Annotated in this window: 54 protein-coding genes and 2 pseudogenes; 47 read left to right on the top strand and 9 right to left on the bottom strand. The window is 43.8% G+C overall.

Going from position 1 to position 50,929, the window contains the following annotated elements:
- From V7L97_RS01285 to V7L97_RS01155, 27 genes and pseudogenes are all read left to right on the top strand, one after another.
- The coding region (locus V7L97_RS01285; protein ID WP_333652568.1) for a methyl-accepting chemotaxis protein at positions 1-1,439 on the top strand (1,439 nt) is incomplete at its 5' end.
- Positions 1,440-1,537: 98 nt separating this feature from the next.
- Positions 1,538-1,993, top strand: coding sequence for a phosphatidylglycerophosphatase A family protein (locus V7L97_RS01280; RefSeq protein WP_333652565.1), 456 nt, complete (start codon positions 1,538-1,540; stop codon positions 1,991-1,993).
- Positions 1,990-2,562, top strand: coding sequence for an RNA 2',3'-cyclic phosphodiesterase (gene thpR / locus V7L97_RS01275; RefSeq protein WP_333652563.1), 573 nt, complete (start codon positions 1,990-1,992; stop codon positions 2,560-2,562). Before V7L97_RS01280 ends, thpR begins: the two co-directional genes overlap by 4 nt.
- Before the next feature lie 65 nt (positions 2,563-2,627).
- On the top strand, positions 2,628-3,623 hold the full coding sequence (gene recA / locus V7L97_RS01270; protein ID WP_333652560.1) for a recombinase RecA: 996 nt from the start codon (positions 2,628-2,630) through the stop codon (positions 3,621-3,623).
- Between the two features lie 103 nt (positions 3,624-3,726).
- Entirely contained in the window at positions 3,727-4,884 is a 1,158-nt protein-coding gene (locus V7L97_RS01265) for a type IV pilus twitching motility protein PilT (protein ID WP_333652557.1), read from the top strand.
- Positions 4,829-5,329: a regulatory protein RecX gene (locus tag V7L97_RS01260; RefSeq protein WP_333652555.1), complete on the top strand. Its 501-nt coding sequence runs from the start codon at positions 4,829-4,831 to the stop codon at positions 5,327-5,329. Before V7L97_RS01265 ends, V7L97_RS01260 begins: the two co-directional genes overlap by 56 nt.
- Positions 5,330-5,449: 120 nt before the next feature.
- Positions 5,450-5,797 carry a hypothetical protein gene (locus V7L97_RS01255; protein WP_333652553.1) on the top strand — a complete coding sequence of 116 codons (348 nt, stop codon included), beginning with the start codon at positions 5,450-5,452 and terminating at the stop codon, positions 5,795-5,797.
- 9 nt (positions 5,798-5,806) lie between these two features.
- Positions 5,807-8,458 (top strand): alanine--tRNA ligase, encoded by a 2,652-nt coding sequence (alaS, locus tag V7L97_RS01250; RefSeq protein WP_333652551.1) that lies wholly within the window; start codon positions 5,807-5,809, stop codon positions 8,456-8,458.
- 14 nt (positions 8,459-8,472) lie between these two features.
- Positions 8,473-8,799, top strand: a complete 327-nt coding sequence (locus V7L97_RS01245; RefSeq protein WP_333652549.1) for a phasin family protein — start codon at positions 8,473-8,475, stop codon at positions 8,797-8,799.
- Positions 8,800-8,818: 19 nt separating this feature from the next.
- Positions 8,819-10,516 carry an ABC1 kinase family protein gene (locus V7L97_RS01240; protein ID WP_333652546.1) on the top strand — a complete coding sequence of 566 codons (1,698 nt, stop codon included), beginning with the start codon at positions 8,819-8,821 and terminating at the stop codon, positions 10,514-10,516.
- A gap of 62 nt (positions 10,517-10,578) precedes the next feature.
- The gene (locus tag V7L97_RS01235; RefSeq protein WP_333652544.1) at positions 10,579-10,893 is read left to right on the top strand and encodes an RrF2 family transcriptional regulator; all 315 of its coding nucleotides are present in this window, start codon (positions 10,579-10,581) and stop codon (positions 10,891-10,893) included.
- Between the two features lie 18 nt (positions 10,894-10,911).
- On the top strand, positions 10,912-12,258 hold the full coding sequence (locus V7L97_RS01230; RefSeq protein WP_333652542.1) for a cytochrome ubiquinol oxidase subunit I: 1,347 nt from the start codon (positions 10,912-10,914) through the stop codon (positions 12,256-12,258).
- Between the two features lies 1 nt (position 12,259).
- Entirely contained in the window at positions 12,260-13,288 is a 1,029-nt protein-coding gene (gene cydB / locus V7L97_RS01225; protein WP_333652539.1) for a cytochrome d ubiquinol oxidase subunit II, read from the top strand.
- Positions 13,289-13,388: 100 nt separating this feature from the next.
- Positions 13,389-13,796 (top strand): RrF2 family transcriptional regulator, encoded by a 408-nt coding sequence (locus tag V7L97_RS01220; protein WP_333652536.1) that lies wholly within the window; start codon positions 13,389-13,391, stop codon positions 13,794-13,796.
- 273 nt (positions 13,797-14,069) lie between these two features.
- Positions 14,070-15,305, top strand: a pseudogene (locus V7L97_RS01215) (cbb3-type cytochrome c oxidase subunit I).
- A gap of 3 nt (positions 15,306-15,308) precedes the next feature.
- Positions 15,309-16,208 carry a cbb3-type cytochrome c oxidase subunit II gene (locus tag V7L97_RS01210; RefSeq protein ID WP_333652534.1) on the top strand — a complete coding sequence of 300 codons (900 nt, stop codon included), beginning with the start codon at positions 15,309-15,311 and terminating at the stop codon, positions 16,206-16,208.
- Between the two features lie 48 nt (positions 16,209-16,256).
- The gene (locus tag V7L97_RS01205; RefSeq protein ID WP_333652531.1) at positions 16,257-16,655 is read left to right on the top strand and encodes a hypothetical protein; all 399 of its coding nucleotides are present in this window, start codon (positions 16,257-16,259) and stop codon (positions 16,653-16,655) included.
- A 57-nt stretch (positions 16,656-16,712) separates the two neighbouring features.
- Positions 16,713-16,847, top strand: a complete 135-nt coding sequence (locus V7L97_RS01200; protein ID WP_333652529.1) for a hypothetical protein — start codon at positions 16,713-16,715, stop codon at positions 16,845-16,847.
- Positions 16,848-16,868: 21 nt separating this feature from the next.
- Positions 16,869-17,669: an ethylbenzene dehydrogenase-related protein gene (locus V7L97_RS01195; RefSeq protein ID WP_333652582.1), complete on the top strand. Its 801-nt coding sequence runs from the start codon at positions 16,869-16,871 to the stop codon at positions 17,667-17,669.
- A gap of 75 nt (positions 17,670-17,744) precedes the next feature.
- A complete protein-coding gene (locus tag V7L97_RS01190; RefSeq protein WP_333652526.1) occupies positions 17,745-17,894 on the top strand; it encodes a CcoQ/FixQ family Cbb3-type cytochrome c oxidase assembly chaperone in 150 nt (49 codons plus the stop codon).
- 135 nt (positions 17,895-18,029) lie between these two features.
- On the top strand, positions 18,030-18,332 hold the full coding sequence (locus V7L97_RS01185; protein WP_333652523.1) for a FixH family protein: 303 nt from the start codon (positions 18,030-18,032) through the stop codon (positions 18,330-18,332).
- Between the two features lie 8 nt (positions 18,333-18,340).
- A complete protein-coding gene (locus tag V7L97_RS01180) occupies positions 18,341-20,167 on the top strand; it encodes a heavy metal translocating P-type ATPase (protein ID WP_333652521.1) in 1,827 nt (608 codons plus the stop codon).
- A 65-nt stretch (positions 20,168-20,232) separates the two neighbouring features.
- On the top strand, positions 20,233-20,802 hold the full coding sequence (locus tag V7L97_RS01175) for an HAD-IC family P-type ATPase (protein WP_442891714.1): 570 nt from the start codon (positions 20,233-20,235) through the stop codon (positions 20,800-20,802).
- Between the two features lie 10 nt (positions 20,803-20,812).
- Positions 20,813-21,025 carry a cbb3-type cytochrome oxidase assembly protein CcoS gene (gene ccoS / locus V7L97_RS01170; protein WP_333652519.1) on the top strand — a complete coding sequence of 71 codons (213 nt, stop codon included), beginning with the start codon at positions 20,813-20,815 and terminating at the stop codon, positions 21,023-21,025.
- Complete coding sequence (locus tag V7L97_RS01165; protein WP_333652516.1) at positions 20,995-22,305, top strand: cytochrome ubiquinol oxidase subunit I; 1,311 nt, start codon at positions 20,995-20,997, stop codon at positions 22,303-22,305. The genes ccoS and V7L97_RS01165 overlap by 31 nt, the downstream gene beginning before the upstream one ends.
- A gap of 52 nt (positions 22,306-22,357) precedes the next feature.
- The gene (locus V7L97_RS01160) at positions 22,358-23,569 is read left to right on the top strand and encodes a hypothetical protein (protein ID WP_333652515.1); all 1,212 of its coding nucleotides are present in this window, start codon (positions 22,358-22,360) and stop codon (positions 23,567-23,569) included.
- 14 nt (positions 23,570-23,583) lie between these two features.
- Entirely contained in the window at positions 23,584-24,258 is a 675-nt protein-coding gene (locus V7L97_RS01155) for a YqgE/AlgH family protein (protein ID WP_333652512.1), read from the top strand.
- A gap of 43 nt (positions 24,259-24,301) precedes the next feature.
- Here V7L97_RS01155 and V7L97_RS01150 read toward each other — a convergent pair whose 3' ends face one another.
- The 5 genes from V7L97_RS01150 to hpt all read right to left on the bottom strand — a co-directional run bounded on the left by V7L97_RS01150 (position 24,302) and on the right by hpt (position 28,243).
- A complete protein-coding gene (locus V7L97_RS01150) occupies positions 24,302-24,550 on the bottom strand; it encodes a hypothetical protein (RefSeq protein ID WP_333652510.1) in 249 nt (82 codons plus the stop codon).
- 253 nt (positions 24,551-24,803) lie between these two features.
- Positions 24,804-25,961 (bottom strand): acyl-CoA dehydrogenase family protein, encoded by a 1,158-nt coding sequence (locus tag V7L97_RS01145; protein WP_333652507.1) that lies wholly within the window; start codon positions 25,959-25,961, stop codon positions 24,804-24,806.
- An 18-nt stretch (positions 25,962-25,979) separates the two neighbouring features.
- Positions 25,980-27,335 (bottom strand): TldD/PmbA family protein, encoded by a 1,356-nt coding sequence (locus V7L97_RS01140; RefSeq protein WP_333652505.1) that lies wholly within the window; start codon positions 27,333-27,335, stop codon positions 25,980-25,982.
- A complete protein-coding gene (queD, locus tag V7L97_RS01135; RefSeq protein WP_333652503.1) occupies positions 27,332-27,712 on the bottom strand; it encodes a 6-carboxytetrahydropterin synthase QueD in 381 nt (126 codons plus the stop codon). The genes V7L97_RS01140 and queD overlap by 4 nt, the downstream gene beginning before the upstream one ends.
- A gap of 9 nt (positions 27,713-27,721) precedes the next feature.
- A complete protein-coding gene (hpt, locus tag V7L97_RS01130) occupies positions 27,722-28,243 on the bottom strand; it encodes a hypoxanthine phosphoribosyltransferase (protein WP_333652501.1) in 522 nt (173 codons plus the stop codon).
- A 164-nt stretch (positions 28,244-28,407) separates the two neighbouring features.
- On the opposite strand from hpt, the gene V7L97_RS01125 reads away from it, so the two are divergent.
- The 12 genes from V7L97_RS01125 to V7L97_RS01070 all read left to right on the top strand — a co-directional run bounded on the left by V7L97_RS01125 (position 28,408) and on the right by V7L97_RS01070 (position 40,194).
- Positions 28,408-31,197 carry a PD-(D/E)XK nuclease family protein gene (locus tag V7L97_RS01125; protein ID WP_333652498.1) on the top strand — a complete coding sequence of 930 codons (2,790 nt, stop codon included), beginning with the start codon at positions 28,408-28,410 and terminating at the stop codon, positions 31,195-31,197.
- A gap of 15 nt (positions 31,198-31,212) precedes the next feature.
- Positions 31,213-32,088: a patatin-like phospholipase family protein gene (locus V7L97_RS01120; RefSeq protein ID WP_333652495.1), complete on the top strand. Its 876-nt coding sequence runs from the start codon at positions 31,213-31,215 to the stop codon at positions 32,086-32,088.
- Between the two features lie 51 nt (positions 32,089-32,139).
- The gene (locus tag V7L97_RS01115; RefSeq protein ID WP_333652492.1) at positions 32,140-32,406 is read left to right on the top strand and encodes a CopG family transcriptional regulator; all 267 of its coding nucleotides are present in this window, start codon (positions 32,140-32,142) and stop codon (positions 32,404-32,406) included.
- A complete protein-coding gene (locus V7L97_RS01110) occupies positions 32,403-32,828 on the top strand; it encodes a type II toxin-antitoxin system VapC family toxin (protein WP_333652489.1) in 426 nt (141 codons plus the stop codon). Before V7L97_RS01115 ends, V7L97_RS01110 begins: the two co-directional genes overlap by 4 nt.
- A 7-nt stretch (positions 32,829-32,835) precedes the next feature.
- Complete coding sequence (locus V7L97_RS01105) at positions 32,836-33,483, top strand: hypothetical protein (protein WP_333652486.1); 648 nt, start codon at positions 32,836-32,838, stop codon at positions 33,481-33,483.
- Between the two features lie 130 nt (positions 33,484-33,613).
- On the top strand, positions 33,614-34,084 hold the full coding sequence (locus V7L97_RS01100; protein ID WP_333652483.1) for a four helix bundle protein: 471 nt from the start codon (positions 33,614-33,616) through the stop codon (positions 34,082-34,084).
- A gap of 46 nt (positions 34,085-34,130) precedes the next feature.
- Positions 34,131-37,115: a UvrD-helicase domain-containing protein gene (locus V7L97_RS01095; RefSeq protein WP_333652480.1), complete on the top strand. Its 2,985-nt coding sequence runs from the start codon at positions 34,131-34,133 to the stop codon at positions 37,113-37,115.
- 29 nt (positions 37,116-37,144) lie between these two features.
- A complete protein-coding gene (locus tag V7L97_RS01090; RefSeq protein ID WP_333652478.1) occupies positions 37,145-37,912 on the top strand; it encodes a slipin family protein in 768 nt (255 codons plus the stop codon).
- 16 nt (positions 37,913-37,928) lie between these two features.
- The gene (locus tag V7L97_RS01085; RefSeq protein ID WP_333652576.1) at positions 37,929-38,660 is read left to right on the top strand and encodes a TVP38/TMEM64 family protein; all 732 of its coding nucleotides are present in this window, start codon (positions 37,929-37,931) and stop codon (positions 38,658-38,660) included.
- A 143-nt stretch (positions 38,661-38,803) separates the two neighbouring features.
- Complete coding sequence (locus V7L97_RS01080; protein ID WP_333652476.1) at positions 38,804-39,472, top strand: hypothetical protein; 669 nt, start codon at positions 38,804-38,806, stop codon at positions 39,470-39,472.
- Complete coding sequence (locus tag V7L97_RS01075; protein WP_333652474.1) at positions 39,453-39,851, top strand: hypothetical protein; 399 nt, start codon at positions 39,453-39,455, stop codon at positions 39,849-39,851. The genes V7L97_RS01080 and V7L97_RS01075 overlap by 20 nt, the downstream gene beginning before the upstream one ends.
- Positions 39,775-40,194: a sensor histidine kinase gene (locus V7L97_RS01070; RefSeq protein WP_333652472.1), complete on the top strand. Its 420-nt coding sequence runs from the start codon at positions 39,775-39,777 to the stop codon at positions 40,192-40,194. The genes V7L97_RS01075 and V7L97_RS01070 overlap by 77 nt, the downstream gene beginning before the upstream one ends.
- A gap of 6 nt (positions 40,195-40,200) precedes the next feature.
- Here V7L97_RS01070 and V7L97_RS01065 read toward each other — a convergent pair whose 3' ends face one another.
- The 4 genes from V7L97_RS01065 to V7L97_RS01050 are packed head-to-tail and all read right to left on the bottom strand — an operon-like array spanning position 40,201 to position 42,981.
- A complete protein-coding gene (locus V7L97_RS01065; protein ID WP_333652470.1) occupies positions 40,201-41,181 on the bottom strand; it encodes a beta-ketoacyl-ACP synthase III in 981 nt (326 codons plus the stop codon).
- Positions 41,168-42,220 (bottom strand): phosphate acyltransferase PlsX, encoded by a 1,053-nt coding sequence (gene plsX / locus V7L97_RS01060; protein WP_333652468.1) that lies wholly within the window; start codon positions 42,218-42,220, stop codon positions 41,168-41,170. The genes V7L97_RS01065 and plsX overlap by 14 nt, the downstream gene beginning before the upstream one ends.
- Positions 42,217-42,405: a 50S ribosomal protein L32 gene (rpmF, locus tag V7L97_RS01055; RefSeq protein WP_333652465.1), complete on the bottom strand. Its 189-nt coding sequence runs from the start codon at positions 42,403-42,405 to the stop codon at positions 42,217-42,219. The genes plsX and rpmF overlap by 4 nt, the downstream gene beginning before the upstream one ends.
- 57 nt (positions 42,406-42,462) lie before the next feature.
- The gene (locus V7L97_RS01050) at positions 42,463-42,981 is read right to left on the bottom strand and encodes a YceD family protein (protein WP_333652462.1); all 519 of its coding nucleotides are present in this window, start codon (positions 42,979-42,981) and stop codon (positions 42,463-42,465) included.
- A gap of 340 nt (positions 42,982-43,321) precedes the next feature.
- Between V7L97_RS01050 and V7L97_RS01045 the strand changes: the two genes are divergently transcribed.
- From V7L97_RS01045 to V7L97_RS01005, 8 genes and pseudogenes are all read left to right on the top strand, one after another.
- Positions 43,322-44,896, top strand: a complete 1,575-nt coding sequence (locus V7L97_RS01045; protein WP_333652460.1) for an N-acyl-D-amino-acid deacylase family protein — start codon at positions 43,322-43,324, stop codon at positions 44,894-44,896.
- A complete protein-coding gene (locus V7L97_RS01040; RefSeq protein ID WP_333652457.1) occupies positions 44,897-45,589 on the top strand; it encodes a gamma-glutamyl-gamma-aminobutyrate hydrolase family protein in 693 nt (230 codons plus the stop codon).
- Between the two features lie 91 nt (positions 45,590-45,680).
- Positions 45,681-46,730: an AI-2E family transporter gene (locus tag V7L97_RS01035; protein ID WP_333652455.1), complete on the top strand. Its 1,050-nt coding sequence runs from the start codon at positions 45,681-45,683 to the stop codon at positions 46,728-46,730.
- Positions 46,723-47,838, top strand: a complete 1,116-nt coding sequence (locus V7L97_RS01030) for a baeRF10 domain-containing protein (RefSeq protein WP_333652452.1) — start codon at positions 46,723-46,725, stop codon at positions 47,836-47,838. Before V7L97_RS01035 ends, V7L97_RS01030 begins: the two co-directional genes overlap by 8 nt.
- 290 nt (positions 47,839-48,128) lie before the next feature.
- Positions 48,129-49,435 (top strand): annotated as a pseudogene (locus tag V7L97_RS12810) (ABC transporter substrate-binding protein).
- An 89-nt stretch (positions 49,436-49,524) separates the two neighbouring features.
- Positions 49,525-49,899, top strand: a complete 375-nt coding sequence (locus tag V7L97_RS01015; protein ID WP_333652449.1) for an ABC transporter permease — start codon at positions 49,525-49,527, stop codon at positions 49,897-49,899.
- 15 nt (positions 49,900-49,914) lie between these two features.
- Positions 49,915-50,394, top strand: coding sequence for an ABC transporter permease (locus V7L97_RS01010; protein ID WP_333652446.1), 480 nt, complete (start codon positions 49,915-49,917; stop codon positions 50,392-50,394).
- Between the two features lie 31 nt (positions 50,395-50,425).
- Positions 50,426-50,929: ABC transporter permease (locus V7L97_RS01005; protein WP_333652443.1), on the top strand; the 504-nt coding region annotated here is incomplete at its 3' end.

Raw genomic sequence — 50,929 nt, 5'->3', positions numbered from 1 at the left:
AAATAGGCGCTCTACAGATTATAAACGAGCCGGATGCATCTAAAAGACAGGAGATATTTAACAATGCTGCAAAGGATGAGAAGGAGATAGAAAGGCTTATCGAGGAGTATGGTGCAACATACCTTGTACCTGAGGAAAAGAAGGTATTTGAGGAATTCAAACCGGCATGGAAGGCATATAATGAATCGAGGCTGAATACATATAATTGGGCGCTTAAGGGTGATACTGAAAAGGCAAAACATAATGCAGCGACTGATGCTGCAGCGAAGTTCAAGGTTGTTGATGAAAAGCTGTACAGGTTGATTGAAATACAGGATGAGGTGGGCAAAGAACTCCAAAGAGAGGCAGAGAATGAGTACAGGTTTAAGAGGAATGTGGCAATTGGGGCAGCGATTATCGCGATACTGACTGCCTTTAGTCTGGGGATAATCCTTTCAAAGATAATCGCAAGCCCGCTGCAAAAAGGTGTGAGCTTAGCAGAAGCAATTGCAGGCGGCGATCTTACGAACAGGTTAGATAGAGCGGCAATTGAAAGGAATGATGAGGTCGGGAAGTTACTTGCTGCCATGGGGAATATGGCGGAAAGACTGAAAGGGATTATGGCCGAGCTGAAATCCACTGCTGACAATGTGGTATCGGCGAGCAATCAATTAAGCGCTAGTTCAGAACAGATGTCTAGAGGAGTTTCAGAACAATCAGGCAGGGCATCCCAAATTGCCACTTCGTCCTCGGAGATGTCACAAACAGTTGTGGATATAGCAAAAAACGCCTCAAGTATAGCATCTGCTGCTACAGACGCAGCAAAGACAGCACAGGATGGATGGGATGTAGTTGACAAGTCAATCCGGGAAGTTAAGGCAATTGCAGATACGGTAAGCGAAACAGCAAAAATGGTATCTTCCCTGGGAGAACGCTCAAAGCAGATAGGAGAGATAGTCAGTGTAATTAACGACATAGCAGATCAGACCAATCTCCTTGCATTGAACGCCGCTATCGAGGCAGCAAGGGCAGGAGAGCAGGGAAGGGGGTTTGCAGTAGTTGCAGACGAGGTTAGAAAGCTTGCAGAGAGGACAGCAAAGGCAACATCGGAGATAGGCGATATGATAAAGGCCATTCAGGATGAAGTCGAGAAGGCTGTCACAGCCATGAATGAGGGGACAGAAAGGGTAAATGTGGGTGTGGAATTATCGACTCAGGCTGGCAATGCCCTGCATGATATAGTAAAAAGCGTTAATAATCTGCAGACCATGGTTCAGCAGATAGCCTCTGCGACAGAGGAGATGTCAACTGTGTCGGAAACGATAAGCGGAGATATAGAAACTATTGCAAGCGTTTCAAAAGAGACATCAGCAGGCTCTGAACAAATAGCCCAGGCATCTTCTGATTTGGCAAGGCTTGCTTCTAATTTACAGGGGATTGTGGGGCAGTTTAAGGTGTAGTAGGCACAGATGTTAGCATTCAGCATCAGCCGTCAGTTCTTGGTAAAGGAATTAAATACCGACCACTGACGGCTTAATTTTTGCTACAATAGTTATTAATGAAAACTTTCTTACGATTTTTATCAAAAATTATCGCCACTGTCTTTTTCATCGGCTACATACCTTTTGCACCAGGCACATTCGGGAGTCTTGCAGGTCTGTCATTTATATGGGTTTTCAAGCCCGATTTTTTATGGCAGATTGTAATACTAATAACAGGGTTTATCATAGGTATTTCGTGTTCTAACGTAATTGAGAAAGAATCAGGAACAAAGGACAGCAAACATATTGTCATAGATGAGTTTGTGGGCTATATGGCATCGATTATATTTCTTCCATTAACCATCGGCTATATTATAGCAGCCTTTTTTTTGTTCAGGTTTTTCGATATACTAAAGCCGCCGCCCATAAGGAATCTCGAGAGGATGTTCAGCGGCGGCATAGGCGTGATGATCGATGATCTGGCGGCAGGAATAATTACAAATTTGATTTTACAGCTATGGAGACTTGTATGAGGTGCTTTATAGCCATAGACATGTCCGGGAATATAAAAAATGCCATTGCAGGCGTCATCGAGAAATGCGGACTGAATTCAAAAGGCGTCAGATGGGTTGCGGTTGAAAATATCCATCTCACACTCAAATTCCTCGGTGATGTAAAAGAAGATTTAATTCCTGAAATACAAAAGGGACTCGCATTAATATGCATGAGGCGCGATGTGTTTAATATTAATATCCGTGGTGCAGGTGCATTCCCGAACTTCAAATATCCCAATGTACTATGGATGGGGATAGATGAGTCAGAAGAGTTAAAGAGGCTTTATGAGGATATAGAAGAATCCATGTTTGAATTGGGATTTGAAAAAGAGGACAGGAAATTCTCTCCACATCTTACCATAGGCAGGGTGAAGGAAAGGAAGGGTATCGAGCCGGTCATCAAGGGGCTCTATACATTTAAGGATACATTTTTTGGTAGTATAGAAGTAAATGAAGTTTTGCTCATACGGAGTGTTTTAAAACCAACAGGCGCAGAATATTCGAAGATAGCAGGATTTAAATTAAAAAATAAACAGGAGGAAACTTAATCTCGTCGCTCTGTCTCTCTCGCCTGTTCCGCGCTGAATTAAAAAAATAAACAGGAGGAAACTTAATGAACAAGGATAAGATGAAGGCCCTGGAAATGGCCATCTCCCAGATAGAAAAGAGCTTTGGAAAAGGCTCTATAATGCGACTCGGTGCAGGCGAAGTCACTGAAGGAGTTCAGGCAATCCCAACGGGTTCGCTATCGCTTGATATTGCCACGGGAATAGGCGGATTCCCGAGGGGAAGGGTTATTGAGATATTCGGACCGGAATCTTCAGGGAAAACCACCCTTGCATTGAATGCCATAGCACAGTCGCAGAAGATGGGAGGGACTGCCGCATTTATAGATGCAGAGCATGCCCTTGATGTGAACTATGCATCAAGGATTGGCGTGAATATTGAAGACCTCCTGATAGCACAGCCCGATACAGGCGAGCAGGCGCTCGAGGTGGCAGAAACCCTTGTAAGAAGCGGTGCGATCGACATCATCGTGGTAGACTCCGTTGCTGCCCTTGTACCCAAGGCAGAGATAGAGGGAGATATGGGAGACGCCCACATGGGGCTTCAGGCGCGGCTTATGAGCCAGGCATTGAGGAAACTGACGGCAGCCATATCGAAATCGATGACCACAGTGGTCTTCATTAACCAGATAAGGATGAAGATAGGCGTTATGTTCGGCAACCCTGAGACCACAACCGGTGGAACAGCCCTCAAGTTCTACTCTTCTATGAGGCTCGATATCAGAAAGATAGACAGCCTTAAAGAAGGGCAGGAGATTATCGGCGGAAGGGTGAGGGTCAAGATAGTCAAGAATAAGGTTGCACCGCCTTTCAGGCAGGCAGAGTTCGACATATATTTTAATGAAGGGATCTCAAGGCTCGGAGAGATTATAGACATCGGAGTTGATAAGGGGATTATCGAAAAGGCAGGTGCATGGTACAGCTACAATGGAAGTAAGATCGGACAGGGCAGGGAGAGTGTGAAGGAATATCTGAAGAACAATCCTGAAATTGCAGCAGAAGTGGAACAGAAGATACTGGAGACATCCGGTTTAAAGAAATAATGGAGTATTGGAGTAATGGAGTAATGAATATTTTAAAAATCAACAAAACTAATTATTTTTTAAACCCAACACTCCAGCACTCCATTACTCCAATTGCTATGTGATGGATATAAACGAACTTCTCAAAAACGCATCTCAACTCAAGGCATCGGACATTCATATAAAGGTGGGGTCGCAGCCTGTTTTCAGGATTGACGGTAAACTTCTGCGGCAGGCCACCCAAAGTATCATAACCCCGCAGGACGCCGTGGATATTGCCATGAAGGTCATGGGCGACCGGCAGAAGAGGTTGTTTGAGAAGACCCATGACACTGATTTCTCATACAGCATACCGGGTGTGGGAAGATTCCGGTGCAATGCCTTTTTACAGCGCGGCTCGGTCGGACTTGTTTTCAGGATTATTCCCTATGACATTCCAAAAATAGAGGATCTTTTATTGCCAGAGGTTATAAAGAAGATCGCAGATGAAGGGCGTGGATTAATACTGGTAACAGGTACGACCGGAAGCGGCAAATCCACAACCCTCGCATCTATCGTTGATTATATAAATTCAAGCAGGTCTGTGAATATCGTGACCATAGAGGATCCGATAGAATATATACATAAGGATAAAAAAGGGATAATCAGCCAGCGCCAGATCGGCGAAGATACGGATTCTTTCAGCAAGGCGCTCAGGGCTGCATTGAGACAGGACCCCGACGTGATACTCGTGGGAGAGATGCGTGACCTCGAGACAATAGAGATCGCCCTCACCGCTGCAGAGACAGGCCATCTTGTTTTAAGCACGCTTCATACGCTGGATGCTGCGGAGACCGTGAACAGGATAATATCTGTATTTCCTACACATCAACAGAATCAGATAAGGATACAACTTGCATCCGTCCTGAAAGGCGTTGTATCCCAGAGATTGATTCCGAGGGCTGACGGAAAAGGCAGGGTGCCGGCAGTGGAGGTATTGATAGCAACCGCTACAGTACGGAGCTGCATTCTCGAACCTGAAAAGACAATTGCATTGAGGGATGTTATTGCGCAGGGCAAGAATCTATACGGGATGCAGACCTTTGATCAGTCTATCTTTGACCTCTTGCAGGCAGGTCTGATAACCTATGACGAAGCAATGAGGCAGGCTACCAGCCCTTCTGATTTTGCATTGAAGGTTAAGGGCATACAGTCTGCAGGCGATGTTGTAACAGAATCGCATAAGGATGTTAAAACTGAAAAAGACAAGGGCAGCAGCGAATTCCAGATCGAGAGATTTTGAAGACAGTCGTGGCAATGCGCTTAAATATGCATTTAGGTTGCTTGGTTACAGGGACAGAAGCGAGAAGGAGATGTACGAAAAACTGATTCGTAAGGGCTTCTCTGAAAAAGTCGCCTTAGAGGCAGTTGGTTATCTAAACGATAAAGGATTTATCGATGACAGGAGATTTGCAGAAATTTTAAGGAAGGATGCGGTTGAGAGAAAGCATCTCGGTAAAAGGGGCACAAGACATTACTTGATAAGCAAGGGCATTGCAGATGACATTGCTGATGACGTTCTTGGCGAAGATGATGATTACCTCGATGCAGCAAAGAGTCTGGTTGAAAAGAAACTGAGGAATATGAAGGACAATGATGAAGAGGCAATAAAGAGGAGGCTCTGGGGTATGCTTTTAAGGAGGGGCTTTTCCTACGATACAATTAAAAAAATATTACACCTAATTTGAGCGATTTTATATGTCAGGCACGGCTCAAAGACTCCCTCTTTTCGCCGCACCTGACATATATTTTGGGATTAGAATTGCTCGATTTAGGTTACAATCTTTTGATTTAAAGGAGGAAGAGAAATGAAAGGCAAAAGTTTTTATGTGATTTTATTAGTAGTCGTATGGCTTTTAGCAGGATGCGCATCGTCCTCTGTCCGTTTCACCCACGATGAGATCAAGGATTATCCCCTCGATGTGCAGGAGAAGATCATAAAAGGCGAGGTAGCCCCCGGCATGACCCAGCAGCAGGTGAGGTATGCATGGGGCAATCCCGACTCCGTAAAAAAACTTGAGCCAGAGAAGGACGGAAAGCAGAAAGAGGAGTGGACATACTCTTCTGTATTAGGCGCCTTTAAAACAAGGCTTATTTTTATTGACGGAAAACTAACATATATAATAAGCACAGAGCCTGGCAGGGTAGCGAAATAGGGGACATAAATGAAGAGTGCGGAGATAAGGGATTTATTCCTGGAGTTTTTCAGATCAAAGGGGCACGAGATAGTTAAGAGCTCTTCCCTTATACCAAGGCATGACCCTACGCTGCTGTTTACAAATGCAGGGATGGTACAGTTCAAATCGGTCTTTTTGGGCGAAGAAAAGAGACCTTATACAAGGGCTGTGTCATGCCAGAAATGCATGAGGGCAGGGGGCAAGCACAGCGACCTCGAAAACGTGGGGCACACTGCACGGCATCATACATTCTTCGAGATGCTGGGGAATTTTTCATTTGGTGATTATTTTAAGAAGGATGCAATCCTATTTGCATGGGAGCTTCTCACCGAATGGTATAAACTGCCCAAGGATAAACTCTGGGTATCTGTTTATGAAGATGATGATGAGGCAGAGAAATTATGGATGGAGATTACTGATATTCCTTCTGACAGGATAGTGAGACTTGGAGCAAAGGACAACTTCTGGCAGATGGGAGACACAGGCCCATGCGGGCCATGCTCTGAGATAATCATCGACCAGGGCGAGGATGTGGGATGCGGCAGGCCTGACTGCAAGGTGGGATGCGACTGCGACAGGTATCTGGAATTATGGAATCTTGTCTTTATGCAGTTTAACCGCGACGAATCAGGCAATCTTACTCCACTTCCAAAGCCGAGCATAGATACAGGGATGGGACTCGAAAGAATAACAGCGGCACTTCAGGGAAAGAGGAACAATTTCGATACAGACCTCTTTGCGCCGATTATATCGGCAGTCGAATCCATATCAGGGCTCTCTTATGGCAAAAATAAGGAAATTGATACATCCATGAGGGTCATTGCAGACCACATGAGGGCAATGGCATTTTTACTTTCTGACGGCCTTATCCCTTCAAATGAGGGAAGGGGCTATGTTTTAAGGCGTATTATAAGAAGGGCTTCGAGACATGCGAAGCTGCTTGGTCTTGAAGGATCTGTATTGTATAAATTGATCGATTCTGTTGCAGATGCAATGGGTAATGTCTATTCCGAACTTATTCAGGAAAAGGATCGGTCGTCGAAGGTCTTGATGATAGAAGAAGATCGTTTTACAAAGACCCTTGAGCAGGGCATGAGAATCCTTGACAGCGTGATCGATGGATTAAAGAAAGAAGGAAAAAATACCATTCCCGGAGATGAGTTGTTTAAGTTGTATGACACCTATGGATTCCCACTCGACCTTGCGAGGGATATTGCAATGGATAACCATCTCCTGATCGATGAGGATGGCTTTAACCGCGATATGGAGATACAGAAGGAGAGGGCACGGGCATCATGGGTTGGAGAAGAAGAGGCCATTGCATCCATATATAAAGAGCTTCAGTCAGAGATAGGTGAAACGCTGTTTATCGGATATGATACGCTTGAGTCGGAATCAGTGATTAAGGCAATACTGAAGGACGGGAAGGTTGTAACAGAGGCATCGGAAGGTGATGAGGCGGAGCTGTTCCTCGACAAGACGCCATTCTATGGAGAATCAGGCGGTCAGGTCGGGGATGTGGGGATTATTTGTAAAATTTCAAATTTCAAATTTCAAATTTCAAATTGTGAAGCAGAGGCTAAAGTTATTAATACAAAGAAAGAGGTTGGGCTGCACGCCCATGTGATAAAGATTAAAGGCGGGACTTTCAAGGTGTGGGATAAGGTTAAGTGCCTTGTGGATAAAGACAAGAGGATGTCTACAGCAAGGAATCATACGGCAACCCATCTGCTGCACACTGCATTGAGGTCAGTCCTCGGCGAGCATGTAAAACAGGCAGGGTCTCTTGTATCCCCTGAAAGGATGCGTTTTGACTTCACCCATTTCTACGGCCTTGACAAGAGGGAGATAGAAAACATCGAGGATATAGTGAATGGAAAGATCCTTGAAAATATAAAAGTAGAGACAGAGATTTCAGATATACAGGATGCACTTAAATCAGGTGTCATTGCCCTCTTTGGCGAGAAGTATGGAGAAAAGGTGAGAGTAGTAAGGGTTCCTGATTTCAGCGCCGAGCTTTGCGGTGGAACGCATTGCAGGGAAACCGGCGATATCGGGCTCTTTGTTATAGTCTCTGAAGGAAGTGTTGCCTCAGGGATAAGGAGAATAGAGGCACTCACAGGCAGGGCTGCCTTTGATTACTTAAGACAGAGGAATAATGAGCTTCAGAGAATATCGGAAATGCTCAAGACCGACAGTCCCTATGAGCGTGTTGAAAAGCTGCTCAATGAACTGAAGGATATGGACAAAGAGATAGAATCGCTAAAGGCTAAGGCTGCTGCCCAGAGTTCTTCTTCCATAATTGAAAAGGCAAAGGAAATTGATGGCACAAAGGTTTTGGCATGCCGTGTGGATAATCTTGAACAAAAGGACCTTCGTGTGCTTGCAGACAATGTTAGGGACAGGCTCGGCTCAGGCATTATAGTCCTTGCCTCTGCAAAGGATGGACAGGCGTCAATAGTTGCGATGGTTACGGATGACCTTGTGAAGAAGTACAATGCAAGAGCTATACTGAAGAAGGTTGCAGAAATAGCAGGGGGCAGAGGTGGAGGCAAGGCGGAGATGGCACAAGGGGGAACAAAGGAGATAGAAAAACTGGACAAAGCCCTTGAAGCAGTGTATGATTTGATAAAGAAATAATTCGGAGGTGTCTTATGACGGTATTTGATGTTGTCAGGAATGCTATTATGGCAGGTTTTGGTGTTCAGGAGAAGGTAAAGGAATTTATTGACGAACTTGTCAAAAAGGGCGAACTGAGCGAATCTCAGGGGGCAAAGCTTGTCAAGGAATGGACAGAGAAGGCCGACAAGAGCACATCCGAACTTAGCAAGAGCATGTCAGAGCTTGTATCTAAGATCCTTGAAAAGATGAATATTCCTACAAAAGATGATATGGAGAAGCTGAATAAGAAGATACAGAGCCTTTCTTCGCGGGTAAAGAAGCTGGAAGGAACACCAGAGGAAATCGAATCGGAGGAATAAATTACTCCAACACTCCAACATGGACATCACTCGCCTTACGCGAACATATAGGTCTGCCAGGAGACTCCAGCAGATCATCAATGTATTCCTGAGATACGGCTTTGGACAGATAATTGACCAGATACATCTCGGCAGGTATATCCCTTTTAAAAAGAGGTTAAAGGCATTTGGAGTCTGGCCTGCCCTCAAAGGCCCCTCTGTTCCGGAAAGGCTTAGGATGGCCTTTGCAGATCTGGGCCCCACATTTATAAAATTAGCTCAGGTTCTTTCATCGAGACCCGATTTAATTACGACCCAGTTCGCCGATGAATTCAAGAAACTTCAGGATGAAGTCCCTCCCTTTCCGGTTTTAGAAGTCAAAAAAACAATAGAAGAAGATATAAAGCTGCCTCTCGATAGAATTTTTAAATATTTTGATGATCTTCCGATTGCCGCTGCATCCATCGCACAGGTGCACAGGGCAGAGCTCCTTGACGGCTCCGATGTCGTTGTTAAAGTTCAGAGACCTAATATCAGGGAGCAGATAGAATCGGATATAAATATCCTAACCACTATTGCACGACTCCTCGATAAATATGTACCGGAAAGCAGGTTCTTCAATCCCACCGGCATAGTGGAGGAGTTCTCAAAGACAGTGAGAAAAGAGATGGATTTCGTAGAAGAGGCAAGGAATTGCTGCAGGTTCAGAAAGAATTTTGAACATAACCTTGATGTATATATCCCAAAGATATATGCGGAGTTTGTCACGGAAAGAGTGATTGTAATGGAGATGGTGGAGGGCGTAAGGATCGATAATATAACTGCCATAGACGAAATGGGACTTGACCGGAAAAGGCTCGCGAAAACAGGTGTGGATGCGTACTTCAAACAGACACTGGAAGATGGCTTCTTCCATGCAGACCCGCATCCAGGCAATATTTTTGTTATGCCTACAGGCATGATTGCATTTTTAGACTTTGGCATTGTTGGAAGGATCTCTGACGAGCTCAAAGAGACTATGGCAGATACATTCCTCGCGCTTATCCACAGGGATTTTGACAGGCTTATAGATAACTATGTGGAGCTTGGCATTGTCCCCGAGCATATAGATATCGATGCCTTCAGGAAAGATTTTAAGGCAGACCTCAGGGATTTGCTGGAGCCACTCTATGGACTTACGCTGCAGGAAATAAACTTTGCGCAGTACCTCGATACCATCACCCACCTGGCGATTAAACATAATCTGAAAATACCTTCTGACCTTTTGTTGATCAATAAAGCAATGCTCATCCTCGAGAACATCGGGCTGCAGCTTGACCCCAACTTCGATTTTATTGCCGCGGCAGAACCATACGCTTCACGGATTATCAGAAAGAGGATAAGCCCCTCGCGGCTTTACGATAAGGCACGGAAGAATGTCATGGAGATCGGCGATTTTGCATTCCTCTTTCCGAGGCAGGTGAAGCAGATAATAAAAAAGGCACTGAAGGACGATATTCAGATAAAGATGTTTCATGTCAATCTCCCGGAATTCATAAAAGACATGGACAGGTCGAGCAACAGGATCGCCTTTGCCCTGATCGTTAGCGCCATGCTTATAAGTTCTGCAATAATGCATGCGACAAAGGTTCCTCCAATCATATTCGGCATTTCCCTCTTTGGCATTTCCGCCTTTGGCTTTGCATTTCTTCTGGGAATCTGGCTCATCATCTCCATAATCCGTTCAGGAAGGCTGTAAAGAAAAATTAACCTGAAAAAACTTGACAAATTTTTTAAAATAGGATAGCATTACTCCAGATTATGGAAATCACACGTGAAACAGACTATGCAATAAGATGCGTACTCCATCTGTCGGAGGCACCCAATAACGTCATAATGGTGGATGAGATCGTAAAGGCGAAGTCCATCCCGAAGGGTTTCCTTTCAAAAATACTGCAAAAGCTCGCAAAGGCAAATATTGTGAAATCATACAGGGGCGTCAGGGGCGGCTTCCAGATAGCAAAGGCCCCAAATCATTGCTTGACTTTCAATCCGAAAACGATAAACAATATTATTATAAAATATTATAAAAATATAAGTATTTTTATGTGTACATCAGAAAACATTTCATTGTGAGGTAAAAGGAGGAGATTTATGGATGCATTAACACTGAGCAGGTTGCAGTTTGCCGTCACTGCCGCATTTCACTTTATTTTTGTGCCGTTGACGCTTGGCCTTTCTATCCTTGTGGCGTATATGGAGAGCCGTTATGTACGTACGAATGATGATCTGTATCTGAAAATGACGAAGTTCTGGGGCAAGCTCTTCCTTATCAACTTTGCCCTCGGCGTTGTAACAGGCATTACTATGGAATTCCAGTTCGGCATGAACTGGGCGGAATATTCGAAGTATGTGGGCGATATATTTGGTGCGCCGCTGGCAATCGAGGCGACTGTAGCCTTTTTCCTTGAGTCCACATTTATAGGGCTGTGGATATTCGGATGGAATAAGGTATCTAAAAAGGTGCATGCATTGTCCATCTGGCTGGTAGCCATTGCAACCAATCTTTCTGCATTGTGGATACTTCTTGCAAACGGATGGATGCAAAAACCAGTTGGCTATGTATTAAGAAATAACAGGGCAGAAATGGTCGACTTCATGGCAGTGGTGACGAACCCGTATGGATGGTTGAAGTTTTTACACACACTGTTGTCCGGTTATGTCCTTGCTGCATTTTTTGTGATGGGCATATCTGCCTATCATCTGCTCAAGAAGAATAAAATGGATTTCTTTAAAAGGTCATTTAGAATGGGTGCAACCTTTGCCCTTATTACTTCTATATTATTGTTCATCGTCGGCGATTTCCATGCAGCCATGGTTGCAAAGTCTCAGCCAACAAAGTTTGCAGCCATGGAATCTTTGTGGGAGACACAAAAGGCTGTGCCATACAATCTTTTGTTAATACCCGACCCTGCAAATGAGAGAAATGCTGTCGAGGCTGTCGGGATACCAAAGCTCTTGAGCTTTTTGGCATTCCATGACGGCAATGCAGAGATAAAGGGCCTCAAAGAGTTCCCCAAGGAGGACAGGCCTCCTGTCATGATAACGTTCTTAAGCTTTAGAGGAATGGCTGCCCTCGGCATAATCTTCATGCTGCTGTCAGTTATAAGCTATATAGTTTCAAGAAGGGACGGGCTTGAGTCTAACACAACCCTGCTCAGGATTATGCTCTATTCCATTCCTTTACCATATATAGCAGGACAGTTGGGCTGGCTTGTAGCAGAAGTCGGCAGACAGCCATGGATTGTATATGGTGTTTTAAGGACATCTGATGCAATCTCTAAAGCTATTACTCCATCACAGGTATGGGTATCGCTTATTGGATTCACGCTTTTTTATGGATTGCTCGGTATTATCGATATATACCTGCTGGCGAAATACTCTAAAAAGGGTCCTGACGATGACCTTTCATCAATAATTAAAACGTCGAGGGAGGTGTAATATGGAATTCCAGATAATATGGTTTGTACTATGGGGGACACTATGGGCCGTTTACTTCATGCTTGACGGTTTCGATTTCGGTGCCGGAATCCTGCATAGCTTTCTTGCAAAAAATGATGCCGAAAAAAGGGTAGTCATAAATACAGTTGGACCTGTGTGGGATGGAAACGAGGTGTGGCTTATTACTGCTGGAGGAGCTACATTTGCCGCTTTTCCAACAACGTATGCCCTGATGTTCAGCTATTTATACTCGGCCCTGCTGATAATCCTCTTTGCATTGATATTCAGGGGAGTTGCCTTTGAATTCAGGGGAAAGGTGGACAGTGACGGCTGGAGAAAGGGATGGGACATGGCCATATTTCTCGGCAGCTTCATTCCGACATTATTATTTGGTGTGGCCTTTGGCAATATATTCCAGGGAATCCCAATGGATGCAGAGGGCTATCATGGGACACTGTTTACACTTCTGAATCCATATGGACTGCTCACAGGCATACTCTTTGTTTTATTGTTTGTTGTGCATGGCGCCTTATGGCTTTCTGTGAAAACAAACGGTGACATAAGCACGAGGGCGTCGAGGGTTGCGAATAAAACATGGTATGCACTTCTTATTGTGGCTGTATTGTTTTTGATCCATACTGCATTTGCCACGAACCTGTATGCAAACTATCTGCAGAACTTTGTGTGGTTTGTTGTACCGACAATCGCTGTCCTTGCTCTATTAGGAATAAAACTCTTTGCTGCAAAGGGACAGCACCTGAAGGCATTTTATTCGTCATGCCTGACCATTGTCATGGTGACCTTCACCGGCGTGATAGGTCTTTATCCAAATCTGATTCCGTCTAGTATCGACCCTAAATATAGCCTGACAATTTTCAACTCCTCATCCAGCGTATATACATTGAAGATAATGACGGTTGTTGCCTTATTGTTTGTGCCTGTTGTAATCGCATACCAGATATGGATCTACAGGGTTTTCAGGCATAAGTTGACGGTGGACAGTGTATTGAAGGACAAAGAGTCTTATTAAATATAGTGCATAATGTAATGGCCCTCGCATATTTTTTGGGCGGCGATAAAGAAAATACTTGACAAATTTTTTTTAAAATAGGATAGCATTACTCCAGATTATGGAAATCACACGTGAAACAGACTATGCAATAAGATGCGTACTCCATCTGTCGGAGGCACCCAATAACGTCATAATGGTGGATGAGATCGTAAAGGCGAAGTCCATCCCGAAGGGTTTCCTTTCAAAAATACTGCAAAAGCTCGCAAAGGCAAATATTGTGAAATCATACAGGGGCGTCAGGGGCGGCTTCCAGATAGCAAAGGCCCCAAGGGAGATAAACCTGCTCGATGTCATAGATGCTATAGAAGGCCCGGTTGCCATGAACAGATGTGCAGTCAGCAGGAAGGTCTGCAGTTTAAGCTGTAATTGTGCGGTACACCCTATATGGGTTGAATTGAGAAAGGACGTTGAAAAGAAGCTGAGAAAAACCGATTTTGCAAAGCTTATCGAATCGCAGAAACGGTAAAAAAATTTTTGAACCAAAACAAGACGTTTCTCATCTTTTTTAATGGCTATATTTAGGACAGATTCTGTCCTGTATTTAAACCATAAGAGGAGGGTTTGAGATGGCAGAAGAAGCAGTAGCGTATGAATGGAAACCCGTAAAGGGTTTCGCTCTCTCCGGGATGTTCTGGGGGGAGTCGCGGTCTTGATTGGATTGTTCATATCAATCCAGTTGTGAAAACCGGAATTAAACTTTCCGCCTTTTCTCACCTACGGAAGGCTCAGGGCTGTCCATATCAACGGACTTGCATTCGGGTTTGCCGTGGCAGAGATATTTGCCCTGAGCTACTACATGGTGCAGAGGCTGACGAGAAGGCCGCTGTTGTTCCCGAAGCTTGCAATGGCGCAGTTGTACATATTCAACATAGCCATTGTAGCTGCAGCGGTAAGCCTTCTTGCCGGCATGACACAGTCAAAGGAATATGCAGAACTTGAATGGCCGCTTGATCTTGGAGTCGTTGTACTCTGGGTGATGTATGCAGTCAATATCATCGGCACAGTGATCAAGAGGAAAGAGGAGCAGATGTACATCTCGCTCTGGTATCTGCTTGCAACAGTTATTGCGGTTGCAGTCCTGTATATCGTCAACAACCTCGCAATACCTGTAGGGCTCTTCAAGTCCTACTCCATATTCGCAGGCGTCAATGACGCCAATGTGGAATGGTGGTACGGGCATAATGCAGTGGGCTTTGTCTTTACAACGCCTATACTCGCAATATTTTACTACTTCCTGCCCAAATCAACAGGGCTTCCCATTTTCAGCCACAGGCTTTCGATTATTGCATTCTGGTCGCTGGTATTTGCATACCTGTGGACAGGCGCGCATCATCTCGTTTATACGCCTCTTCCCGACTGGATTCAGACTGTCGGTATTGCCTTCACCATGTTTATGATCGCACCTTCATGGGGTTCTGTCGTGAACGGGTACTATACTGCCGGAGCTGACTGGTCAAAGATGAAGTCAAACTATCTGACAAAGTTTTTTATCCTCGCAATCACATTCTATGGTCTTCAGACTATACAGGGACCAACTCAGGGTTTGAGAGTTGTGAGCCAGCTTATACACTACACCGATTGGGTTCTGGTCACGTGCATATGGGAACCATGGGGTGGCTGGCACTGACCCTTTCGGCAGCCATGTATTACACAATTCCATAAAGTATATAACACGGAGATTTACAGCATTAAACTCGCCAATACCCATTTCTGGTTTGTTCTGATAGGACAACTCATATTCTCCATTACCATGTGGATACTCGGCATACAGCAGGGCGCCATGTGGAAGGCAATATCTCCGGAAGACGGAAGCCTCACTTATACCTTTATGGAGTCATTGATGGGCAACTATCCGTACTGGAAGATGAGGACATTCGGAGGATTGCTCTTCTTTATCGGACTGTGCATCTTTGCCTATAACATCGTAATGACAATTCTCAGGGCAAAAAAGACTGCCGTGGCTGAAGGGAGGTAGAAGATGGCAGGAACTATTTATAAGAAACCGATTTTGTTTGCAGTTGTCGTTACAGTTGTGGTTCTCATCGGGACGATCGTGATGATGGTTTATCCTATGCTCACACCGCAGATGCACCCAAAACTCCAGAACCTCAAGCCTTACACTGCTTTACAGCTTGCCGGAAGGGATGTGTATCAGGAAGAAGGTTGTTTTTATTGTCATACACAGACAGTAAGACCTCTCAAGGCCGAAGTAATGCGGTATGGCGAATATTCAAAGGCTGGAGAATTTGCCTATGACCAGCCATTCCTGTGGGGATCGAAGAGGACAGGTCCGGATCTGGCGAGGATAGGCGGTAAATACACGGATAAATGGCACTATAAACATTTCAATGACCCGAGGAAGTTATTCCAGGGATCAAACATGCCGTCTTACGGCTGGCTTGCAGACCATCCGGTAAATCCAAAGGAAGTTGAGGCAAGGATGAAGGCGCTGGGTTTCCCTTATACAAAGGAAGATACCGATGTCCTTGCTGACAAGACAAAACTTGATGCCCTTGTTGCATATATGCAGGCAATCGGGACTGCAGTACCAAGGAAACCAAAACCGCCTATGATAGCAAAGGGCGATACAAACCCGCTTGCAACAGATCCGAATGCCATTGCTGAAGGCAAAAAGATATACGAGATGAACTGTGCGGCATGTCATGGAGTCGATGCAAAGGGAGACATAGGACCCGAGCTTACCGACAAAGAGTGGGTATATGTGATGGAATCGGTCGGAGACGACACAGTCTTCTTCATGATAGCCGATGGAACAAAGAAGGATCAGGAATTTGAAGGCAGGAAGGCAAAGGGCGGAATGCCTTCATGGGGCGAGTTCTTTGGCAAAAAGAAGATATGGTCACCGTTTCGTATATAAGGTCTCTCGAAGAAAAAGAATAACAGACATCCTATAAAGGTGGTTAAGATGGCAGAAAATACAAACAAAAAACAAATAGTCTTTTATCCAAACTTTTTGTTCAGGGAAGCAGTAGCTGCCCTCATCATGGTCATTATTGTGGTCGCAATGGCTCTGTTAATGCCTATGAAGGTGGGAGACCCTGCAGACCCCTCCGATTCCTCTTTCAAGCCGAGACCGGAGTGGTATTTCATGGCGCCGTTCTATCTGCTGAAGGTATTCCCGTCGAGCCTTGAGGTCATTCCCACGGTTATCGGCCCGATACTGACATTTGTATTTTTGCTGATATTGCCGTTTGTGGATAAAAACCCGGAGATGCATCCGAAGAAGAGAAAACTGGCAATGTCTTTGATGGGAGGTGGTGTGTTATTGACCATACTGTTTACGGTTTTAGGGGTACTGGCATAAAAAGAGTGACCATGGGTCATAAAATATTAATATCAGTCTTAAGGAGGTTCAAATATCATGAAGAGGTTAGTTTTTCTGGTTGGTTTGCTGCTTGTAACATTTGCAGTTAGCGTATTTGCTGCATCGGGTGAGACAGTTATCACCGCAAAGAAGGTGTCGAAGGATCCCACAGACATCAACAGCCCTGAATAGGCTTCTGCAAAGGAGACCACAATTATCAACGAAGGTGCATCTGGCGGTCCTTTTGAGAAAAAGAAACTCGAGGTCAAGGTTAAGGCAGTGTATACAAAGGGAGGCAATATCAGCGTCCTTCTCTCCTGGCCCGACAGCGAACAGGGCATGACAAAGGAGGCATGGAAGTTCTCCAAAGGCAAATGGGACAGACAGAAAAGTGATGAGGACAAGGTTGCCATCAACTGGGAGATCAAGAGAATAAAGAACTTTGCCACAAAGGGATGCGCAGTCGTATGCCATTCAGATGCAAAAAATCATGATGACTGGAAGTATCATACCGAAACAGCTACTGAGCGCGGAGATATGTGGGTATGGAGGGCATACACAAGCAATCCATTGGGACATGCAGAGGATGGTTATGTGGACGATGATTCAAGGAAATCCGATGCAGGAACAGGCAAGGCAAAGAAGAACGAGACATCTGACAAGAAAAAACCAAAGTATATGCAGGACCCTGCCAAGAAGCCGACAGTCTCTGGCTTTCTGGTGGACGGAGAGACCGTAGAGATAAAGGACTACAGCAAGTTCAAGGACGGCGATGTGGTTCCATCATGGATACTCTCGAAATTTTCCGGAAGCATGGCTGATATAAAGGCAAATGCAAAATGGGCAAACGGCAGATGGACGGTTATGCTCCAGAGAAAGCTCAAGAGCGGTGATAAGGAGAACGATGTACAGTTCGACGCAAGGAGGGACTACAACCTCGGCATTGCAGTTTTTAATAACTCAACAAAGCACAACAGCTATAACTCAGCGCCATTAAAGCTGAAGTTCGATTGATTAAACAGTAAGATATGCGGGGCAGGCTAAGCCGATGCCTGCCCCGCATGGGCCAACAATGAGGAGGTAGATGCAATGCAGTGGAGCGGGTGGATTTATTTCGGTTTTACAGTCGCACTCTTTATGGTTTTTATAGTGGTTGTTATTTATTACTACAATCCCAAGAAAAAGGAAAAGATAGAAAAGCCTAAGTACAAGATGTTTGACGATGATGAAAAAATATGAGATCGTTCCTATTACTATTTCTACTTTTTGTCGTTGCGCTGCCAGCCTGCATGAAGCAGAGCGAAGGGGGCTAAAACAGACTGTGACATTCATGCAGGCCATTGCTCTAAGATAATAGCAGAAGATAATATCGGCGTGGTATTCGACTGCAATCCAAAGCCTGTAAAATCTATGTCCGAGATCCTTTTTGGTGTAACTCTTAGAGAGAAAGATAAACCTGTTCAGGATGCCAGCGTGGAGATTTACCTGACAATGCCAGGGATGTTTATGGGAGACAACAGGATTCTCCTCATGCATAAAGAAAAGGGCAGATATGAAGGCAAGGGCGTCATTGCGAGATGTCCAAGCGGAAAGAGGATATGGAAGGCTGATGTTATCATCGTGCACCCTTCAAAAAAGACAACGCATGCAAGTTATGTATTTGAGGTGAAAAATTAGAGGTATCAATGCTTAAATGCGACCACTGTCTTCTTGAATTCCCTGAAAAAGAAGCCATATATGATGAAATAGACGGCGAGAAGAAGGTCTTCTGCTGCAACGGCTGCAGGGGCATATATAAACTGATCCATGAAGAAGGCCTTGACCGGTTTTATGAAGACCGGACATGGAAAGATGCAGGGATTCGATCTTCGGCTCTGAAGAGAGAAATAGACATCAAGCCCTTTGCAGGGCATGTGAGGGATGTTAAAGTCAGCAGTCAGAAAGAGGTAGATATCTTTATTGAGGGCATACGATGCGCATCATGCGTGTGGCTCAATGAGAAGATACTGAGCAGGACAGAGGGCATTGAGTATGCACGGGTAAACTACGCAACCCACAGGGCAAGGATAAGATGGAATCCCGAGGTTATCGGATTGGACAGGATTCTTAAAAGGATAATATCCATCGGCTACAATCCGAGGCCTTATTCGGAATCGGAACAATTCAGGAGACAGAAGGCAGAGGCAAGGGACCTCCTCGTCAGATTCGGCACTGCCGGGTTTTTGTCATCACAGTTAATGATTTACACCACCGCCCTTTATGCAGGATATTTTCAGGGAATAGATACAAAGACAAAGCTCATCTTCGAGATCATAGCAATGCTTCTTACTATACCTGTTATTTTCTACTCAGGGATGCCATTTATCAGAAATACCTTTAAAGGCTTACGCCATCTCAATTTCAATATGGATTCACTCATAACCATAGGCGCGGGTTCTGCATTTATTTACAGCATATACCAGATGTTCATAGGGGGCAAGGTTTACTTCGATACATCCGCCATGATAATAACCCTTATACTTTTAGGCAGATACATGGAGACCACTGCAAAGGGCAAGGCGTCAGAGACTATCGAGAGGCTTTCGGAATTAAGCCCCAAAGAGGCAAGATTAGTCGGCAATCAGCAGTCAGCAATCAGCGGTCAGGAAATAAAGATTGTCCCTATATCTTCAATTAAAAAGGGCGAGCTTATTCAGGTCATACCAGGAGAAAGGATCCCCCTTGACGGCACTGTTGTTGATGGAGAATCGGAAGTTGATGAATCCATTATTACCGGAGAGTCAAAGCCTATCCATAAAAGGGCAGGTCATGAGGTAATCGGCGGCAGCATGAACCTTTACGGTACGCTCGTTTTCAGGGTGACGAAGACAGGCAAAGAGACTGTGCTTTCAAATATTATAAAGGCAGTGGAGGATGCACAGGCAAGAAAGCCACAGATACAGACCATTGCCGACAGGGTTGTGGGTATTTTTGTGCCTGTAATATTGATAATTGCATTTCTTACAGTGGCGGCCCATATGCTTAAGGGTGCATCCACACAGTATGCATTAATGACAGGGATTTCTGTCATTGTTATCGCATGTCCGTGCAGTCTGGGGCTTGCAACCCCGATTGCCATTCTCATTTTTACGAGCATGGCATCACCAAAGGGAATACTCGCCAGGGGAGGAGAGGTTATAGAGAATGCAGGCAGAGCAGATCATGTCATCTTCGACAAAACAGGTACAATAACACTGGGAAGGCCTGTGCTTAAGGAGACGATAGTTTTTGATCGGGATGTTGATAGGGAATATATACTTTCCCTCGCTGCTTCCATAGAGAGGCTATCAGAACACAGTATAGGCCATGCAATCACAGAATCTGCAAAGGGCCTAAACCTCTTCGATGTATCGGAGTTCAAGGCAATTCCCGGGAAGGGAGTCGAAGGGACGATCGGCAGCAAAAAAGTATTTATTGGAAGCATGGGATTGATGGATGAAAGCGGTTGCTCCAGTGATTCAATACATTTTTGATGGACGTTTCCTTGCAATTTGAAAAGAATTGTGATACAGTCATTTATATGGGATGGGACAAAAGGGTGAGAGCGCTCTTTGTGATCTCAGATGTCATAAGGGATGAGGCCATAGAAGTAGTGGATGAACTCAGGAAGGCAAATACAACAGTATCCATTGTAAGCGGCGACAACAGGATTACCACCGGCTCTATTGCATCAATGGTTGGTGTTGACCGTGCAATATCAGAGGCGTCTCCGGTTGCAAAGAAAGAGCTGGTGACCGATATGCAGAGCAAGGGGCATAATATACTGATGGTGGGAGACGGCATCAATGATGCACCTGCATTAACAGAGGCGATGGTCGGCATTGCCATGGGCAGGGGAACAGATATAGCAATGGAGAGCGCGGATGCAGTGCTGGTAAGAAATGATTTGAAACTTATTCTCTATTTTATGAACCTGTCGAAAAAGACATTTTCCATTATAAAGCAGAATATATTCTGGGCATTCTTCTATAACATCATTGCAATCCCCCTTGCAGTCTCGGGCGTTTTGCATCCCATCATCGCTGCAGGCGCCATGGCGGCAAGCTCCCTCTTTGTTGTGGGGAATTCACTGAGAATAAGGAACAGGAATAAGGCATTGGAGGTATAAAAATAGACTTATGTGGACGCTCTCTTTTCTTGTATTTCTATCCATAACACTTGGCATAGGCGCATGGCTTCTCTTCATGTGGTCGGTGAAAAAGGGCCAGTACGAAGATGCAGAGGATATGAAGTACAGAATGCTGGAAGATGACGATATACAGCGCAAAAAAGGGGCCATAAAACATGATAGGGGATTAACATGTATCCAATATGGGAAGTGCCGAATTTAAGCGCCGGCATTATACTGGGGATTATCGCAACCTTCCATATCCTGCCCTCCCATCTCTCTGTTAGTGCCATGTGGTTCAATCTCTATGTCGAGACAAAGGCATACAGGGAAAACAGGCCCGAATATCTCGAATTCATTAAAAAATACACTCTGCTCTTGCTCGTGTTTGCCTATGTCCTCGGTTCCTTGAGCGGCGTCGGAATCTGGTATTCCGCCACAGTAGCAAATCCAAGGGGCCTATCAGGTTTGATACACAACTATGTATGGGGATGGGCGGCGGAATGGGTCTTTTTCATTGTCGAGGTGGTAGGGATATTTGTCTATTATTACACTCTGAACAAGGTGGATATAAAGACCCATCTGAAAATAGGATGGATATTTGCAATTGCATCGTGGATAACAATGATTATCATTACAGGAATCCTTTCTTTCATGCTTTCCCCTGGCAAATGGCCGCAGACAGGTAATTTCTTCGATGGCTTTTTTAACCAGACATACTGGTCCCAGCTTTTTGTAAGGACGACTGTAATGTTCGGCATCGGGGCCGGTTATGCCATAGCTGTTTCAGCGAGGCTCAAGAATGACGATGTGAGGAAATTGGTTGTGAAAACAGCATCCAGATGGGGCATTGCTGGTTTAGTCCTCGGCGCTTTAGCAGTGCAGTGGTATCTCAAGGCCCTTCCTGAAAACGCACATGGATTGCTCGGTTCCATTGTTCCAAAAGGACTCAAGACAGGGATGGTGGTTTCTTTTAGTGCAATGATATTGTACTTTGTATACGCCCATATAAAACCCCTTACCATCAGGATTGTTCCTGCAGTTTTGGCGATAGCCGTTCTTTTTGTCGGGATATGGTCTGCCGAGAGGATGAGGGAGATTATCAGAAAACCGTATGTTATATCCCATTATATGTATTCAAACCAGATAATCGGAAGCGATGTCCGATCAAAGGGCGTGAAAGCAGAGGCGGATTTGATTAATGAAAGAGGGATTCTTAAGATTGCGCCGTTTGTACCGTCTGGTTTGAGGGACATAAATGAAGGGAATAAACTTCAGGCAGGGAAGATGATAGCAATTATTGAGTGCTCGTCATGCCATGTGCTCGATGAAAATGGATTGAGATCCCTGCCCAAGATGATGAAAGGGCTCGGTTTTAAAGATGCGGAGGTTGTAGAGGGCTTTCTGGATGCCCTCGGCGGATACCTCCACATGCCGCCATTTTATGGGACAGCGGCTGAAAAGAAGGCGCTTGCAGCCTATCTTGTTTCGCTGAATAAATAATTCAATAGGTAAGAAGCATGGCTGACTTGAGCGGATTGGAGGAGGTTTAAGCATGGATGTAGGGACAATGATAAATACTTTGCAGGACCCGATGGGCATTCCCTTTTATCCCATTTTATTTCAGGTGCTCATGGTAATTACTTTTGCCCTGCACATCATGTTTGTAAATTTTGCTATTGGTACGATTTCCCTCTCTGTGTACGCATATCTAAAAGGCGGGGAGTATTGGAGACAACTGTCCAAATCCATGGCAAGGGCAGCCACATCGAGTATTTCAATGGCAATTCTTTTAGGTGTGGCGCCTCTACTATTTGTTCAGGTGATATATGACCCTTTCTGGTATGTATCCAATACCCTCTCTGCTGCATGGGTGATCGGATTTATCCTGATATTGATGACTGCATACAGCCTTACCTATGTCTTTTATCTCAAGAGGGATTCTAAGAGTAATAGCTTTGCTATATTCGGAATCATTGCCTTTGCCTTTTTCATATTTGCCGGGGTTATTATGCATGCCCTCGGTTATCAGCTCCTGCAGCCGGAGAAATGGCTTGATTGGTATGTAAGAGGGAATACAGCGGATACATCTGGCGTGTCCCTGCACGCCTTCCAGCTTTCGAGATTTCTCCATTTCATAGTCCCGTCTTTTGCCATGGCAGGCATACTCCTCATGTTATATGCATGGTATTTTAAAGACAGGAATGATAAGGACAAGGAATATCTGCAGTGGGCCGGAAAGATGGGCGCAAATATGGCCTTTGTCTTTACTGCAATACAGGCTGCTGTAGGCTTCTGGTGGCTTCTCAGTTTGCCGTCTGAGTTCAGGTTTTTCTTAGATCCATTCTTTCTGATTGGCGCAGGGCTTGGGATTGTATTATTGGTTTACCTGTATTCTGCAAGAAAAGACCCTGTGAGATATGCAGTGCCGGGTATTCTTCTTGCATTTCTGACTATATTGGGGATGTCATATACAAGGGAATCTTTGAGGATGAAGTATCTCGGCCGCTTCGATTATTCCATCTTCAATTATAAGCTGAACCTGGACTATGGAAGCACACTCCTCTTTTTATCCACATTTGTGGTCGGTTTGGTAATAGCAGGCTATCTCCTTTCTGTTGCATATAAATCAGGCAAAACTGCAGGAGAATATGTTCCTACGCCATCAATGAACAGGTGGGGAAAGGTAAGTATAGCACTGCTTTTGATATGGATAGCAATAGTGGCCGGACTCGGCATTGCAATTTCGGTAAAAAATTATTTATAAATTAAATACAATTAATGCATGCAAAAGAAAAAATCTTTGAAAGGCTCCTGCCTGCTGTCATTGCAGCCTTTTTTATACTGCTGTCCACTCCTATCCATGGTAAATATGTAGCCTTATCGCCACACGGACTCCCTGATGCACCGTCAGGACATTATAAATTTGATTTTGAGCTTGCAAAAGGCAAGTTTTTGGTAGCCGGTACAAACATGAAAGACCCTCGTTTTTCCGAAACTATTATCTTTCTGGTTGATTATGGCCCGCAAGGCACCATGGGTTTGATTGTCAACAGGCCTACAGATATAAGGCTCTCTAAGATGTTCCCCGATATTAACATGCTAAAAGAGATTCCCGACTTTATTTATATTGGCGGGCCGGTGGAAAGAAACCGGTTGTTCATGCTCATTCAGACATCCGGCAAGCCTGAAGATGCCCATCCGGTATTCGATAATATCTATATAAGCACAAGCAGCGCCTTGCTCGAACGTGCTGTCAATGACCCTGATGCAGGAGAGAGATTCCGCATATACTCCGGTTATGCAGGCTGGGCACCCGGCCAGCTTGAGCATGAAATAACAAGGGGCGATTGGCATATCATGAATGGCGATGCGGAGATTATTTTTGATAATGCCCCATTGGAGCTATGGCAGAAGATTATGAATACGGGAATGAATCTGCAGGTGAGGGTGTAGTTTCTTCTCAATTTAGTAAGGCATAGCTATTTGTCGATATAGATTATTTCTTGTCCCATGAAGTGCAATGTTGTGCCGTCGCTAATTCCAATTTTTCTTTTGTGATATGAGGCAACCGTACGGGAGCAAAGAAATTTTCTGGATACAAATAATCTTCGCCTGATTCATCGATGACTCTTATCTGGTGATGCTTTTCAGCTACCTTATCGGTCAATACTTCGTACAGTTTTCTTGTTTCCAGAGACGATTCATAACCGCGATTATCAACGCATATCATAAAATGTTTTTTCATAACTGTCTCCTCTTTTATAATTTTTTTTCATAGGCATAACATTTAATATACCAAGTTTGTATTTTTTCTCTTCATGACCAAAATATTAGCATATGCTGAGACGTTTGAGAAGAAAAAGTTTGAAAAGCAGAGAAAAAAATATTTCATGCTTCTGGTATTTGCTGGTAATATGGCCTAAAAGGCAGGTTGGTATGATGATGTTTCTTTGCAGGTGTAACTGATAAGCTGTGCTTATCAGTTACACGCATAAAATTTACTTCTTTCTTGCTGCTTCTTTGATTATTTCCTGTCCGATGATGTTTCTCTGTATCTGGTTTGTGCCCTCGTAAATCTGGAGTATCTTTGCGTCCCTCATCATCTTCTCAACCGGATATTCCTTCATGTATCCCGAACCGCCCATGACCTGAACAGCATTTGTAGTCACTTTCATGCCCACATCTGTGCCGAATGTCTTTGCCATTGCAGAGGGCTTTGATATGTCCTTTGCGCCGCTGTCCACGTACCTTGCGACAGAATAGATGAGAGACCGCGCAGCCTCTATCTCGATAGCCATATCTGCAAGCATGTGCTGTACTGCCTGAAAACTTATAATCGGATGGCCGAACTGGTGCCTCTGCCGTGCAAATTTTACAGCCTCTTCAAATGCGCCCTGAGCAACTCCAAGTCCTTGTGCACCAACGCCTATCCTTGAAGAGTCGAGGGTCTTCATTGCAACGATAAATCCCATGCCTTCCCTTCCGAGAATGTTTTCTTTTGGAATCCGGCAGTTATCGAATATCAATTCCCTTGTGGATGATGCCCTTATGCCCATCTTGTTCTCTTTCTTCCCGAATGTGAAGCCGGGTGTTCCTTTTTCAACAACGAATGCAGATGCGCCCCTCGGCCCCTTTGATTTATCTGTTATGGCGATGATGGTGTATATCTCAGCCTCTCCGCCATTTGTAATCCATTGCTTTGTGCCGTTTAAGACATACTCGTTCCCTTCGAGTTTTGCGGTCGTCTGTATCCCTCCAACATCGCTTCCGGCGTTTGCCTCTGTAAGGCCGAAGGCAACCAGCCTTTTGCCTGCTGCGATGTCAGGCAGATATTTCTTCTTCTGCTCATCGGTGCCGAAAAGCAGTATTGGATAGGTGCCGAGGGCATTTGCAGCATATGTTGTGGATACGCCTACACATGCCCTTGAAAGCTCTTCAACGACCAAACAGAGTTCAAGGCATCCCTTGCCGAGTCCTCCGTACTCCTCGGGTATAAAAAGCCCTATCATGTCTGACTGGGCAAGTGTCTTTATTATTTCCCACGGATATTCATTTTTTTCATCGAGCTCGGCCCTGACAGGCACGACCTTTTCCTCTGCGATCTGACGTGCAAGGTCTCGTATCATCTGCTGCTCTTCAGTTAAGAAATAATCCATAAAAACCCTCCCATTTATTTATCCGCTAATGTCGATTTCTTCTATCAAGAGGCTTGAAGCGCCTATATTACCATAAAATCGCAGATCATCGCCAACCATGACCACCTTTTTAAACAGGTCGAGGATATTGCCTGAAATCACCGCCTCTTTTACAGGATGCTTTATCTCTCCATTTTCTATCCATAATCCTGATGCACCCACAGAGAATTCCCCTGAAATGGGGTTTGCAGTGTGCATGCCCATTGTTTCGATAACATAGAGGCCTCTGTTAATATTTTTTACGAGATTTTCGAATCTTTTTGTATATTCCGCTGATGTTGGTTCTATATAGAGATTTGTGGGGCCTACCGTAGGAAGGCCTGTGAAGCCGCCTCGAACAGCATTTCCTGTGGATGCAATGCCATCTTTCTTTGCTGTGTAAGTGTCATATAAATATCCATTTAAAATCCCTTTTCCGATTAATATCTTGTGAGATGTGGGGACGCCTTCGTCATCAACCGGTTTGCTGCCGAGTTTTTTATCGAGCAATCCGCTGTCTATGATATTGAGCCTGTTGCTCATTACCACATCACCCTTTTTGCCTGCAAGCATTGACTTCTTTTTCTGTACCGATTCGGATGAAAGGGCTGACGAAAGTATGCCCAAGAACTCTGTGGAGACCGAGTTGTCCAGAAGGACAAAGCCCTTAATAGAGTTTATCTTCCGTGCCCCGAGGAGCTGTGCTGCCCTGCGTGCCGCAGTCCTGCCAACTTCCTCGAAGGATACATCCTTTAAAAACCTGCTTCCCTGATAATCCCATCCAAGCTGGCTTTCGCTGCCTTCCTCTGCGATTGCTATTAATTGAGCCGAACATCCTGTGGATTGATAATGCGCATTTATGCCGTGAGAGTTTACGATATAGGTATTGTTTGTGCTGAAGATCCCTGACGCCTTCCTGATTTTCTTTATACGATTGTCTTCATTAAATGCAGAACTCTCGATAAGAAGTGTGCGATTTATTGCCTCATCTTCTGCCCCACTTTCTAATAGTAAGGCTATATCATTGTCAAAAATTAAAGGCTGGCTAATTGCTGAAGGCTGAAGGGCTGAAGGCAATTCAAGATAATCGTCAGGCTCGGAATACTTTGATGCCTCTACCGCATTTTCTGCAACAGTATCCATTTCATCCGGGTTTGTGGAATACGAAAACCCGAGGCGGTTATCCTTTATGACCCTGATGCAATAGCCCATGGTCATCGATGACTCAAGGGTATCTATCTTCTGCTCCTTGACCTCAATGCTGAGGCTCTTTGATGTCTTTACATAGACCTCTGCTCTATCAGCGCCCTTATCAATCGCAATATTCACAAGTCTTGCTGCAAATGCTGTATTCATCCCCATTCCTCATAATACGTTGCAGATGCGGTTTCCGACTCCCATACCGTTACAGCAGAGACTTTTATGTTTTCGTATGATGCCAGTCCCTTTTTGAGGGAATCGAATATCCATCTGGCAATGTTTTCTGATGATGGATTTTTCTCTGTAAAAGGGAATATATCATTAAGGAATTTGTGATCAAGCTGGGCAACGATTTCATTGGTTGTTTTCTTAAGGTCGTGGAAATCGATGGCAATATCTATTTCATTTAATTTGTCAGCGGTCACATATGCCTGTACCTTCCAGTTATGGCCGTGCAGGTTTTCGCATTTGCCCTTATAGCCCCTTAATTGATGGGCTGAAGCAAAAGATGTCTCTATCATTAATTTGTACATGGGAACCTTTTACCTTTCTTTCTTGAATATCGCTATATAAGGAAGATTCCTGTATTTATTGTCATAATCGAGGCCGTAGCCCACTACGAACTGGTTAGGAATCTCAAATCCTGTATAATCGACAGGAACATCTACCGAGCGGCGCTCCTTTTTGTCCAGGAGTATGCATATCTTAAGGCTTGCAGGGCCTTTTGAGAGTATCCTCTCTCTTATATAATTGAGTGATACGCCTGTATCGATGATGTCGTCTATCAGGAGAACGTGCTTTCCTGCAATGTCTTCCTTTATGTCGTAATGTATCTTCACTTCTCCTGTGGATGTGCTTTTTAAATAGCTCGATGCTACAATGAAATCCAGCGTAACCGGAATCTTGAGTGCCCGTACGATGTCTGCAAAAAACATGAATGAGCCTTTTAAGATGCCCACTGCAAGGATCTCTTTACCGATGTAGTCACGGGATATCCTGTCTGCCAGTTCAGTAACCTTTTCGTGGATCTGCTCGGTCGTCAAAAACGGCTTTCCTATGATCATGGCTCCCTCCGAATAAGTAGTTAACCCCATAATTATAACCCAAGTTGAGTGATTCTTGCTCTGAAATATGCGAGCAGGTGCGGCGAAAAGAGGGGTCTTTGAGCCGTGCCTGCTCGCATAAAATCGCTTAAATCAGGTAAAATATATTGTGAGGTTGCACACCTATGGTAAAAATCTTCTATACACCGAATGGATACAGAAATACCGCTGAATTCCTGTTTAAAGATGCATTAAAATATATCCACGGTACTGATTATTCAAAAATACTTTATTTATCGCCTACCTCGGTAAAAGTCCATGAGGCTCAAAGAATATTCCACAGAGCTATAAAAGAAGATTTAGGGGGCTCGTGGGGGAACGAAGTTCCCCCATGTTCTTGCTACATCCCTCCGGAAATGGCCACCATAATGCAGTACTGCAAAAAAATCTATTCCGTCTATGGCGACAGGAGAATACTGCATGAGTCATTAATTCCGGTTATCCTCTCAAGGCTCTGCGGCAGAGGGCTCGGCTTTTCATCAATGATTGCCGACTTTATAAGCGACATCAAACATCTCTATCCCGATTGCGATATGGATGCCATAAAGCATAGCTTCACGGATGTATTTCGTGATCTAAACATACCTGAAGCCGTTGCAGAGACCATAAATGAAGGACTCGAGACATATAAGGATTATCAATCTTTTATAACGGGAAGCGGGCTTATAGATGAAGACGATGTCATGAAAGATAGCGGTCAGTGGTTAGCGATCAGTGGTCAGAAAGACTCATCGCTCGTCACTCATCACTCGTTACTGATTTTAGACGGATTTTACGATCCAACTCTCTTGGAAAAGAATGTACTGAAGGAGCTTATTCAATCCTCGGAACAGACCCTTGTTGCGATACCGTACAGTAATCAGTTCAGAGGGCTGGTGGAAGGGTATGTAAATTTTTTAAAAGATAATTTCGAAATTGAAGAAACATTTGTTACCGATTCACCCATTCACCCATCCACCCATTCCTTTGCTTACTATGCCTATCCGTGTATGGAAGAAGAGGTGGAAGGTATAGCAAGGAATATAAAATCATTATATGTGTCGGGCAAGCTCAGGGATTTAAGAGAGGTAATCGTTACATTCCCTGACCTGAGCAAATATGCCCTCATGGTTGAGAGGGTCTTCCATCGCTATGGCATTCCCTATGATATCTCTAAGAACAAAACACTTGGACGGATGAGGCCATTCCTTGACCTCCTGTCCCTTTTAAGGTCAGTGGCAGATGGCTATCCGAGGCTGAAGTTTTCCCAATTCCTGTCATCCGCATATTTCACCAAGATTCCCGAAGGGATCAAGAAATGGGTAGCGACCTTTTCCCTCAAGTCAGGGATTGTTTCAGGAAAGGAATCGTGGCTCAACTTTATAGAGGGAGGCTCTGAAAATGTTGATATGAGCCTTATGAAAGAAAAGGACACGATAGAAAAGGATATGGCATGGATTTTCGACAAGCTCCAGCCCCTTGAAGATGTCAGGAAAGGAGCGGGCATCGAGACCTATGTTTATTTGATTCGGGATATTTTGAATGAATTTGGTTTTCTGGCATCGACCCTCGATTCGGAAACGAGGGATCTGCGCAGGACAACCAAGGAATTAATAGAACAGATGTCTTTTTTGAGCGCATTACATCCTCATCCGATTACCCTGAATGAATTCATAGATGTGTTCAACCATCTCCTTAATTCGACGCATATGGAAACAGAAGGCACAGGCGTGAGGGTAATGGATTTTTCTGAAATGCCTGGCATGTCGCCGGAGTATATCTTTTTTGGAGGGTTGACCGATGGAGATATGCCACGGAGGATGGGTCTGGACTATCTGCTGCCTGACAGCGTTAAAAGAAGGCTCGGATTTTTGCATCTCGACAAGTACATAGAGACACAGCGTTTTTCTTTTCACAATGTCATAAAATCGTGCAGGAACCTGCATCTTTCCTATCCGTTGATGGAAGGCGACGATCTGTTCCTTCCTTCATCGTTTTTATATTTTGGCGAGGAGGCAAAAGAGAGGATCCCCGGCATCTTTTCCAAAGAGGAATACCTTATAAGGCAAGGCTACAAGCCGTTTTCTAACTATATTTCTGAAGTAGGGGCGATTCCATCTTCCCTGAGTGCCTCATCCTTTTTGCGCGTCACAGATATAGATGCATACAGGATGTGTCCGAGAAAATTTTTCATAGAGAGGATATTGAACCTTGAGCCCATGAGTGTCAAGGAATACGAGCTTGAGGCAGCCACAATTGGTAGCATAATACACAAGATAATGGAGAAGATTGTAAAAGAGCCCTTCGACAATCTTGAAGATCTCAAGAAAAGGGCAGAGGCAGCAATAGAGGTATCCGTGAAGGACAGGAGGATCGATGCGTACTGGAAGAGGATAATAAAGGATACATTCATGGAGATACTTCCTGATATCTACGAAAAAGAGCTTGAGATAAGAAAGGACGGTTATATATCCACAGAGGTTGAAAAGACGATCACGGGCGAACCGATAAAGGGGATAAGATTGAAGGGCAAGGTGGACAGGTTCGACAGGATCGATAATGCAGTGCAGATAATAGATTATAAAACAGGAACGCCGGGCCTTAACTGCAAACAGGTATTGGAGGGGAACGAGAATCTCCAGTTGTTCCTCTATGCCGCCATGATGAAGAATCAGGGGTATGCAGTTAGCAGGGTGGGGATATATTCCCTGAAGGATATCGATATTAAATGGTGTCCGCCGAAGAAAGGTAGAGGTAGAGGTAAAGGCAAAGAAAATGAGGAACAGGGTATTGACGATTACATAATTGCATCTCTGAAGTTTCTTGAGGAAGCGGTAAAGGACATGAGGAAAGGAGATTTCAAGGCAAGGCCTCTGAATGACTATATTTGCTGGAGCTGTCATGAGTATGCATTCTGTCCGTATATACAGCAGTAAGGAGGGAAATAGAGGATGAAAGTCAGATTTTTGATCTCGATTGTTTGCATTTTTATTCTTATATCATGTGCGCCTAAAGAAATAGTGCAGCCGCCTCTAAAACCTGCAAAAATAGCACTGGTTCTCGGTGCAGGCGCATCAAAGGGATTTGCACACATCGGCGTCCTGAAGGTTTTGGAATCCAATAAAATTCCCGTTCATATGATAGTGGGAACGAGTGCAGGCAGTTTTGTGGGAAGCCTGTATGCCTACGGCTACAATGCCTTTCAGCTTCAGAAAATGGCTATCGCCATAGAAAAGGGAGATATTGCAGATCTGTCGATACCGGACAACGGCTTTATTAAAGGGGAATTGCTCGAAGGTTACATTAACAAGGCAGTAAAAAATAGTTCCATGGAAAAATTGCGGATACCGTTTTATGCTGTTGCGACAAACATTCAGAACGGCCAGGAAGTTGTCTTCGGCACAGGGAATACAGGCAGGGCGGTCCGGGCAAGCTGTTCGATTCCCGGCATATTCAGACCCGTAAAGATTTCAGGACATATGTATGTGGACGGCGGTGTTGTAAGCCCTGTTGCAGTGGATGCTGCAAGGAAGATGGGTGCGGATGTAATTATCGCTGTTGACATTTCAGCAGATGTCGACAATACACAGCCCGAAAGCACCATAGAGACAATATTGCAGTCAATAAGCATCATGTATTCGAAGATTTCCAACGCACAGCTTTCAAAGGCCGATGTTGTGATAAAACCGAAGGTGGGCTACATAGGCTCTGCCGATTTCGACAAGAGGCATGAGGCTATTATTGAAGGCGAAAAGGCAGCACTGGAGGCATTGCCGAAAATAAACGCAATTATCGCAAAACTAAAACAGGAAGGAAGGCTGAAATAGACTAATTGACATACACATATGCTTTATATATGATATGTGCAGGAAGTGCATATGGCAAAAGTAAGGTTTCAGATGTTTATTGAGGAATCGCAGAAAGAGGCGTTGGAGCGACTTCAGCAGGATTCAGGCATGTCCGTAGCCGAACTGGTGAGGACAGCCATCAATAATTTTCTGTCGGAACGCAGAAAAAAGAAAGAGAGGCCCGCAGATGAAATAACAGAGAAACTTTTATCGGTAGCGGGCATCTGCAAAGGCGGGCCGCCGGACCTTGCGGATAATCACGACCATTATCTTTATGGCTTTCCCAAGAAAAAATGAAAAGGATTTTTTTCGATACATGGGGATGGGCTGTGATAGCTCATAAAGGCGACGACCATCATAACCGCGTTTTCTCTTTTTATAAATCATTTATCGTTAATAAGGGCATTCCTGTTACCACAGATTACGTCATTGCAGAGATTATAAATCTTTTAAGATCACGGATCGATTCCGAACAAACCGCTATCTTTATCGATGCAATTCTCGAAGCTGTTAATAAAGACAGGATAATCCTCGAAAGAATAGACGAGAAGCGATGGACAAAGGCATGGGATCTGAGCAAAAAGTATAACGACAACCCGCATATTTCGTTTTTTGACTTTTCCTCTTTTGTCGTGATGAAGGAGCTTCGCATCACGGATGTTCTGACTGCCGATAAGCATTTTGAAGATGTAGGAATGGGATTCAGGAAGTTGTTTTGAGGAAGGGATGAGAAAAAATGGGATTATGGAAAAGCCATCAAGTTTAGAAAAAATTTCAGACAATCTTATAGTTGAAGTAGGCATGACAGTATTGGCATCTTTTGCTGCAACGCCGCTTGCTCCGCTCCTTCCTGTTCTGACTAAATCCTTGGCTTATACCAGAAACAAGAAGAGAGTAGAAAAGGCTTTATTGGAAATCGAACAAAAACTGGTCGAACACGAAGAAAAACTTAAGAATCTTTCTGATGCTCAATATAAGATAATCAATGAAATAATACTGACAATTCTTCAGACGACGGAGGATGAAAAAATTGCATATCTACAAAAAGCTGTTTCAAACTGCATTGAAGAAGAAACAGTTCCGTTGGCTTTTGTATCGCAGATATCAAGAATTTTGAAGGACATATCGGTAGAGGAACTGAAGTTTTTAGTTAAATATCATAAGAAATCAAAAATTGTTTTTGATGAAAAATCATCAAAAGAAGATGAATTGAATATCGGAATATATTCGGATGAGGGTATTCTGATTTCCGGTTTAATAGCATTAGGCTTATTAGTGCCGGGCGCAACTACTTTTGATGAAGTTGGTCAATATCATTTTTCACCATTAGTTGAAAAGGTGCTAAAAGTTATTGGAGTAGGGTTAACAAATTAAAATTTAAAATTTGAAATTTGAGATTAAAAATTAAAGATTCGAGATTAAAGATTAGAAATTTAAGATTTCAAAAAAAATCAGAATTTGAGGTTTCAAATTTGAAATAAAATATGGAAAACAGAGGGACAATATGACCTACGAGCGTTTTGAAGACCTGCCTGTGTGGAAAGCGGCAATAGGGCTTGCTGAAAAGATATACGCGCTCACGGAGAGACAACCCTTTAGAAGAAAATACAGCCTCCGCGACCAGATAGAGAGAGCTGCGCTTTCAGTGTCAAACAATATCGCAGAGGGTTTTGAACGAGGAACTACACAGGAACTCCTGACTTTTCTTTATATTGCGAGAGGTTCTGCCGGAGAAGTCCGTTCAATGCTCTGTTTTATTGAAAGGCTTTCGTCTTTTAAAGATTTGAAATCTGAAATCTCAAATTTGAAATCGGAGGCCGAAGGCATCTCAAGGCAGCTTAGGGCATGGGCTGATTCACTTCAGAGCAGCGAGGTCAAAGGGCAAAGATATTTGAGCGAAAAGGAGCGCAAAATTACTCAACAGAAGAAGGATAGAGAAGAGTTTCTTGAGACGCTCAAGAATTATAAGAAATAATCTCAAATTTGAAATTTGAAATTTCAAATTAAAAAACAGCGATAAGATGAACGAGAATTACCTCGACATATCGAAGAGCGTGATGATCTCTGCGCCTGCTGGTTCAGGAAAGACGGAGAAGCTTGCGAGGAGATACATAGAGCTTCTTAAAAGCGGCTCTAATGTGGAGCGCATACTCGCAATAACATTCACAGAAAAGGCTGCTGCAGAGATGAAGGAGAGGATTCTGAACATCCTTAAAAAAGAAGACCTCGAACTCTTTGAAAGGGTCAGGGAGAGGATGCCGAGGATGCGCATATCAACCATTCATTCCTTCTGTTTAAAGCTTTTAAAAAGGTTTTCCCTTGACCTCGATGTAGACCCTTCCCTTGAGGTCATGGACTGTTTTAATGCGGATATCCTCTGGAGTGAGGCGGTATATGAATGTCTTCTTGAGGATAATGCCTCTGGAGAGGGACTGTTTTACGAAGTAATAAAAGACAACGGCATTAAGGGATGGAAGAAGCTCTACAGCATACTTGACGAGCTCCACGGTAAAAGGCCGACTATAGAGTTCGGGATTAAGGGTTCGGCCAATGGCCACTTTGTGGAGTTAGGAGTCCAAGGTTCTGAACAAGACCACTTTGGAAGGATTCTGTCCATATATTCGAAATGCCTGAAAAGATACAAGAGGAAAAAGATGGAGCGGCATTGTCTCGACTATAACGACCTTGAGCTCATGGCATATGAGGCCATATCAAAAAATCCCGAGTGGCAGAATGTCCTTTATTCCTTTGATGAGCATACAGACCATATACTCGTTGACGAGTTTCAGGACACAAGCATGCTCCAGTGGAAGATAATCGACAAACTCACGGAAGAATGGCGTTCCGGATTGGGTGCAAAAAGAGAGACCGGAGTTAACCCGACCATATTCCTTGTGGGTGATGACAAGCAGTCCATCTACTCCTTCAGGGGAGCCAATGTCAGCATATTTAAAAATGCTAAGAAAAAACTCACGGAATGGCTTGGAGACGAATACCATTTCATAGAGATAAAAGAGAACTACCGCAGCCTGCCGGCCATTGTAAATTTTGTTAATACACTCTTTGAACGGCTGATGCCAAAGGGACTTTATGATGACTATAAGGTCGAATACACACCCTTTGATGCAACAAGGGCAGGTGAAGGGAATGTGGAACTTGTACTCCTTGACAGCATCGGCAATACAAAGGAGAACAGGAAGGCAGAGGCTGCTGTCATCGCCAGAAAGATTAAGGAATTAGCAGGCACATATGTGATATACGATAACAAGGAAAGGGGGATTTCACAAGGGGGACAAAGTCCCTCTTGTGTGCAGAAAAAATGCAGTTATGGAGACATGGCGATTCTCTTGAGGAGCAGGACGCACCTTTCAATATTTGAGGATGCGCTGAGGAGGGAAAATATCCCCTTTATTGTCGTTAAAGGCATAGGTTTTTACAACTCCCCTGAGGTAGGTATTCTGAGAGATCTTCTGTTCTTTCTCATCGATCCACATGATGACTACAGTCTTTTTAATATCCTCCGCTCACCCCTGTTCTCCATGGGATATGACACCCTGCTGAAAATTGCTAAAGATGCGGTTATCGATGACATGCCTGCCGGTTATTTATTCGAATCGCTGAAAAAATATGCAGCACAACACCCCAACACTCCATCACTCCAACACTCCATCACGTTACTTGCTAAATGGCTCGAAAGGGCGAAGGATACGCCATATGCAGTGCTGCTTGAAGATATACTTGCAGAGGCAGATGCATGGCACTATTTCCATGAAAAGCAGCGCTATGTGAATGTGAAGAAATTTATAAGGCTCGTTGAGGAATTCGAATATAACGGGCTTGCAGGCTTGGAGATAAAGGAGAAGCTGATCAAGGCATCCAAAAAATCCGAAGAGGCAAAGGCCAATGTCAACACAGAGGGCATGGATGCTGTAAGGATAATGACCATACATGCATCGAAGGGTCTCCAGTTCCCCATGGTGTTTCTCCCGTGCCTCGATGAGAACAGCAAGGCAAGAGGTTCCAGCAATGTGGTGATGGATGAAGACGAAAACGGCATTGTTATAGCCTATGAGGAAGATTTCAATATCAGGAAAAAGACGCTCCTTTTCCAGAGACATAAGGAAAGGCTTCAGGACGAAGAAAAGAGACTGTTTTATGTGGCAGTGACGAGGGCAATGGATCATCTCTGCATGTCCGGCGTATGGCCAGATTCCGGAACAAAATCCCCTTCAGGGAAACTGGCGTATATTGCAGATTCCTTTAATCTCATTGATACAGATTCCACAGCAGGACTGCCATTTAAGATTAATAGAGTAGGAGCAGATGAGTCTGGAGTTAAGAATCCGGAGTTAAGAGTTAAGAGTCAAGAGTCACATAACTCTAAACTCATAACTCAAAACTCTGAATTATTTGACGAGCCTGTATTTATCGAGCCTCTCGATTATAAGCCTTCACCTGTGTGGCTTGATGTCACTGAAGAGATAAATGAGGTAAGGAAAAAACATGGCGATGACTGGGTTGTCCTAGGCAGGGCATTTCACAGGATATTCGAGGGTATTTCAAAGAGACATATTACAATGGATAATCTAAAAAATAAGACAACGGACGTGCTTAAAAATGAAGTAATGTCTGATGCGGATGTGGATAACATGAAGAATGTTATTCTGCTCGATTTTAAAAAACTTGATGAGTCCGGCCATTTGAAGGACATTATACTTCCTCAGGAAGATTCTTATGCCGAGCTTCCATTTGTTCTGGACATGGGGAGCAGGATCTATAAGGGAAGGATAGACAGGCTGATTATAAAAGAGGGGCAAGGGGACAAGATTGCATATATTTACGATTATAAGACATACCCGATTTCAGAAGAAGAAATACCTGAGTTGATGGAGAGATATTTTTTCCAGATGGACATCTACAAAAAGGCTGTGGAAAGGCTCTTTTCTGTGAAGGCAAGGAGCTATATCTTCTTCACTCATGAGCCGAGGCTCGTCGAAATGGTATAATTAGTAAAACGATCGAAAAGGAGGATATTATGTTTGAACCGCAGTTTATGTCATTTCTGTTTATAGTATTCCTTGTAATCTATTTTCTCTCCAGTGCAATTAAGATTTTAAAGGAATACGAGAGGGGCGTTGTGTTCAGGCTTGGAAGGATTATCCCGGTAAAAGGTCCCGGCCTTGTAATCATATGGCCTATTATCGATAAACTGGTCAAGGTAAGTCTGAGGACGGTTACGATGGATGTCCCGCCGCAGGATATTATCACCAAAGACAATGTTACGGTCAAGGTGAACGCAGTTATTTACTTCAGGCCGTTAGACCCTGTAAAGGCAATTACAGAGGTTGAGGATTTTCATTACGCCACTTCGCAGATAGCACAGACCACGCTCAGGAGCATTTTAGGACAGAGCCAGCTCGACGACCTTCTTACAAAGAGGGATGAGCTTAATGCAGAGCTTCAGAAAGTGATCGATACGCAGACAGAGCCGTGGGGCGTTAAGGTTACGGCAGTTGAGGTTAAAAATGTCGACCTGCCGTCAGAGATGCTCAGGGCAATAGCAAAACAGGCAGAGGCAGAGAGGGAGAGAAGGGCCAAGATAATACATGCCGAGGGTGAATTTCAGGCATCACAGAAATTGGCAGACGCAGCGAAGATTATCTCATCAGAGCCTGCAACCCTTCAGCTCAGATACCTTCAGACCTTGACAGAGATTGCAACCGAGAAGAACTCAACAATAATCTTCCCTATTCCTATAGACTTGATAAAGACATTTCTTGAGAAGACTGGAGCAGGAAAATAAGTAGAGGTAAGAGGATATTAAAGTAATAAACAAAAATAACATATGGATTAAACCCCTGATACTCATACTTATTGTCGGCGGGCTGACAATAATTTTTTATAAGACGGGGTTAATTCATTTTTTCCTTAACAGGGAGAGACTGCTTAGCTTTCTGGATTCCCTTGGGCCTGCTGCGTTCATTGGATTCATATTTCTTCAGGTTGCACAGGTCGTTGCGGCGCCCATCCCCGGCGAAGTTACGGGACTTCTCGGAGGCTTCCTTTACGGCCCAATCCTCGGAGTAATGCTATCCACCACAGGATTGACCATAGGCTCCTACATAGCCTTTGCCCTTGCGCGGACGTTCGGAAGACCATTTGTGGACAGGTTTGTTGACAAAGCCATAATGAACCGATTCGACTATCTCCTCCACCATAAAGGGGCATTCCTCGTTTTTCTCCTTTTCCTCATTCCGGGTTTTCCAAAGGATTATTTATGTTATATACTTGGATTGGGGCATCTTTCCACAATGGAATTCCTTGTGATAGGAGGCACTGGAAGACTTTTCGGCACTATATTGCTCACACTGGAAGGAGATTATATAAGACATCATCAGTACGGCAGGTTTTTCATCCTTGTGGGAATTACGCTGATAGTTGTTTTTATTGCCATGGCATACAGGGATAAGCTTGAAAGATTGTTCAGGATATGGCATATTATGGACTATAAAAGAAGAAAGGTGAAAAAATCGGACAAAAAGAACTCATAAAGTTTCTCAGTGCGTTCATTTTCTTTTCTGCAATCCCCTCAAGTGCCTGGGCATTCGTCCCTCACGCTTATCCCGGAATCTACATACACCAGATGGGACATGTGTATTTCTTCGTCTCCTGTATATTCATTATATGGATTATAGTGCATCATAATTTACACAAGTCGAAAGGCTGGAGATACATACTTCTTGCCGAACTGTTTTTCGCTTTATGGAATTTGGATACATTTATAGGACACATCACCGAATTCTGGATCGAAAAGACACAGATAATAGGAAGCAGACAAGGCTGGGATTATTTTTTTAGAGATGTAACAATTGAAGGCAGGGAATACATCTATTACATAACACGATACGAGTTTTTTCTGCTTTTACCCGCGATACTGTTCCTTTATATGGGATTGAGAGAACATCTGAAAGAGGAAAAGGCCGCGGTTTCGGTTTCTGCGCTTTTGCCCTTATTCCCTATTTTATTCTCCGAAGTAGTGGGTGCGTTTGTGATGGTTCTGCTTTCTGTAATGAGCCTGATTACTGCTTTAAGTCTTTATAGAAAAAATAAAGGCAATGTGCTGTGGAGTTATTTGCTGTGGCTTTCCACATCCTATGTCATTTTTTCCATATCGAGGTCACTGGGACATATTCTTAAACCCGCCTTGATAGCTACAGGATACGAACATATATGGAACTCTATAGACCCGTACAGCGGAAGCTTCATTACCTTTACCTTTGCCGTTATAGGCACTGTCAGCCTCTTCTTTTTCAGGGCATACGCCTCTTATCTTAAAATGCTGGATGACAAAAAAAAGGATTGAGGCTGTTAATGCAGACTTGACCGAGTTGAATCAGGAACTGGAGACAATGGTGGCTGAAAGGACAATGAGCCTGATGGCACTGACTGTTGCCGACAGGGTGAGGAATCCTGCTGCTGTGATTGGCTGGACATGCAAGCGGATACTCGAGAAGGAAAAGGTTCCTGAAAAACTGGGTGAAAATCTTAAAGACGTCATTGATGAGTCTGAAAAGCTGGAGTCTATTGTTAAAGATTTCGAGGCGTTGCTGAAGAGCAAGCAATCGAGGTTCATGTATGAAGATATCAATGAGATTGTAAAAGGCGTTGTATCAATCGTTGAAAAAGAGGCGGACGAAAAAAAGCATAAAGCTTTCTGTAAATCTTGCAGGTCATCCTCTTAAGATAAATACACAGAAAAACTTATTAAGGGCGGCGATCTTTCACATTATAAGGAACGCCATCGAAGCAACGCCCGATAGAGGCATGATAACGGTTACAACTGCCGGGGACAACGAAAAGGTTACGCTTGCTATTTCCGATACCGGTGCCGGCATTCCAGAGGAAGATATCGGGAGGATATTCGACCCGTTCTTCAGCACAAAGCTGTTCAGATTCGGGATGGGTCTGCCTCTGGTAAAGCAGATAATTTCAGAACATCTTGGCGAAATAAAGGTTGAAAGCGAGCCCGGAAAGGGCACAACATTTAAATTGATTTTTCCAGTGAGATGGATAGAAAAGAAGTAAGAATTTTCACCACTTGATAAGGGCCGATGCCCATGTAAGTCCGCCGCCGAATGCCTCAAGCAATACATAATCCCCTTCTCTGATCCTTCCTATGCGCACTGCTTCATCGAGGGCAATGGGAATTGACGCTGCAGATGTATTGCCGTATCTGTCAAGATTGACAACGACCTTATCCATTGACAGTCCGAGTCTGTTTGCCGTTGCCTGAATTATCCTGAGATTTGCCTGATGGGGTATGAGTGTTGAAAGCTGCGAAGGTTTCAGGTTGTTCTTCTTTAATGTATCAACTGCGAGACTTTCAAGGGTTCTGACTGCCACTTTAAATGTTTCGTTTCCTTTCATCTTTAAAAAATGCAGCCTTTTGTTAATAGTTTCCTTTGAGGGAGGATATTTTGAGCCGCCGCCTGGGAGGTTTAAGAGTTCCCATAAGCTGCCGTCGGAATGCATTTCCGTGGAAACGATGCCGCTCTCTCCGTTTGCAGCCTCAAGGATGACCGCTCCGGCGCCGTCTCCGAAGAGAACGCAGGTTGTCCTGTCTTCCCAGTCCGTGAACTTTGACAGGGTTTCTGCACCTACAAGCAGAATTCTTTTGTACATGCCTGATCTGATAAAACTGTCGGCAACCGATAAGCCATAGATAAAACCGGAACATGCGGCGCTAATGTCAAAGGCAGCAGCCTTTTTTGCACCGAGAAGATTCTGAAGCAGGCATGCGGTGGACGGAACAGGCATATCCCCTGTTACTGTTGCAACTACGATAAGGTCTATATCCTTTGCCTTAAGGCCGGCCTGTTTGAGTGCTGCTTTTGAGGCCTCATAGGCTAAGTCGGATGTTGACTGTCTTTCGCCGGCTATCCTTCTTTCTTTGATGCCGGTTCTTTCTGTAATCCATTCATCGGAGGTATCCATCATTTTTTCGAGGTCGAAGTTCGTAAGTTTCCTTTCAGGCGCATAAGAGCCTGTGGCAATAATCTTAGCCCTTAACATACGATATATCCTCTTTAGCCAGATTTTTCAGAGAAAAATTTTCATTGGGGCCCTTATGCAAGGCATTTGCAATGATTTCGTGCACCTTTTTCTTTGCCATCTCACCTGCGACACGTATGGCGTTCTTTATGGCCCTTGCAGAAGAACGGCCGTGGCTTATGATGCATGTCCCATTTATGCCGAGGAGGGGTGCTCCGCCATATTCGGAGTAGTCTGTCCTTTTTCTGAAGTTCTTTATGGCCGGCTTTATCATCATGTAGCCGAGTTTGCCGGTAGTTACATTGGCAATTTCGTGTTTCAGCATCTTCATGATAGTTTCGGCAAGTCCCTCGCTTACCTTTAAAACGATATTCCCTATAAAGCCGTCGCAGACTATTACATCCGCATTTCCTGAAAAGATGTCTTTTCCTTCTATGTTGCCTGTAAAATTCAGGCCGGCATTCTTTAAAAGCTTAAAGGCCTCTTTTGTCAACTCGTTTCCTTTAGTGTCTTCCTCTCCGATGCTTAACAGGGCGATCCTCGGAGACGATATATCAAAGATGGCCTTATAATAGGCATTTCCCATATGGGCGAATTCGAGGAGGTTTTCGGGTTTGCAGTCGACATTTGCCCCTGCATCGATAAGGAGAAAATATCCTGTTAATGAGGGCATTATAGTTGCTATTGCAGGCCTGTCCACATTTGACAGTTTGCCGAGTACAAACAGGGCTGTTGCCATTGCAACACCCGAATGTCCGGCGCTCACTGCAGCGTCTGCTTCTCCGCTTTTTACCAGATCCACTGCCTTTCGAATGGATGAGTCCTTTTTCCTTCTGAGAGCAGTAGTAGGCGATTCATGCATCTCAACAACCTCTGATGCATGATGGATGGATATTCTTTCTGAGGGGTAGCGCCAGTTCCGGAGAGATTCGGTTATTTTCTGCCTGTCTCCTATAAGTATGACATGGATGTCGTCATACTCTCTTACTGCCTCCAATGCCCCTGCTATTGTTACATCAGGGGCAAAGTCCCCTCCCATTGCATCGAGGGCAATCCTCATAATTCTTTAGACACTACCTCGATGATCTTTTTGCCATTGTAAGAGCCGCAATGAGCGCATGCCCTGTGCGGAGGCTTTAATTCCTTGCAGTCAGGGCACTCCACGAGGTTGGGAAGCTGTCCCTTCCAGTTGGCCCTCCTTTTGTCCCTTCTTGACCTTGAATGGCGATGCGTTGGATTAGCCATCGTTTACTCCTTTCAGGGCATAAGGGGAACTCCGTTCCCCTTATAATATCCCCTTTTTTAAGTTTTATTTTTTTTCCCTAACAGTTGCTTTAATACTGCCAGTCTCGAATCTATCTCTGAAGCAGCGCAGCTACACTGCGTCATATTCAAATCAACGCCGCATTTGGGACATAATCCCTTGCAACCCTCGGAACAGAGCGGCTTCATGGGCACACTCAGCACCAACTGCTCTTTTAACAGGTCCTCTGTATCGAGGATATCGTTTTTGTAAAATCCGGTATCGAGCTCGTCACTCTTCAGTTCGTAGTGTTCTTCTTTATTAATCTCGGAGGCAGGGTGATAGACAACATTTATCATGGAGTCTATGTCCACGCCGAATATCTTCAGGCATCTGCTGCATTGAAGCTCAACAGTGCCTTTTGCTGTTCCTGTTATGATAACCTCTGACCCCTTTTTGTCAATCCTGAGAGAGGCCTTTACAGGCGATACTATTGCAATAGATTCGTCAGAGGAAATCTTCTCTGTTAATTCAAGCTCTAATCCCTCTTCAGGGATTTCTGAAATTATTACCTTCATAGACCAAAAAGGGAAAAGTCCGCAAAAATAGTGCTAAATTAACTACTATAACGATTAAGTCAAAATTTTGTCAACCTAATCTGGGCGATTTTGTAAGGCAGGCACTGCTCCAAGACTTAAAAAAAGTCCTTGCTCCTGTGCATATTAAAGATAACAGATGCATCATCCATCAAGCATCCAATGTAGTAGATGACGGATACAAGATAGAAGTTTACACAAGTGCGGAGTTTAAAGTCTTTCCGCAGCACCTACCTTACAAAACACAATAAAGAATTGCTCAATTTAGGGTCAATGAATTGGCCTGTGATAAAGTGTTAAAATGTAACAGAAAAGGGGGTTGATGATGCTTGATTTTTTTATAAAAAACGGAATGGTCTTTGACGGCAGCGGTTCGGAGCCTGTTGAGACAAATATCGGCATAAGCGGAGACAGGATAACCTACTTAGGCAATGAGGAAATCCCTGCAAGAGAAGTGATTGATGCGAAAGGACTTATTGTTTCTCCTGGATTCATCGATACGCATGCCCATTCCGAATTTAACCTCCTCGCAGATGGAAGGGCAGAGGGGAAGATTTCTCAGGGAGTCACTACAGAGATAAACGGCAATTGCGGGCTTTCGGCTGCACCCCTTTATGGAGAAGCCTTTGAACACAGGGAAGCCGATCTGAAAGAACTCGGAATAAAAGAGAGATGGTCGACTTTTAAAGAATATTTCAATATCCTGAGAAATAAAGGCATTGCAATAAATTTTGCGACATTATGCGGACATGGAAACATACGGGCATCGGTAATGGGTTATAAAGATATAATACCCGATGAAAATGCCATGAATGAAATGAAGCGGCTTTTATTGGAGGCTGTAGAGCAGGGAGCAAAAGGCATCTCAACAGGATTAATTTATCCTCCCGGCGTTTATTCAACTACTGAAGAATTGATTAAATTATGTAAAACCTTGAATTATTCCGAACTCCGAAAACTAATTTATGCCTCTCATATGAGAAGCGAGGGCGATGCCCTTATTGAGGCCATTGAGGAGGTTATCACGATAGGAAGAGAAGCTCATGTGAATGTTCATATATCCCATATAAAGACCGCTGGCGAGAGGAACTGGTGGAAGATTGACAATGCCATCGAATTGATTGAAAGGGCGAGAAATGAAGATGTGAATTTAACCTGCGATAGATACCCTTACACCGCAGCCAGTACGGATCTCGATACAATTCTGCCTTCATGGGTATATGATGGAGGCGTGGATGAAGAATTAAGGAGGCTTAGGGACCCCGATACCTCAAAAAGAATTAAGGCCGAGATTGGCCAGAAAGATGAAAATTACTGGAAAGGGATTTGTATCTCATCTGTTACAAAATCCGAAAACAAATGGATGGAAGGAGAGAGTATTTTTGATATTGCATCGAAATTGGGAAGACGGCCTGAAGATGTCCTTTTCGAAATCCTTATAGATGAGAAGGCAAGGGTTGGTGCAATATTCTTCTCCATGAGCGAGGATAATCTGAGGAAATTTCTGTCTCTTCCCTATGCAATGATAGGCTCGGACAGCTCTGTTAGAAGCTTTTCAGGCCCGACATCTACAGGAAAGCCGCATCCGAGGGCATTCGGGAGCTTTCCGAGATTCATAGCGAAATATGTGAGGAATGAAGGATTGATGCCTCTTTCAGAAGCTATAAAAAAGATGACATATCTTTCTGCTGCAACCTTTGGTTTGAAAGAGCGCGGTCTTATAAAAGAGGGCTTTTTTGCCGATATTGCAGTATTCGACTACGATAGGATTATTGATACGGCGACATTTAAAGATCCCTACAAAAGATCGGAAGGCATTGTAAATGTTTTTGTTAATGGTAAGCTGGCGGTTAAAGAAGGGGAATTCACAGGAGGCCTTTCTGGAAGGATTATATAGATGAAACCGATCATTGGCATAACTGCTGACATGGATGAGAATACTTATAAGCTTAAGCAGGATTATGTGTCTGCTATAGAGAAAAGTAGTGGATTGCCTTTGATTTTGGTGCCAGCAATGGATAATATCAGCCAGATTGCCGATTTTATCGATGGCCTATTATTGCCGGGAGGCGACGACCTTCTGCCTGAATATTACGGCGAGGATATTTCTGTGCCTTTAGAAAAATTGAAATTTGTAAAAAAAGAGAGAAGCGATTTCGAGATTGCTATTTTAAAAGAGATAGCGAAGCGACAGAAGCCTGTTTTAGCCATATGCTACGGAATGCAGCTTGTGAATGTCGCCTTTGGAGGAAGCCTTTATCAGGATATGGAAATGCAGGTAAAAGGCGCTGTTAATCATAAGACTGGCCAGCATGCTATAAAAATTGACGAATCATTCTGTTCCATATTCAATATCCCGCAATCAGCAATCAGCAGTCAGCAATTGGTTAGTTCCTCCCACCATCAGGCAGTCAAAGTACTTGCAGACGGTTTTGAGGTTTTTGCAGTGTCGGAGGACGGGATAATAGAGGGATTCTATAAAAAGGATTACCCGTTTTTTATTTGTGTTCAGTGGCATCCAGAACGCATATTTTATGATAAACTTTCATTAAGAATATTTAAGGCGTTTATTGAAAAATCAAGGAGGTAAAGAAATCCTAAATCCCAAGCACTAAATCCAAACAAGCATAAACGGCTTGTTTAGAATTTAGATATTAGTATTTAGGATTTTTAAGGAATATATGGCAGTTAATAGGTTTTATTTTATAACATTGACATTTCTTGTATTGGTACTGGGCTATTTGAGCTACCAGATACTTAAGCCATTTTTGTCTCCAATAGCATGGGCTATTGTCCTTTCACTGGTGTTCTACCCTATTTATGCCTTTTTACTCAGATATATAAAATGGCGAACTGTGGCATCTTTTATTACCCTTGGCATAATACTGATTATTATTCTGGGGCCATTTTCTTATCTGTCTTTTTTGCTTGCAAAGGAACTGAAACACATATCGGATTATGTGGAAGGAGGAAGGCTTGAAACACTTCAAAGCGCACTGGAGCATCCGGGCGTCAAGGCCATGATAGATAGAATTATATCTCTGTTCAATATAACAGAAGCTGAATTGGATAAGGCCGTTATAGATGGCATCTCAAAATTTGGGAAGGATTTGGTTGGCAGGATTACAAAGGGGATGGGCGATGTTGTGACCGTGGCGCTAAACTTTGTTTTTATGGCCTTTGCCATATTCTTCCTTCTTAAAGACGGCTCTGAATTTCTGAAGAGGATTCTGGATTATATGCCCTTTTCTGAGGAACAGAAGGACAGGCTGACCATGCAAATCAGGGACATCATAATATCAACTGTTTACGGAGGTGTTGTGGTTGCCATTATACAGGGAATTATAGCCGGGTTTGCCTTCTATATACTTGGAATTCCTTCTCCTGTTGTATGGGGATTGGCAACTTCCATAGCCTCATTTATACCCCTGATCGGCGCATTTGCCGTATGGGGGCCTGCCACTGTATATCTGTTTCTGCAAGGCGCAGTATTGAAGGGTGTTGCCCTTGCAATTGTTGGCGTTTTTGGAATAAGCTTAATCGATAATGTCTTAAAACCCATCATAATCGGCGGCAGGACAAAGATGCCGATCCTTGCCATATTTTTCAGTGTGCTGGGAGGAATCAAGCTGTTCGGATTAATCGGGCTTGTAATGGGGCCGTTGGTGCTGGCGATTTTTGTATCGGTGGTAGAAATATTTAGAAATGTAGAAGGAGGATACCATGCTTGACAGGACAGAATTAAGGGAAATCGCATCAATGGAGGGCGGTTATTTTGTGAGTCTTTATCTCAATGTAGACCCTATGTTCAATACAAAGGGCGACTATATGGTGCATTTCAAAAACATGATGAAGAATACCGTAGATTCGCTGGACAAGGCTGCGTATAAAGCAGTGAAGGATGATCTTGAAAAGGTGGAGAACCATGTCATTTCAAATAAGAGGATGTTCAGAAAGGGGCTGGCGCTTATCAGTTCTACAGCCAAATCGTTCTGGAAGGAATATAACATCAACGTCCCTGTAAAGAACGAGCTCATCGTTGATAAAACACCATATGCAAAGCCATTGATGGATATTCTCGATAACTATCAGAGGTATGCAGTTCTGCTCGTTGATAAGGAATCTGCGAGGATATTCATTGTCCATCTCGGAGAAATCGTTGAATACGGCGAAGTCCATACGCCTGCTATCCCTGGAAAACATAAAAAGGGAGGATGGTTTGCCCTTTCCCAGAACCATTATGAAAGGCATATAGATTTCCATATCAGCATGCACCTCAAGGATGTTGTGGAAAAGGTGGATTCATTCCTCAGCGGTGAATACATCGGAAGACTGATAATCGGCGGTTCTGACGAGGCTGTTTCCATGGTAAAGGGAATGCTCCATAAAACAGTTCTGGATAAGGTTATAGGCGCAGCCAAGGTTGAGATGTTTGCAAAGAGCGATGAAGTGCTGAGAAGGGTCGAGCCTATTGTTTCTGCATATGAGAAAAAGAAAGAGGAAGAGATTGTGGAAAGCCTTATTGCAAAAGCCCTGAAGAAGGAAAATGCCGTGCTCGGATTGGACAATGTGATTAGTGCACTTCAGGAGCAGAGGGTAATGAAGCTCGTTTTTGTAAAGGATTATAAGGCAAATGGATACAACTGCAGTTCCTGCAATTATTTGAGTGTGCAGAAGAGCGATTCCTGCCCATACTGCAAAGGGAAGATGGATGCTGTTGATTATATGGTGGATTTAGCAGGGCAAAAGGCAATCCAGCAGAGTGCACTCATCGAGGTCGTCTCAGAAAGCAAAAAACTGCTCGATGCAGGAGGAATAGGGGCATTTCTGAGATTCTAAAATATTTGCTATTATAGGTGATGGGTAGAATAAATAGATTATTTACTCATCACCTATTTTGTTTATTGACTATAATTTTATTTCTTTTTTCCTGCACATCCTCAGACCGCCTTGAGGGGTGTATATATTACAGGCTGAATGCAAATCCCACCACACTTGACCCTGCTTTGATTGCTGATGTCTCCAGCGCATAGATTGCAGCAAAACTTTTTAACGGACTTGTCAAATTAAATGAGAATCTCGAAATAGTTCCTGATATAGCAGAGAGATGGGAAATATCAAAGGACGGCTTGAGATATAAGTTTTTTCTCAAAAAAGGAGTAAGATTTTCAAATGGCCGTGGAGTTGAGTCCCATGATTTTAAATATTCCTTTGAGAGGATTTTAGACCCCAAGACAAAATCTCCAAATACATGGGTCTTTGATAAGGTTGAAGGTGCAAAGGAATTTCAGAAAGGTGGGGCTAAAGAGGTCAATGGTTTCAGGGTAATAAATGACCATACATCTGAGATTAAACTCAGAAAGCCATTTTCACCGTTTTTAAGCATGCTCACCATGACACCTGCCTATGTAATTCCAAAAGAAGAAGTTGAAAGATGGAAAAACGATTTTTCATCCCATCCTTCAGGCACAGGGCCTTTTGTTTTAAAGAGATGGCTTCCCAACAGGGAGTTGGTTCTTGAGAAAAATGAGAATTATTTTGATAGAAAGGCAAAGGTCAAGGGAATTGTCTATAAAATTATTCCTGAAGACCTTACCACCATTACTGAATTTGAGCTTGGAAATATCGATGTGATTTCCCTTCCTGCATCCGCTTATTCGAAATTTAAAAACGACAAAAAATGGAATAAATACATAATGTCCCTCGAAGGGCTTAATACCTACTATTTAGGCATGAATTCATCAAGGCCTCCCTTTAATAATCCGGATCTCAGAAAGGCAGTTTCTTATGCAATAGACAGGAAAAAATTCTCGAAACATTCTATGAGGGAAGGGGAAGGCTTGCAGCAGGCTCTGTCCCTGATTTATTAAGAAAATGGGATGTAAAAGCAGGTATTAATTATGACCCGCAGAGGGCTAAGGAAATAATTAGAAGAGAAGGCATGTCAGGAATAAATGTGAATATGTATGTTACTGCTGATCAGGATGTTATAGACCTTGCAGAGATAATACAATCGTACCTTTCAGAGATTGGTATAAATGTGAATATAAAGCAACTGGAATGGAGTGCCTACAAAGATGCGGTGAACAAGGGAGAGCCAGACATGTTCTGGCTTAGCTGGTGGGCTGATTATCCCGATCCTGAAAATTTTCTTTTTCCGCTGTTCCATTCATCCAACCTTGGCCCTGCAGGCAATAGGACGAGGTATGCCAACAAAGAGGTGGACACCCTGATAGAGAAAGGACAGAATTCCCTTAACGAGAATGATAGAAATAATTTCTATAAAAAGGCGGAAGAGATCATCATTCAAGACATGCCATGGGTATCCTTCTGGCACAGGACAGACTTCCTTATAAAACAGCCGTGGATAAAAGGCTATAAGGTTTATCCAATTTACACGATGGACAAGGGCACAGAGGTAGCGGTAGAAAGGTAGTCTGAAAATAGTGTACAATTTGCCGATGGCTGCTTATGTTCTGAAAAGGCTTCTTCTCTTAATTCCCCTTTTGTTCGGGATAACACTCCTTGCATTTTTTTCTTCTCAATGCCCTCCCCGGAGATCCTGTATTGAGTCTCGTGGGAGAGCGTGCAAGCCCTGAGGCAATCGAGAACATAAGAAAAGAAATAGGTGTGGATAAAGGTTTTATAGGGCAGTATATAGGTTATCTTAAGCTCTTATCACATGGGGATTTCGGAAGGTCTTATTACACAAACAGGGATGTGCTGAAGGATATTGTCATGAAATTTCCGAATACAATGAGGCTCGCATTTGCTGCCATGCTCATTGCAGTCCCATTGGGTATTGTTCTCGGCTTTATATCTGCTTATAAACGAGGCAGATTTATAGACAGGCTTATCAATGTGGTCTCAATTACCGGCCTGAGCATCCCCATATTCTGAAGTGCGATAATCATAATGCTCTTTTTGAGCCTCAAGTTAAAGTTATTTCCTCCGTCAGGCACAGGAGATATAAGGTTTTTGGTCTTGCCTGCCTTTGTGTTGTCAATTCCTGCTATGGCAACGCTATCGAGGGTTACGAGGACAACAATCCTGGACATACTGAAAATGCCCTATATAAATACTGCAAGGGCAAAGGGATTGCCATCGATTAAGATAAGCATTGTCCATGTCTTAAAGAATGCCATCATTCCCATTGTCACCATTATCGGCCTCGACTTCGGCAGTTATCTGAACGGTGCTGTTGTTACAGAGACAATATTCGGATGGGACGGAATAGGAAGGTTCACAATGGAGGGAATAATAAAGAGGGACTATCCTGTGATAATGGGATGCATAATTTTCGGGACAGCGGTCTTTGTGCTTGTCAACCTGATCACAGATATACTTTATCACTATCTTGATCCGAGGATAAGGCTTCATGCCAAAGAAAAGTAAGATATCATTGAAATTATTGTTGCCGGTCCTTGTGATTGCTCTATTATTTGCTGTCTCTGTATTATCTCCCCTTCTCCCTATCTACGATCCCGATAAAATAGACCTCGATTCCATAAAAAGACCGCCGGGCATGGATCATCCATTCGGCACCGATAGCAAAGGCAGGGATATATTTGCAAGGGTTGTCTATGGAGGCAAGGTATCCATAGGCGTTGCAATTGTTGCCGCATTCGTGTCTGCCCTTATCGGTTTCGGTATCGGTATTGCTTCTGGATATTTTGGAGGCAGGCTCGATACCGTGCTCATGTCTGTGGTCGATTTTATCCTTTCTTTTCCGTCGCTCCTCCTTGCCATTGCCATATCCGTGATATTGCCGCCAGGCATATACACAGTAATGATCGCCATATCGACAGTGGGCTGGACATCATTTGCAAGGCTTATAAGGGGACACGTGTTGACCATTAAAGACATGCCTTTTGTCGACGCTGCGAGGGCAGTGGGGTGCAGCAATTTGAGGATACCCGTTTTGCATATT

The organism is Dissulfurispira sp. (genome assembly GCF_036745535.1).
Classification (GTDB): domain Bacteria; phylum Nitrospirota; class Thermodesulfovibrionia; order Thermodesulfovibrionales; family Dissulfurispiraceae; genus Dissulfurispira.
The sequence above is the reverse complement of the archived record's forward strand: the minus strand, read 5'-3'. Positions and strand labels throughout refer to the sequence as shown.

Excerpts from the sequence above, each read along its gene's own strand:
- V7L97_RS01280 (WP_333652565.1), top strand. The coding sequence starts at position 1,538 with ATGAAAACTTTCTTACGATTTTTATCAAAAATTATCGCCACTGTCTTT.
- thpR (WP_333652563.1), top strand. The coding sequence starts at position 1,990 with ATGAGGTGCTTTATAGCCATAGACATGTCCGGGAATATAAAAAATGCC.
- recA (WP_333652560.1), top strand. The coding sequence starts at position 2,628 with ATGAACAAGGATAAGATGAAGGCCCTGGAAATGGCCATCTCCCAGATA.
- V7L97_RS01265 (WP_333652557.1), top strand. The coding sequence starts at position 3,727 with ATGGATATAAACGAACTTCTCAAAAACGCATCTCAACTCAAGGCATCG.
- V7L97_RS01260 (WP_333652555.1), top strand. The coding sequence starts at position 4,829 with ATGTTAAAACTGAAAAAGACAAGGGCAGCAGCGAATTCCAGATCGAGA.
- V7L97_RS01255 (WP_333652553.1), top strand. The coding sequence starts at position 5,450 with ATGAAAGGCAAAAGTTTTTATGTGATTTTATTAGTAGTCGTATGGCTT.
- alaS (WP_333652551.1), top strand. The coding sequence starts at position 5,807 with ATGAAGAGTGCGGAGATAAGGGATTTATTCCTGGAGTTTTTCAGATCA.
- V7L97_RS01245 (WP_333652549.1), top strand. The coding sequence starts at position 8,473 with ATGACGGTATTTGATGTTGTCAGGAATGCTATTATGGCAGGTTTTGGT.
- V7L97_RS01240 (WP_333652546.1), top strand. The coding sequence starts at position 8,819 with ATGGACATCACTCGCCTTACGCGAACATATAGGTCTGCCAGGAGACTC.
- V7L97_RS01235 (WP_333652544.1), top strand. The coding sequence starts at position 10,579 with ATGGAAATCACACGTGAAACAGACTATGCAATAAGATGCGTACTCCAT.
- V7L97_RS01230 (WP_333652542.1), top strand. The coding sequence starts at position 10,912 with ATGGATGCATTAACACTGAGCAGGTTGCAGTTTGCCGTCACTGCCGCA.
- cydB (WP_333652539.1), top strand. The coding sequence starts at position 12,260 with ATGGAATTCCAGATAATATGGTTTGTACTATGGGGGACACTATGGGCC.
- V7L97_RS01220 (WP_333652536.1), top strand. The coding sequence starts at position 13,389 with ATGGAAATCACACGTGAAACAGACTATGCAATAAGATGCGTACTCCAT.
- V7L97_RS01210 (WP_333652534.1), top strand. The coding sequence starts at position 15,309 with ATGGCAGGAACTATTTATAAGAAACCGATTTTGTTTGCAGTTGTCGTT.
- V7L97_RS01205 (WP_333652531.1), top strand. The coding sequence starts at position 16,257 with ATGGCAGAAAATACAAACAAAAAACAAATAGTCTTTTATCCAAACTTT.
- V7L97_RS01200 (WP_333652529.1), top strand. The coding sequence starts at position 16,713 with ATGAAGAGGTTAGTTTTTCTGGTTGGTTTGCTGCTTGTAACATTTGCA.
- V7L97_RS01190 (WP_333652526.1), top strand. The coding sequence starts at position 17,745 with ATGCAGTGGAGCGGGTGGATTTATTTCGGTTTTACAGTCGCACTCTTT.
- V7L97_RS01180 (WP_333652521.1), top strand. The coding sequence starts at position 18,341 with ATGCTTAAATGCGACCACTGTCTTCTTGAATTCCCTGAAAAAGAAGCC.
- ccoS (WP_333652519.1), top strand. The coding sequence starts at position 20,813 with ATGTGGACGCTCTCTTTTCTTGTATTTCTATCCATAACACTTGGCATA.
- V7L97_RS01165 (WP_333652516.1), top strand. The coding sequence starts at position 20,995 with ATGTATCCAATATGGGAAGTGCCGAATTTAAGCGCCGGCATTATACTG.
- V7L97_RS01160 (WP_333652515.1), top strand. The coding sequence starts at position 22,358 with ATGGATGTAGGGACAATGATAAATACTTTGCAGGACCCGATGGGCATT.
- V7L97_RS01155 (WP_333652512.1), top strand. The coding sequence starts at position 23,584 with ATGCATGCAAAAGAAAAAATCTTTGAAAGGCTCCTGCCTGCTGTCATT.
- V7L97_RS01150 (WP_333652510.1), bottom strand. The coding sequence starts at position 24,550 with ATGAAAAAACATTTTATGATATGCGTTGATAATCGCGGTTATGAATCG.
- V7L97_RS01145 (WP_333652507.1), bottom strand. The coding sequence starts at position 25,961 with ATGGATTATTTCTTAACTGAAGAGCAGCAGATGATACGAGACCTTGCA.
- V7L97_RS01140 (WP_333652505.1), bottom strand. The coding sequence starts at position 27,335 with ATGAATACAGCATTTGCAGCAAGACTTGTGAATATTGCGATTGATAAG.
- queD (WP_333652503.1), bottom strand. The coding sequence starts at position 27,712 with ATGTACAAATTAATGATAGAGACATCTTTTGCTTCAGCCCATCAATTA.
- hpt (WP_333652501.1), bottom strand. The coding sequence starts at position 28,243 with ATGATCATAGGAAAGCCGTTTTTGACGACCGAGCAGATCCACGAAAAG.
- V7L97_RS01125 (WP_333652498.1), top strand. The coding sequence starts at position 28,408 with ATGGTAAAAATCTTCTATACACCGAATGGATACAGAAATACCGCTGAA.
- V7L97_RS01120 (WP_333652495.1), top strand. The coding sequence starts at position 31,213 with ATGAAAGTCAGATTTTTGATCTCGATTGTTTGCATTTTTATTCTTATA.
- V7L97_RS01115 (WP_333652492.1), top strand. The coding sequence starts at position 32,140 with ATGGCAAAAGTAAGGTTTCAGATGTTTATTGAGGAATCGCAGAAAGAG.
- V7L97_RS01110 (WP_333652489.1), top strand. The coding sequence starts at position 32,403 with ATGAAAAGGATTTTTTTCGATACATGGGGATGGGCTGTGATAGCTCAT.
- V7L97_RS01105 (WP_333652486.1), top strand. The coding sequence starts at position 32,836 with ATGAGAAAAAATGGGATTATGGAAAAGCCATCAAGTTTAGAAAAAATT.
- V7L97_RS01100 (WP_333652483.1), top strand. The coding sequence starts at position 33,614 with ATGACCTACGAGCGTTTTGAAGACCTGCCTGTGTGGAAAGCGGCAATA.
- V7L97_RS01095 (WP_333652480.1), top strand. The coding sequence starts at position 34,131 with ATGAACGAGAATTACCTCGACATATCGAAGAGCGTGATGATCTCTGCG.
- V7L97_RS01090 (WP_333652478.1), top strand. The coding sequence starts at position 37,145 with ATGTTTGAACCGCAGTTTATGTCATTTCTGTTTATAGTATTCCTTGTA.
- V7L97_RS01075 (WP_333652474.1), top strand. The coding sequence starts at position 39,453 with ATGACAAAAAAAAGGATTGAGGCTGTTAATGCAGACTTGACCGAGTTG.
- V7L97_RS01065 (WP_333652470.1), bottom strand. The coding sequence starts at position 41,181 with ATGTTAAGGGCTAAGATTATTGCCACAGGCTCTTATGCGCCTGAAAGG.
- plsX (WP_333652468.1), bottom strand. The coding sequence starts at position 42,220 with ATGAGGATTGCCCTCGATGCAATGGGAGGGGACTTTGCCCCTGATGTA.
- rpmF (WP_333652465.1), bottom strand. The coding sequence starts at position 42,405 with ATGGCTAATCCAACGCATCGCCATTCAAGGTCAAGAAGGGACAAAAGG.
- V7L97_RS01050 (WP_333652462.1), bottom strand. The coding sequence starts at position 42,981 with ATGAAGGTAATAATTTCAGAAATCCCTGAAGAGGGATTAGAGCTTGAA.
- V7L97_RS01045 (WP_333652460.1), top strand. The coding sequence starts at position 43,322 with ATGATGCTTGATTTTTTTATAAAAAACGGAATGGTCTTTGACGGCAGC.
- V7L97_RS01040 (WP_333652457.1), top strand. The coding sequence starts at position 44,897 with ATGAAACCGATCATTGGCATAACTGCTGACATGGATGAGAATACTTAT.
- V7L97_RS01035 (WP_333652455.1), top strand. The coding sequence starts at position 45,681 with ATGGCAGTTAATAGGTTTTATTTTATAACATTGACATTTCTTGTATTG.
- V7L97_RS01030 (WP_333652452.1), top strand. The coding sequence starts at position 46,723 with ATGCTTGACAGGACAGAATTAAGGGAAATCGCATCAATGGAGGGCGGT.
- V7L97_RS01010 (WP_333652446.1), top strand. The coding sequence starts at position 49,915 with ATGCTCTTTTTGAGCCTCAAGTTAAAGTTATTTCCTCCGTCAGGCACA.